The sequence below is a fragment of the Flavobacterium sp. FG139 genome (genome assembly GCF_057809695.1).
Genome location: NZ_JBMDKL010000015.1, coordinates 1 through 57671 on the forward strand (window position 1 = coordinate 1; position 57671 = coordinate 57671).

Consider the following 57671-nt stretch of genomic DNA (forward strand, 5'->3'; position numbering starts at 1 on the left):
AGGACGCCAGGTTTTCATCCTGGTAAGAGGGGTTCGATTCCCCTACGGGCTACAAAAAAGAATTAGTTGTAAATAAGTTTTATAAAATAATAATTGGTGTCTCGATTATTGTTTTATTAGTTAAAACCAAAGTGATTTATAGTAATTGTGGGAGGTTTTTCTTTTTTAACTAGGAGTTTATAACAATTAAAAAAAAACAAAATGGCAAATCATAAGTCAGCTTTAAAAAGAATTAGAAGTAACGAAAAGAAGAGAGTGTTAAACAGATATCAGCACAAAACTACTCGTAATGCGATAAAAGCATTAAGATTAGCTACTGATAAATCAGATGCAGCATCAAAATTGTCTGGAGTAATCTCGATGATTGATAGACTAGCTAAGAAAAACATTATACATGATAATAAGGCTTCTAATTTAAAATCTAAATTAACTAAGCACGTTGCGAAATTATAATTTCGTAAATTGTTTTAATAAATAAAAAAAAGCTTCCGATTTCGGGAGCTTTTTTTATGTCTTCATTATTGATTTCAAAATTTCTTTAGTAATAGGTTTAGAAAGAAAATCGATTACCATACTATAAGATTTCGATTTTTCAATATCTTTTGGGTCTATCGTAGAGGAAAGAACAATTACTTTTAAGTTAGGGAACACCATGTGATAATTTTCTTTTGAAAAAATATCCAGAAATTCCCAGCCACCCATTACGGGCATGTTTAAGTCTAAAAACATTAACTCAGGAAGTGTAAGCGTGTCGTCTGAATTAATTTTAGATTTTAGATTATCAAAATACTTGATGGCATCTTCTCCATTATTGGCAGTTACAATCTCTTTGGAAAACTCAGCTCTCTCTATCACTTTCTTACATAACATGAGAGTAATAGGATCGTCATCTACAAATAAAATTTTATTGTACATCATTAATTGTTTTTAAATGTAATAGTGAAAGTCGTACCAACACCAACCTGACTTTCTACATTAATTTTTCCTCCCATTGATTCCACTTGTGACTTCACTAAATATAACCCTAATCCTTTACTGTCTGGATAGTCGTGAAAGCGTTGGTACAAGCCAAAAATTTTATCGCCATTACGAACTAAGTCAATTCCAATTCCATTATCTTTAAAGGTCAATTGGGTTTCAGTAGCTGTTTTTTTGGAGCTAATCCAAATTTTTAATTGTCTTTTTGGTTCTAGATAGCGTAGTGAATTCGTCATCAAATTTAATAAAATACTTTCAATGTAGGCCTTGTTAAGATTGATAACTTGTGTTTCGTGTAAATCCATTTTTATAATCGGCTTTTTGAGACTGATTAAAAAACTCAATTGATTGAAAACATTTTCAAAAACATCTCTAATGACAATATCTTCTTTTTGTATTGAAGGACTATCTTTTATGATAATTACATTAACAAGGTCGTTAATTGTTTCGTTTAATTGTGCTGTAGATTTAGAAAATCCTTTTATAATTTCATTTAATTCTTCGTTCTCAATAGGAATATCTTCTACTAAATTTAGTAGGCCTGTTAAATTTGATAACGGTGCTCTTAGATTGTGAGAGGTGATGTATGAGAACTGTTTTAAATCTTTATTGTTTTGAGTCAATTCGCTAATTAAATGTTCGCGTTCTGTTTCGCGTTCTTTTTCTACAGAAATATCTCTTTGGATGGAAATCCAATGCGAATGATGATTTTCCTTATTGGTGATGGGTATCATCGATATATTGGCCCAATATTCTTCTTTATTTTTTCGTTTATTTAGAGCTTCAAAAATAAATTCTTCCTTCTTTTTAAGGGCTTCAGCAAGTTTTTTTATTTCTTTTCTGACACTGAATTTATTCATAAATACCAAAGCAGATTTTCCAATAACCTCTTTAGGTTTGTATCCAGTCATCTTAGTAAAAGCTGGGTTGACAAACACTATTTTTGGCATCTCATTTTCTACATCGGTAGATTCAGTGATGATAACACTATCTTTAGTTTGTGTAATTACAGTTTCTAATAATTTTAATCGTTGTTCTTCTTCTTTCTGTTTGGTAATGTCTTGAATGGCTCCAATCATACGAATCACATTTCTGTTTTCATCCATAACCAAAAAACCTCGGTCAAAAACGTAGCGATACGATCCATCAGCACACATAAAGCGGTAATAATCTTGCCATTTTTCGGTTTTTTGTTCAATAAATGAATATAGTTTTACCGACATCTTGAGGCTGTCTTCGGGATGAATTTTTTCAAACCACCACTGTAAATCAGTTCCGATTTCTTCTTTTTTATAACCAAAAACTCCTTGAATTCCTTTATTCCATATAAAACCACCCGTTTTAATGTCCCAATCCCAAATGGTATCACTCGTTGCTTTGGCTACTATATCATACCTCTCATTAGATTTGTATAGTTCGTCGTTTGTTTTTTCTAAACTTTCTAAACTATCTTTATTTTTCTTATTGTTAAGATTTAGGATATAGATTATGAAAATAGGAGATATTAAAACAAAAAATAATAGCAATGAAAAATAGTATAGACTATAGTCTTCTGAGGCAACATTATTTACAATATAATAGTGGCTTGTTAAAGCCAATAAAAGAGAGATGATAAAATAAGCAATGATTATATTGTAAAATTTATTTTTCATTACTCAAAAATAAAAAAAAAATAGTAATAGAGTCTTTTTTGGAAGAAAAATAATGAATTTTTACATGTTCTGTCTCATATAGGTTATTAAAGTGTAAAGTATTATCACTTAGGTTTTTTTTATCAAAATAAAGTGTACCTTTGCACCTCTTAAAAAAATGAGATGGAATCTATTAGAAACATTGCGATTATTGCCCACGTTGACCACGGTAAAACTACTTTAGTTGACAAAATCATGTACCATTGCCAACTTTTTCGCGAAAACGAAAATACTGGTGATTTAATTCTTGATAACAACGATTTAGAACGTGAAAGAGGTATTACTATTACTTCTAAAAACGTATCAGTTGTTTACAAAGGAACTAAAATTAATATTATTGACACTCCTGGTCACGCCGATTTTGGTGGTGAAGTGGAGCGTGTATTGAATATGGCAGACGGTGTTTGTCTTTTGGTAGATGCTTTTGAAGGACCAATGCCTCAAACTCGTTTTGTGCTTCAAAAAGCAATCGATTTAGGGTTGAAGCCTTGTGTGGTTATCAATAAAGTGGATAAAGAAAACTGTACTCCTGAGGAAGTGCACGAAAAAGTATTCGACTTGATGTTTGAATTAGGTGCTGAAGAATGGCAACTTGATTTTCCAACAGTTTATGGCTCTGCTAAAAACAACTGGATGTCGGATCACTGGGAAAACTTAACAGACAATATCGAACCACTTTTAGATATGGTCGTGGCTAATGTTCCTGCGCCAAAAGTTTCTGAAGGTACGCCTCAAATGTTAATTACATCATTAGATTTCTCTTCATTCACTGGTCGTATTGCCATTGGTAGATTGGAAAGAGGTATTTTAAAAGAAGGAATGCCAATTTCTTTGGTAAAAAGAGATGGAAAAGTTATCAAATCAAGAATTAAAGAATTACACACTTTTGAAGGTTTAGGCCGTAAAAAAGTGCAAGAAGTAATTGCTGGAGATATTTGTGCTATTGTAGGTGTAGAAGGTTTTGAAATTGGTGATACTATTGCTGATTTCGAAAACCCAGAAGCGTTGCAAACCATTGCAATTGATGAGCCAACCATGAGTATGTTGTTCACAATTAACGATTCTCCTTTCTTTGGTAAAGAAGGAAAATTTGTTACCTCACGTCACATTAAAGACCGTTTGGCTAAAGAATTAGAGAAAAATTTAGCGCTTAGAGTTGGTGATACCGATTCTGCTGATAAATTCATGGTTTTTGGTCGTGGAGTACTTCACTTATCGGTTCTTATTGAAACCATGAGAAGAGAAGGATACGAATTGCAAATTGGTCAGCCACAAGTTATTATTAAAGAAGTGGATGGCGTAAAATGTGAGCCAATTGAAGAGTTGACTATTGATTTACCTGAAAATCTTTCTGGTAGAGCTGTAGAATTCGTTTCTGTTCGTAAAGGTGAAATGTTGTCGATGGAAGGTAAAGGAGAACGTATGATTGTTAAATTCAATATTCCATCTCGAGGAATCATTGGTTTGAGAAATCAATTGCTTACAGCTACAGCAGGTGAAGCCATAATGGCACATCGTTTTATTGGTTATGAACCATTTAAAGGAGAAATTCCAGGAAGAAATAACGGTTCGTTAATTTCTATGGAAAATGGAAAAGCTATTCCTTACTCTATTGATAAATTGCAAGACAGAGGAAGATTTTTTGTTGATCCAAATGAAGATATTTACGAAGGTCAAGTAATTGGTGAAAACACACGTAGCGATGATATGACTGTGAACGTTACAAAAACTAAAAAATTATCTAACGTTCGTTCTTCTGGTGCTGATGATAAAGCTAGAATTATTCCGGCTATTAAATTTTCATTAGAAGAGGCGTTGGAATACATTCAAAAAGACGAGTATGTAGAAGTAACGCCTAAATCGTTACGTTTGCGTAAAATTTACTTGAATGAAAATGATAGAAAGCGATTCAAAATCTAATTCGAATCGAACTCAATAATAAAAAACCATCTATGAAAGTAGATGGTTTTTTATTTGGATTCAATGTTATTTATCGTTTCAAGCTAAAATGTCCTTTTGCTGTTCTGCCATCATCTAAATTGATGTTATACCAATAATCATCAGCAGGTGCTAATTGTCCATTGTAGGTACCATCCCAACCTTGCCCTAAAGGTGAAATTTGCTTGATTAGTTTTCCAAATCTATCGTAAATTCTAATGATGGAATTCGCATGAAATTGGTCGCTTACGCCTTTTATGTTCCAAGTGTCATTAAATCCATCTCCATTTGGAGTGAAATATTGAGGGACACCCAATACCGAAATAGTTTGTTCGGAGATGCCACAACCATTCAAATCTTTAACATATACAGTATGGATTCCCATCGGAATGTTGGTAAAGAAATTTGAAGTCTGATAAGGACCATAAGGATCTTGAATACTATAAACATAATTGCCGTTTCCAGAAACAATAACTTCAACAGTATTAATATCACTTAAATCAACAATATTTATTGCATCTATCGTAGCTATTACAGAAGTGGTGACCTCTATCGTTCGGGTTTCCATACATCCAGATGCCGTAGTGACATCTACAGTATAGGTTCCTCCGGTATTTACAGTTAAAGAGTAACTGGTAGCACCCGGAATAATAGCACCATTGAGATACCATTGATAGGTGTAACTACTCGTTGGCGTTCCGCTTAAAACACCTGCATTAATGGTAACAGTAAATGTTGGGAGATTGGTACAAACCAACTCATTGGCCCAACCATTTTGATTTAAATCGATATTGGGCAATGGATTTACTACAAAGTTTAACGTTGCAGTTACAGGACAACTTGTATTTAAAGGATTTGTAACAGTAACCAATACATTTTGAGTAGCCGAATTGAACGTATTTGGTAAATGATTTAAAACGGTTCCATTTTGCAAAGTGAAGGTAATATCCATACCCGTTTGTGTGCCAAGAATAGTAGATTCAATAAGTGCGCCGTTAAACGGATAGATTCCGTCTTGTAAAGCAGGATCGGTTTCGTTATCACATTCGGTTAATGATAATGAAGCTGTAGAGAAAATTTGTGGCAACTTATCAACTATAAAAGTAATAGTTTCTTCATCATAACAAGGACCATTAGAGGCTTGAGTAGTATTATTGGTTACGCGAACCGTAATAGTTTGTGAAGTGGTGACGTTAAAAAAAGGAACTACCGTTATCGGATTTCCAAGATTGTCATAATAGGTTATTGTTTTATTAGTTTGTCCGTTTAAAATGGTTGCTTCAAGGGTTGTATTGTCAAATAAATAACTTCCATCTTGATCGTCATCGCAATGTCTTATAGTATTTGTGGCATTTACCAGATTGGCTACTGGCAATGCTTCAGCAGTTAGTGTAATAAAGGGCCCTAATCCAAAACAAGAATTGTCTAAATTACTGTCAATACGTACATAAATATCTTGTTGATTGAGAGTCACATTTCGATAATTAGAGGTATTTGTTATGGGATTTAATTCGGATAATGCATCTGCCTGATTTGCGTAATAGGTAATAGTGTAATTTGAACTTGGAATAGGAAGAATGGTCAAAATATCATTCGTAACACTGCTAAAATCAAAGACAGAAGTACCGTCGGTATCGGTCGAAATTCCAGCAACACTATCGTCACAAAGTGTAAAGTTTCTGTGAAAAGTTGCCGAATTAATTTGGGTAACCGTCACAATTAAGTTTATCTGTGCTATTCGATAGCAGCCATTAGCATTCTCAACCCTTGTCCAAACCGAACCATTTCCGCTGGTATACGATGTTGGATTATTTATTTTTACAGAAATATCATTTGTGTCAGCTCCAGTAAAAGTAGTGAAATACGTAAAGGTTTCAGTAGCAAAATTTGTCGAAATGAAATTATTTTTTTCAGTGAGATTAAAATTCGAAATTCCGTCGGTATCGTTATCGCATTGTTTTAACGTAATTGGACTGGTAACCACAGGAAGTGCATAAGTAGTTAAAATTCCAGCTGTTGAATACAATCCACAAGAGTTTCCATTTTTGTTTAGAAACACTCGGTATTGGTAGCCACTCATAGAAGGAGTAACGTTAGATACCGTTAAAGTGATAGATGTGGCTCCAGCATAGGTTGTATTATTAGTTATGTTTGCCCAAGTAACGCCATTGTTGGTAGAAACCTGCCATTGGTAACTATTAACCGCATTTGAAGTTAGTGTAAAAGTAGCACTTTGCAATTCACAAGTTGAAGTGTTTGCTGGTTGAGCAGAAATTGTTATTGGAGCGGCTGTTATGTAATTGCTATTTGGAGTTGAATATCCAGTTCCGCTAGTTACAATTCCTTTTGGGTTTACTGTTGGAGGCGCATTGGTTCCCAATAATCCATCATTATTACTATCGGCAAAGCCAGCTTCTATAACATCATTACAGCCATCACCATCACTTTCTAAATCCAGATAATTATTGGCTGTGTCACCATCAGTATTGGCGATGGTATAATTTAAAATACCACTATCAGGACTTGTTTCTAAGGCATTGGATAATCCATTGGCACCAAATCCACTACCATCTATAACGCCATTTAAATTCGCATCTGGTGCACCCGAACCGGATTCGTTCAAATCGTATATTCCGTCATTATCAGAATCTAAATCTAAATAATCTGGGACACCATCATTATCAGAATCTACAGCGGTAATACCATTTCCAAAAGTATTGTCAATTCCATCTTGATTGGTGTCGGTGTTGGTTAGTGCTGTAAAACTAATTCCTTGAACTTCGATTGCATCTGTAATCCCATCATTGTCGCTATCAAAATCAACTTGATCGGGAACACCATCTAAATCAGAATCTTTAGCAATACAAGTGGCTGATATTTTAAAAGTTGCTCTGTCTGGAACATTATCAGATAGGTTTTTATGGGTGAAAATTAGAGTGTCTGAATTGTTAGTTAAAAATTTAAACGTACCAGTTCCAGCCGCTAATGGGGTTGTGCTGTTTAAACGAAATCGAATTTCAAAAGAAGAATATTGTGTGATTCCAGTTTCATAAATTCCATCATAATTGGTGTCAATTAATAATTGATTGTTCGGATTTAAAACCGTTATCGTTTTATTGGTTGGCGAGTTAATGATAAATTCTCCATTGGAATCTACTAAATCGGTCGAATTTGCCGTACTAACATATTCCATTTTTAAGGATAAAGGTTGCGCAAATGACATAGCATATTTGACCCAATTGGTTTTCCCAGCAGGAATATCAGTCACAAAACTTCCACTTGAGTTTCCTGTAAAAGGAGTAGTACTGGCTATAATTGATGTGGTTACAACACCAGTGAAAGCATTAGAATAGGATGGAATCACACTTACTGTTCCAGCTGCCGTATTGGCTAATGAAATATTTTGATCGCCATAGGATTCGGTACAATTAGTTAGTCCGTCGTTATCAAGATCTAAATCGATATTATCGTTTACACCATCGTTATCGGTATCAGTAGCACAAGAACTTACAGGAATTTCATCTGAAAAAAAGTCAATTCCACAAGCGGTTAATGATGCTTTTATTTTATAATAACCTGGTTGAGTAGGAGTGTAGGTATTTGAAGTTGCTCCAGCAATCGGATTTCCATTAAAGTACCACTGGTATACATCAAAATTACTGATGGTATTTACATCTAAAATAATGTTTGGAATACAATTGGAAAGTGTAGCAACTACGGGCTGAAACACAATTTCGGGCTTGAAAGTAAAACCAGAATAAAATCCACCATAAGTCGCAGCACCACTCGAACCGTAATACGAAAGATACACTTGTTCTGTAGAAAAAACAGAGATATTACCAGTTAAACCTTGTATGGTATACGTTACATAGTTAGGTGTTCCTACAACGCTTAATGGACCCGTAACGGTTAAATTATTGGGTAATGTTGCAAAAGTATAATTAGTTCCGTTAATGATAAAACTTAACGTAGCTCCGGTTTTCGTTACAATACAAACAGTTCCTGCAAAGTTGTTGAGATTTCCAACTTCATTGATTAAAGGAATATTATTAATTGATTTTGGAGTTTGACAACTTAAAGGTGGTACAAAATGCATATTTTGATTCGCCTGACTGTTAGAGCCTCCAATTCCTTGATAAGCAAATACATTTTTAGAACTTTGAACATATAAATTTCCATTTGCCGAGAAATCGGCACCACCCAAAGCAAGATAATCTCCAGAATTTAGAATAGCGTATGGAGTCGTACTTCCATTTAAATAAATTTCGGTATTGTTGTCGTTAGCCACTAACAATGGACGTTCGGTTACATCAAGACCAGAGCCTTTTATGAAAATGTATTCCATACCGGTTCTTTCTGCTGAAACAATTTGATCCATTCCCAAATCTAAATTGGAGGTATCTCCATTGCTTCCTGCAAATGATCCGCAATTCACAGCAATTGGTTTATCAGAAATTATCGAAGCACCAATCAACCCATCTCTATTGGCATTATTAGGTCCTTCAACAGCTATTACAAAGCTTTCTCCGGCATTTAAGGTAATGTTGGAAGGTGTGTTTCCTGCAGCAGCATTGTTAATCAATTGGACACCAGTTTTAATATCACCAAAGGAAATAGTCGTATTGTTTTCAGTAGCTAAAATAGAAGCAAAGGTGTAGTGATTGTTGTTGGTTGCTGGAACTGAAGTATTGGTAAATGCACCAATTCTAAATACGGTTCCTAGTGCAGCACTTCCTTTAGAAACTAATCCACCACCTTGATAATTTAGAGGTGTAGAAGTCAATCGAACATTTACATAAATTAAATCTTGCGCTTGAACAATGTATCCCTTATTGTTTTTAACGGTATTTACATCACTACTTGAGACTAATAATTGGGTGTCAAATCCAGTTCCAACATTATAAACATAAGGATTGTCTCGGCTAACTACTCCATTAATAACACCGCCGCCAATTTCCTGAATTTGAAAATTGATAGGGGTTACACTCGGACATGATATGTATAGGTATTGACCTTGAGGTTCTTGAGCATCAGAATTTGATAAAGGTGGTATGTAATGCGTTTTGCTGAATTGCGCAACACAAGTCATTGAAAATAATATAGTTAGTATTAAAGGAAGTAGTTTATTTTTCATTTGTTAAAAGTAGCAATTTTTGAATTATCTTTTCAATGAAAAATGTCCTTTAACATTTCTTTCACTAGCAAATTCAATTACAAACCAATAGTCGGTTGCAGGAAGTTGGACTTGATTTAGAGTGCCATCCCAACCTTTTTGATTTTCATTAAAACGATAGATTAGTTTTCCAAAACGGTCAAATATAGTTACTTGTGAATTAGGAAAATAAGATAAATTTTTAATTTCCCAAGCATCATTAATTCCGTCATTGTTTGGAGTGAAATATTTTGGATAATTTAATACAATAGTATTGGCAGTAAGGAGTCCACAACCATTTTTATCTTTCACAAAAACGGTATATTGGCCTGGCATTACATTCGAAAATGTATTCTGATCTTGGTAATTAAATCCATCTATAGCGTATTCGTAAGTGCCTATACCATTTACGTTGATTTGAATAGTATTGGCTTCATTTGATAAATCATTTACAATTATCGATTCTAAAATTGCTATTTCAGAGGCAAGTACTGTAAATGTTTTTGTGATACTACAACCATTGGTGTTGGTAACGGTTACAGAGTAGGTTCCAGTAGAGGTTGCAACTATTGTGTTTGCGGTAGCTCCATTGGACCACAAATAACTGGAGAAGTTAGGCGCGACACTCAAAGTAATTGGATTTCCACTGCACAAATAAAGCGTTTCATCCGAAAATCCATTTGGATTAAACGTATTAATTAGTAGTATGATGGGAACAATACCATAACAATCGGAACCGTTTATCACTCGTGCGTAAATAATTTGTTGATTGGCAGTCGTATTTGTAAAATTATTTGGCAACGGATTAATTTGTAAAACAGCATCTTGTGCTGTAGCATAATATGCAACAATTAAACCCGATGGTAAACCCAAGAGAATTTGTGGAGTGATGGCGTTTAAATTGAAAGACGTATACCCATCTTGTGGTGCAACTAAATCGCAACTCGAATAGGTTTGATTACTGATGGTATTGTTGGAAATAACTAAAGTAACAGTAGCATAATTCCCACAGCCAAATCCGTTTGAAATCCAGGCTATTACTTGATTAGTAGTAGTATTTTGATACGCAGTTGGATTTGCTATTGGATTTGTTTGTGCTTGTGCATCGGCAAGATTTTCATAAAAAGTTACCGCACTTAATTGCGTATTTCCACCAGTAATAATGTTGTATACTTTGGTTAAATCGAAGGTTGAAATTCCATCGTTGTTATCGTCACATTGCACTAGGGTAGCATTGTTTAGTGTTGGTAACGGACTGTATTCTATGACAATTTCTCCGTTAGTTGTACATACAGAACCACCTAAAGTCACTTCAACTTTGTAGGTTCCAGCACTTGAAACCGTATACGTTGGATTGGTTTCTCCCAATAACGCTATTCCGTCTTTAAACCATTGATAAGTATTGGTTCCAGAAATGGTGCCGTCCAAAACGGTAGTTTCGCCTTGGCAAATTGGATTTCCAGTAGCGATTAATTTGTCGGGACCAAGATCGACACCAATATTGAAACTGTTTCCACCCAAAAAAATAGCTGAATCATATTGTGGATTGGCTTCGTCAGCAATAACCAATTTAATGTGGTAGGTTGTTCCTGGAATTACGTTGCCTCGAGCAGTCATAACTACCGTTTGACCATTAAAATTTGTTGGCGAATTAGTCCCATTAAAACTTCCAAAATAGGCTTCATTTTGAGGTCCACAACCGCCCGGAATATTAGGATGCACGGTTGTTACTTTAACAGGAATTGAAGTATTTGGAATTAGAGCTAAATTTTGATACGGATTCGAACTTCCAGCTACTTTTAGTAAGAAAGCAAATCCGTCAGAATAGTTGCAGGATGCCGTACCGTGATATTCTTCTGAGGCAAATAAATAATCAAAGCTGAAGGTACTTGTTAATGGGACAAAATCAAATTCTAAAACCGTAGCATTAGAAATATTTGAAATGTTTAAGGCTTGCGCCAAATCAGAATCCCCTAACCAATTTGGAGCGCTGTCACTCAGAACAAATGAATTTGGACCTGGAGTATAATTGGCTCTACAGGTACTTAACACGACTCCATCGGTTAATGGAAACCCACTACTTCCTGAGTTAAAGTAACCGAAGCTGTGTTCGCCAGTGGCAAAGGCACCACCACTGATACTGAAATTTGATACATTGGCACACGGACTGTTAACCAATACATTTTGAACCAATTGTTGTGCCGAATAGGTGTCGTCTACAGTAATATTTTGCGCAAATGCACTAATGTGAAAACCAAAACTAAAAAGAAACCAAAACGTAATCCACTTCATAGTGGGGCAAAGATACTATAAATCTCTTCTTTTTAATAACCAATGTGATAAGTAAACAAATATTGCAGTCCATGCTAACACAATCAAAATAGTACTAAAATGAACATCATAATCTTTAATATTCACGATTCCTATTTGGGAGTTGATGTTTTTGATGGCAGACAATTTGGTAAAAGGCTCTATTAGAAGTTGCGACATCGATTCTAAAGGTAAAAAACGTGCAACAGAAGGAATTAATCCGTATTTGAAATACACTAAAAAACATTCGAAAAGAAACCATAAAAATACAAATCCCAATGCAAATGCCGAGCGTTTTATCAAGATTCCAACCAATAAACAGAAAGAGAAAAATCCCACAAGATTAACAAAATAAGCTAGCAAATACTCCATTTGTGAGAAGATGATGCCAAATTCATTATAAGATGAAAAGATTAATCCGAGAACTAAAGAAGTAATAAAAACAAAAATGGTCGAAACTATTGAAAAAGCAACGACAGTAACAAATTTAGAAGCGATAAACTCTTTTTTGCTCATGCCGTCTATTAAATTTTGTTTTAAGGTACCATAACTGTATTCGTTAGACATCATAGAAACAATAATGATGGCAAAAAACACTTTAGCATAAATGGCAATAAAGGAATTAAAATGCCAAATGAATGGAAAATTAAAGATGCCCATTTCTGCCAAATGAAATTTAAACGGACCAATATCAAATTTGATGGAAGCAATTAATGCAATCAGACTCAATAGTCCGAAATAGGTAATAGTTAAAACTCTGCTGGCTTTGTTTTTCCAGATTTTTTGTAGTTCTATAGAAAGAAGTCGTTTCATGGTTGCGATTATTTTCCGGTTAATTCTAAAAATTGTTCTTCAAGACTGTTTTTGCGTTTGGCCAAATGGTTCAAATAAATTGATTTGTCTGCCAAAAATTTGTTCAGTAACGATGGATCAATTTCAGATTTGGAATACAACAGCACTTTACCGTCTTCTTCTTTTATTTTTTCAATATTTGGATAGTGCTCCAAAGCTTCTATTAATGCAACATTATCAGTAGTTTGAAGTTCAATATAACCATTGCCCGATGACATACCTTCTACGGTTCCAGTATATAAAATTTCACCTTTTCGCAAAACTAAAACGTGTGAACATACTTTTTCTACTTCATCTAATAAGTGTGAAGCCAATAAAATAGTGGTACCTTGACTGGCAATTAATTTAATAATATCTCTAATTTGATGAATTCCTTGTGGATCCAAACCATTGGTAGGTTCGTCTAAAATTAATATTTCAGGATCGTTTAATAGGGCAGAAGCGATAGCTAAACGTTGCTTCATTCCTAATGAAAACGTATTGAATTTGCTGTCTTTTCGTTCTATTAATCCAACAATTTCTAGTTTTTCTTGCACTTTAGAATAGTTAATGCCTTTAATTTTACAAACCAATTCTAAATTTTCTTGTGCCGTCATGTACGGATAAAAATTGGGACGTTCGATGATAGCGCCAACGCGTTTCAGCGCTTCATGGGTTTGTAAAGTACCGCCAAACCAACGGTATTCTCCGGATGTTTTATTGACAACGTTTAATACAATTCCTAAAGTAGTTGATTTTCCACTGCCATTCGGACCTAAAATGCCATATACATTGCCTTTTTGAATTTCTAACGATACGTCTTTAACGGCTTGTAATTTACCATAACGTTTGTACAGATTTTTAATAGAAAGTATTGTTTCCAAGATATAATTGTGTTTGGTTTAATGGTAAGACGACCATGTTTTAGAAATGTTACTAATGGTACAAAAAAAAATCCCCAACAGCATCAACCATTGGGGATTATTATATATAAAAGTGTTATTATCTAATGCCGTTTACAATGCCTACAAAGTCATCGGCTTTCAAAGCAGCACCACCAATTAGGCCACCATCAACGTCTGGTTTGCCAAAAATTTCTTTAGCATTATCGGGTTTTACACTGCCTCCATAAAGAATAGACACATCTTCGGCAACATCACTTCCAAATCGAGTACGAACCGTTTCTCTAATAAATTCATGCATTTCTTGTGCTTGTTCTGGCGAAGCTGTTTCTCCAGTTCCAATAGCCCAAACAGGTTCGTAAGCCAAAATAATATTTTCCCAAGCTTCATTGCCGATGTGAAACAATCCATCACGCAATTGGTTTTCAACTACATTAAAATGTTGTCCGTTTTGACGGTCTTTCAATTCTTCCCCAAAACAAAAAATTACCGTCATGTTGTGTTTTAAAGCGGTATCAACTTTAAAAGCTAGTTGCGCATCCGTTTCACCAAAATAGGCTCTTCTTTCAGAATGTCCTAAAATAACAGTGTTCACACCGATACTTTGCAGCATGTCGGCCGAAATTTCTCCGGTATACGCGCCATTTTCTGCGTGGTGCATGTTTTGTGCCGCAATGGTAATGTTGGTAAATTCAACATGATCAGCTGCCGAAGCTAAATTTACAAACGTTGGTGCCACAATAATTTGCGCTTCAACATCGTTAGGTAATTTAGCAATTAAATCGTTCAATAAATCTTCGGTTTCTTCGGCGTTTTTGTTCATTTTCCAGTTACCGGCAACAATTTTCGTTCTCATTATTTTAGGGTTTTTAAAGTAGTGTTAATTTTGTCAAATTCGGTTTCAATGGCGCGATACAATTCGATTTCACCTTTTTGATTGATGATGATGTATCTCGGAATCCAATCTAAATCTATCGACTTTCCAAAAGCACCTTTCATGCCTTCAGGATCATTTACCCAATAGTGTTCGCCTTTCAAATCGTGTTTCGCAATTCCAGCTTTCCATTTGTCAAACGTTTTGTCCATCGAAACAAACAAATATACTACATCGGGATTATTAGCTTGCAATTCTTTTACTTTAGGCATAGCACCTACACAATCGCCACACCACGAAGCCCAGACTTCCATGACAATGGTTTTGCCTTTGTATTTTTGTAAAACTTCTTTGAATTTAACTTCTTTCCCTTCTAAATCGGTTAATTTTTGAGTTTGACTTTTCTTAGAAAAAGAAGTTGTCTGTGCATTGCTACACGATACCGAAATCATGACAATAGCAAATAATAAAAGTGTTTTTTTCATAGCATTCTTTTTTACAAAGTTAGGTAAATTAATGATTTGTTGGTTTGTGAAAACGACTAATCCATTTCAATAATAGTATTAGATTTATCACTACTGCCAAAATTCCGATAGTTGGATATAATGGTAAATCCATTATTTTTAAAGGACTTTTTACCTTTATTAGATAAATTCCAACTTTAATAAAAAGGATGCAAATGAATATATTATATATTGCTTTGGCCTTTTCTTTGACTAGTATTTTGAATCTATTGAACAAATTATTTTTTTAATTCAGAGTACGATTTGTGTAAATAAATATCTAAATCGGCACCATTAAACTTGTTGTCTTTAATTCCGTCGTAATATTTTATTTCATTTCCATTCCAAAAATATTTCACACCAGGTGTATCTCTATTTTTACCGAGAATATTCCAAAACGGAATGATTTCAATGATTTTATAAGGATAAGTCGCACCAGCTTCTTTAAAGAAATCGGGAATCAAATCGGCTTCTTCATTCATAAACAATACTGAAAGTGGAGGCAAACTAGCATCTTTCTTTCTCATTTCAGTAAGTTCTTTAGCAGCAGCTCTACAATGGTCGCAACCCGGAACGAAATAGCATAGAATTTTTTTACCTTTATCAATATTAGGAAAATAAACGGCATTACCCGATTTTACTTTCTTCGGTTCGTTTGTGTTTTCAACCGCAACTTTGGCAACAGAATCTTTTTTTACGGGTGTCGTTTCTCCAACTGTTTTAACGGTATCTTCAACTGGAGTAGTTTCTGAAATAGTATCTTGAGGGGTTTCCATAACGGGAGAAACACTAAAATTACTAGCTGGTGGTTGAATAGGAGCCAACATAAAAATCCATAAAATGGTAGCAAATAAAACGGTGGTCAAAACCCAAAAATTGCCTTGTGGTGCGGTTTTAGGTAATAAAAAATACAAATAGCCTAACATCGCTACAGCGACCACATTTTTGATAATTGCTTCAATGGGAGTCATGGGTAGCAATTCGCCAAAACAACCACAATTTCCAGAAGTTCCGCCACTCAAAAAGGTAACATACGTTAGATGTCCAATAAAAACCAAAAGCAGAAGCGTTGTTACCGGAATGATGAATTTGCGCAACCAATTTTTTTGCAATAATAACAATCCTAACGCCATTTCAATCCCGATTAAGGTTCTTGAAAAGTACGGTGCAAATCCTTCTGAAAATCCCATAGGATACAATTGCTTTACTTCAAAAGTGGATATGGCAAAATAAGGTGAATCTAACAAGTGCCCTTTAGATAGCTTGGCTACTGCTGAAAGTATGAATAACGCCGAAACAACAATTCGCAACGTCCAAGCTAGGTATGTTTTTTTAGTTTCCATAAAATTTGTTTTTACAAATGTAAAAAGGCTTATTTAAGTGAGTTGTTAACAAATTGTTATTGTCCGAATTTCATTAATATCAAAGCAAATACCGAATAATTAATCATATCTTGATAATTGGCATCAATGCCTTCAGAAACTAAGGTTTTACCTTTATTGTCTTCAATTTGTTTTACTCGAAGTAATTTTTGCAAAATCAAATCCGTCAACGAACTGACACGCATTTCGCGCCAAGCTTCACCATAATCGTGGTTTTTATCTTCCATTAATTGTTTGGTTAACGCTACTTTTTCATCGTATAATTTCACCGCAGCTTCAGTATTCAAATCGGGTTGATCGACCACACCCAATTCCAATTGAATCAATGCCATAATGCAATAATTGATGATTCCGATGAATTCGCCGGTTTCGTCTTCGTCTACTTTTCGAACTTCGTTTTCTTGCAAACTGCGAATGCGTTGTGCTTTGATGAAAATTTGATCGGTAAGTGATGGCAATCGTAAAATACGCCAAGCACTACCGTAATCGGTCATTTTTTTACTAAATAAATCACGGCAAATGCCAATTACTTTGTTGTATTCTTGTGAAGTATTCTTCATTAATGGTATCTTTGTTTGAAATTTGCTCAAAAGTAAAAAAATAAGAACAAAGATAATAGAGAAAAGAATAAAGATTTTAAAGAAATGACAATCAACTGCAAAGGAAATCTTATCGATTTATCTTCGCCAAAAGTAATGGGAATACTCAATGTTACGCCCAATTCTTTTTTTGATGGTGGACAACATTCTGACGATAAAGCTGTTTTAACGCAAGTTGAAAAAATGCTTACCGAAGGCGCAACTTTTATTGATATTGGGGGGTATTCGAGTAAACCGAGTGCCGAATTTGTTTCGGAAGAAGAAGAATTGCAACGCATACTTCCTGTGGTTCAAAAAGTGCTTCGTGAATTTCCAGAAACGCTGATTTCTATAGACACTTTTAGAAGTAAAGTAGCTCAAGAAAGCATCGAACATGGTGCTGCAATCGTCAATGATATTTCGGCAGGAAATCTAGATGATACAATGTTAGAAACGGTTGCTAAACTGCACGTGCCATACATCATGATGCACATGAAAGGGACGCCGCAAACCATGCAATCATTAGCGCAATACGAAAATATAGTAAAAGAAATGATTTTTTATTTTTCGGAAAGAATTGCTAAAGCCAGAAGTTTCGGAATGAATGACATCATCATTGATCCCGGATTTGGATTTGCGAAAACAGTGGAGCAAAATTTCGAGGTTTTAAACAAATTAGAATTGTTTCAAATGTTGGAATTACCCATTCTTGCTGGTGTTTCTAGAAAATCGATGATTTATAAAACACTAGAAACCACAGCCGAATTTGCCTTAAACGGAACCACTTCATTGAACACAATATCTTTATTAAAAGGTACTAAAATTTTACGTGTTCACGATGTGAAAGAAGCGGTTGAATGTATCAAGTTAGTCCAACAATTAAATCATTAAAATGAAAAAATACCTAGCATTTGCAATTGTTTTAGCTTTGTTTTCTTGTGAAGGAAAAAAAGAAATCGAACTTCCCAAAGCCAACAAAACCATAGTTGCCGACGTGCAAGAACATTCGCCGATTTATATTTTTTTTAAAACAGAAGGAAAAGATACCATTGCCGATGTAAATCGTAAAAACTCTATCGTTTCTACCAACTGGATTTTCAATATCGACAAGCGATTGCCACTGCGATTAGTAGTTCCTGAATTGATAAAACTACAAGCCAAAAAAGACGGTAGCATGCACAAAAACGAAGCCGCTGAAAACTATTTTTCGTATGCTAATGATGTAAAAAAAGCGATGGCTTTTTTGCCATTTACGAAAGTGAAATACCATCTTAATTTACCAAAAATTTTTAGGTTAGGAATTATTTTTGGTAAAAAGGAAGTCGCATGTTTTGGAAATGGAACGCTAATATTTAATTCTAAGACACTTACAAAGAAACAACTTGCAGATTACATTACAAAAATAAAAGATTCTAAAGACAAGGAGATTACATTGATTTTTGAAAAGAATTACTCATATCAAAAGTATATTCAATATAAAATTGATCTTCTTGATCTTATTAAAGATACGGATAAGTTGTTATCTAATGAAGAATATGTCTTCAATAAAATGTAGGTAATATTGTTTTACTGATGATGATACGGCTCATTTTTCAAAATGGTAAACCCACGATACAATTGTTCAATCACGAAAAGTCGCACCATTTGATGCGAAAATGTCATGGCTGAAAGCGAAATTTTACCTTGTGCTTTTTTATATACTTCTTCGCTAAAGCCATAAGGACCACCAATTACAAAGACTACTGTTTTAATGCCAGCATTCATTTTCTTCTGCAAATAGTCTGAAAATCCTACGCTCGAAAAGGTACTGCCGTTTTCATCCAATAAAATCAATTGGTCGGTTGCAGAAAGTTTCGATATAATGAGTTCGCCTTCTTTTTCTTTTTGTTGGGCTTCTGATAAATTTTTTACATTTTTGATATCGGGAATGATTTCCAAATCAAATTTAATGTAAAACGACAAGCGTTTGGTATACTCATCAATCAATGTTTGTAACGATTTATTATCGGTTTTGCCAATGGCAAGAAGTTTTATGTTCATAAATGATTTATCGGTTTTTATAGGTCGCTATGGCTTCACAAATGAATAGAGCCGAAATGGCTCCGAATGCAAAAATAGATAAAAACACAATTGGCTTAACATCGTGTTTACCAATAATTCTTCCGAAATTACCAGTAATTAAAATGAACATAAAGCCTAAAAGAAGTAGTTTTTTACGCGATTTCATAATACTAAAGTATTGGTTATTAGTGCAAATTTATTAAAAAATAGAGTAGCAAATGGTGCTTCAATTAGTTTCGATTGATATCCTATTTCAAGTCAACATTTTTCATTATTTTAGCCTTTCAAATTACGATTATGATTTCAGAAGCACAATTTCAAAACGAACTTCAATTAATAATTAAAAATGCCATTAGAGAAGACGTTGGCGATGGCGATCATTCGTCTTTGGCATGTATCCCGACCGAGGCACAAGGCAAAGCCAAACTGTTGGTGAAAGATACCGGAATTATAGCCGGAGTTGCATTTGCCAAAATGATTTTTAATTATGTCGATGCCGAGATGAAAGTCGAAACCTTCATAGAAGACGGTGCTTCAGTGGCTGATGGCGATGTGGTTTTTCACGTTAGCGGAAGTTCGCAATCGATATTGAAAGCCGAACGGTTGGTTCTCAATTCGATGCAACGTATGAGTGCCATTGCCACAAAAACGAAGCAGTATGTCGATTTGTTAGCAGGTACCAATACCAAAATTTTAGATACTCGAAAAACCACACCAGGATTTCGTGCTTGTGAAAAATGGGCGGTCAAAATTGGTGGTGGTGAAAATCATCGTTTTGCTTTGTACGATATGGTGATGCTGAAAGACAATCACATTGATTTTGCTGGTGGAATTACCAAAGCCATTGCCAAAACTAAAGACTATTTGAAAGCTAACCATAAAGATTTAAAAATCATTGTGGAAGCCAGAAATCTGGATGAAATTAAAGAAATTCTGCAATCGGAAGGTGTGTATAGAATCTTAATTGATAATTTTAATTTTGAAGATACGAAAACGGCTGTAGCTCTAATTGGAACTCAATGCTTGACCGAATCATCAGGGAATATTAATGAAAAAACGATTCGTCAATATGCCGAATGTGGCGTCAATTATATTTCTTCAGGAGCCTTGACCCATTCGGTGTATAACATGGATTTGAGTTTAAAAGCCATCTAAAATACATGTCAATAGAAATTGAAGATAAATTATTGAAAATTCCAGTTGTACGACAATTGGTGTTGCTGGGTAAAAATATAAAATTGCCTTGGCTTCACGGTTTGTCGCTATACGATTTACTGGAATTGTACATTATCGGAATAGTGGAAGGTGCGGTTTCCTATCGTGCTACTGCTATTGCCTTTAGTTTCTTTATGGCGTTGTTTCCGTTTGCCTTGTTCATTTTAAATTTGATTCCATATATTCCTTTAAAAGGTTTTCAAGATGATTTTTTGGATTTTGTGCATCAAAGTTTGCCGCCCACAACCTTCGATGCAGTAGCCAAAATCATCAATGATATTTTGCATAACAGTCATTCGGGATTGCTTTCCACGGGTTTTTTTATGGCAATTTTTCTGATGGCAAATGGCGTAAATGCTATTCTAGGCGGATTTGAGAATTCACGTCATGTTACCATTAAACGCAAGTACATCCGACAATATTTTGTGGCTTTAGCCTTATCCATTATGCTTTCGTTTATCTTGATTATCACTGTGGCAGCGATTGTGGTTTTTGAGGTTTTTATTCAGAAAACCAAAATTCAAGATGTATTGTCTGATAATATTCCGCTCATTCAAATGGGGCGGTATATTTTTGTGATTATGATGATTTTATTCACAACATCCATTCTTTTCAAATTTGGAACCAAACACGATCGAAAGCGCTCGTTTATATCCATAGGTTCTGTTTTTACAACAATTTTAACCATCATTACCTCGTATTTCTTCGGAATTTGGGTCGTGCGATTTTCAAAATACAATGAGTTGTATGGTTCTATTGGTACCTTATTAATTGTGATGTTTTTCATTTGGATTAACAGCATGATTTTGCTTTTGGGCTTCGAATTGAATGCCACAATTAATCGTTTGAGAAAACAAGAGCAAGATAAAAGCGATAAAAATGTTTCCACTTATGAAGTATAAAAAACATCTTATAGTACTTTTCATCTTGATTGCAAATTGCTGCTTTTCGCAATCTGTTCTTGGAAAATGGAAAACCATCGATGATGAAACAGGAAAAGAAAAAGGTATCGTAGAAATTTACGAAAAAGACGGAAAAATTTACGGTAGAATCATTGGAATTTTAGAACCAGAACATCGCTTTAAAAAGTGCACTCTGTGTCAAGGTTCCGATAAAGACAAACCGATTATGGGATTGATTTTTCTCAAAGGATTAACCAAAGATGGTGAAGAGTACAATGGTGGAAAAATTTTAGATCCTAAAAATGGCAAATTGTACAAATGCTATATCAATCTTGAAGGTGATAACAAACTGAAAGTAAGAGGTTATATCGGAATTTCACTTTTTGGTCGCACTCAATATTGGTATCGGGTTACCGATTAATTTTTGATTTTATAGTTTTTCAAATAGTTTAAAAACATGCATTTTATAGAAGTAATTTTACCGCTTTCTTTGCCCAAAACGTTTACGTACAGCGTTTCGGAAGCCGAGTATCATTACATCAAAGCAGGCATGCGTGTGGCAGTTCCGTTTGGGAAAAGTAAAATCTATACAGCATTAGTGGCAGCGGTTCATCAAAATCCACCAACCTTATACGAAGCCAAAGAAATCCATCAAATTTTAGACGAAAAACCAGTTGTTAACGAATTTCAATTGCAGCATTGGAACTGGATTGCATCGTATTATATGTGCAATATTGGTGATGTTTTTCGTTGTGCGATGCCGTCGGCTTTTATTTTGGAAAGCGAAACGATTATTTCACAAAAGAAAGATAATGTAGTTGAAGAAACCGAATTGTCTGACGATGAATTTCTAATTTATGAAGCGTTGCAACACCAAAGTTCGTTGAAAGTACAAGATATTATGGCCATTCTGAATAAGAAGAATATTTTTCCGGTAGTTCAAAAATTACTGAATAAAAATGTGCTTTCGCTTCAAGAAGAACTGCTCGATGAATACAAACCGAAGTTAATTCGATACATTCGTTTGCACGAAGATTATTCGTCAGATGAAAGTTTGATTGCTTTGTTAGATTCTTTAAAAGGAGCCAAGCAAAAGGAATTGGTACTGCATTATTTTCAACTCAATGCACAGCAAAAAAAGCCAATATCGGTAAAGCAATTAACCGAAGTTTCTCCAGTTTCTAGCGCAACTATCAAAGCATTAGTCGATAAAAATATCTTTGAAGAATATTACATTCAAGAAGACAGAGTTAACTTTGAAGGAAATAAAATTGATACTAATTTGGTTTTAAGTGAAGCACAACAAAAAGCTTTTACAGAAATTAAAGAAAGTTTTCAATCCATAGATGTTTCGTTGCTTCATGGCGTGACGTCTTCAGGTAAAACAGAAATTTATACCAAGTTAATTGAAGAATATATCGCTCAAGGCAAACAAGTATTGTATTTGTTGCCAGAAATCGCACTTACAACTCAATTGGTTTCGCGTTTGACGGCGCATTTTGGAAATCAAGTCGCGGTTTTTCATTCTAAATATTCTAATAATGAGCGTGTTGAGGTTTGGAATCAGGTTTTAGAAAATTCGGAGAAAGCTAAAATAGTCATAGGAGCAAGGTCGTCATTATTTTTACCTTTTTCTAATTTGGGTTTAATCATCATTGATGAAGAGCACGAGCAAACGTTCAAGCAACAAGATCCAGCGCCACGATACCATGCGCGTGATGCAGCTATAGTTCTTGCACAATCGCAAAAAGCAAAAGTATTATTAGGTTCGGCAACGCCAAGTATTGAAACCTATTTTAATGCCCAATCGGGTAAATATGGAATGATTTCTATCAATGAGCGATTTGGAAAAACGCCTTTACCTGAAGTTGCTTTAGTCGATTTGAAAGAAAATTATTTTAAAAAACGGATGAAAGGACATTTCAGTTTGACTTTAATTGAAGCGATAACGGAAGCCTTGACTTTGGGTGAACAAGTAATTTTATTTCAAAATCGTCGTGGATTTTCACCTGTTTTAGAATGTATGACCTGTGGTCATATTCCGCAATGTACCAGTTGCAGTGTGAGTTTGACGTATCACAAATTCAAAAATCAATTGCGTTGTCATTATTGTGGGTATTCGATTGCAAAACCCACGAATTGTCACGCCTGTTCGAGTATTGATATTTCCACCAAAGGTTTCGGAACCGAGCAAATCGAATTGGAATTGGCCGAGTTATTTCCATCCAAAAACATCAAGCGCATGGATCAAGATACCACGCGAGGCAAATACAGTTTTGAAAAATTAATCGACAGTTTTAAAAATCGTGAGATTGATATTTTAGTTGGAACGCAAATGCTGGCCAAAGGATTGGATTTTGATAACGTTTCTTTAGTGGGAATCATGAATGCCGATACGATGTTGTATCATCCCGATTTTAGAGCCTTTGAACGTAGTTTTCAAATGATGACTCAAGTTTCGGGACGCGCTGGTCGTTCGGATAAACGCGGAAAAGTGATTATTCAAACGTACAATATCAATCATAATATCATCCAACAAGTAACGCATAATGATTATGAAGGCATGTACAAAGAGCAATTGTATGAGCGTCAGATTTACAAATATCCACCGTATTTTCGTTTGATAAAATTAACGTTAAAGCATCGTGATTTTGATAAATTAAAAGAGGGATCGATGTGGTTGTATCAAGTGATGCAACAAAATTTGCAATTGCCAGTTTTAGGACCAGAAGAGCCTGGAATTAATAGAATTCGCAATGAATACATTCGTACCATTATGGTAAAAATTCCGCAGAGTTCGGCCATTGGAAGCACAAAAAAAACTATCCAGAAAATTCTGAATAGTTTTGAAGTTATTCCGCAATACAGAACCATTAAAGTTACTGCAAACGTTGATTTTTATTAAGCAATAGCTAATGCTTTGATTAAATCTTCTTTCTTATTACGACTTAATGGAATTTTAGTAACACCAATTTCGGCGAATTTACTATTAAAACGTTCCACTTTATCGATATTAATAATGTACGATTTATGAACTCGAATGAATTTGTCTTTAGACAAGTCTTTTTCAAAAGATTTCATAGTTGAGAGAACAAGATTAGTATCTTCTTCGGTAACTACTTTTACATAATCACCATAAGCTTCAATCCACTTAATTTTATTGGTATAAACTTTAAGTTTTTTCAAATTACTTTTAATAAAGATGTGTTCTCCTTCTTCTTCGTAGTTTTCACGTTTCATCATGTGAAAATCTAGAGCTCTTTTTACAGATGCATTAAAGCGTTCTAATACAATAGGTTTCTGTAAATAGTCGGTCGCGTCATAATCAAAAGCTTTTAAAGCGTATTCAGCTTTAGAAGTAATAAATATAACTTGTGGTTTAACTTTTAAACCATCAATAAAATCAAAACCACTGATAACTGGCATTTCTACATCAAGGAATATCAGGTCAACAGTATGAACCGTCATGCAATTTTTGGCTTCAATTGCATTAGAAAAATCACCCACAAGTTGTAGATTAGGATGATTATTCACTAACTTTGCAATGACCATCCTCTGAAGAGAACTGTCATCAACTACGACACAATTTAATTTCATAATTTAGTGTTATTATAGATTTGGTGAGACAAATATAACATCTTTTTTTATAAAAACTAACGTTTATCGATTTTTTTTGCATTTAAGCAGTGTTTTTTTGCATTTAGGCGATAATCAGAGGGTAAAATTTATATTTTATATTTGATGTTTGTGTAAAAGATATTTATTGTTATCTTTGCACCCAATTTTATATAATTAAAACATATTTATTATGAATCATTACGAAACTGTTTTCATCTTAAATCCCGTTTTATCTGAAGTTCAGGTAAAGGAAACAGTAAGCAAATTTGAAGATTTTCTTACAAGTAGAGGAGCAAAGATGGTATCAAAAGAGGATTGGGGCTTAAAAAAATTAGCTTACGAAATCCAAAACAAAAAAAGTGGTTTTTACCATTTGTTTGAATTCCAAGTAGCTCCAGAAGTATTAATTGCTTTTGAAACTGAATTTAGACGTGACGAAAGAGTAATGCGTTTCTTAACTGTAAGTTTAGATAAACACGCGATATCTTGGGCAGAAAGAAGAAGAGAAAAACTTAAAGTAGCAAAAGCTTAATCATGGCAACATTACAACAATCAGCTTCAGGAAAAAAAGACGGAGATATCAGATATTTAACGCCTTTGAACATCGAAACTAACAAAACTAAAAAGTATTGTCGTTTCAAAAAATCTGGAATCAAATACATCGATTACAAAGATGCAGATTTCTTATTGAAATTCGTAAACGAGCAAGGTAAAATTCTACCTCGTCGTTTAACAGGAACTTCATTAAAATACCAAAGAAAAGTGTCAGTTGCTGTGAAAAGAGCACGTCATTTAGCTTTAATGCCATACGTGGCCGATTTATTAAAATAATTTAAAATCAACAGTTGTTGGTTTCTCGCAAAGGGAACCTAACTTCTATAATAAGGACAACAACATGGAACTTATATTAAAACAAGACGTTCAAAACGTAGGATTTAAAGATGATATCGTTACAGTTAAAGCTGGTTACGGTCGTAATTTCTTAATTCCTCAAGGATTTGCTCAATTAGCTACACCTTCTGCAAAGAAAGTATTAGCTGAAAACTTAAAGCAAAAAGCACATAAAGAAGCTAAAGTGGTGGCTGATGCAAATAAAGTTGCAGATGCATTAAAAGCTTTAGAAATTAAAATTGCTTCAAAAGCAGGTGGTGAAAAATTATTTGGTTCTGTAACCAATATTGATATCGCTGCTGCATTAGAAGCTGCAGGTCAACCAGTAGAGAGAAAATTCATTACTAGTGGAACTGTAAAAAGAACTGGAAAATACACTGCTTCTATCAGATTACATAGAGATGTAGTAGTTGAATTACCATACGAAATTGTAGCTGAAGTTTAATAGTTCACTACATACAATTTAAATCCCGATGTAAGTCGGGATTTTTTTATGTTTAAAAAAATCAATATTCAATATTTCAAGTTGAATATTCTTAGTTAAAAAAATAAATTAAAATGTTGGATATTCAACTTGGAATGTTCAATTTTGAAATACAGGATATGAAATACAAAAGATTAACCAAAGAACAGTTTGAAGCCTTACATCAAGAATTTGCTAATTTTTTGGCTTCACAATCCATCGATAAAAAAGAATGGGATGAATTGAAAACACACAAACCCGATGTAGCCGAACAAGAACTCGATGTTTTTTCGGATTTGATTTGGGAAGGTGTTTTAACGAATGCTCAATTTTTAGAACATTTTTCTAGAAATCATATTTTTTTGTTCCATTGCCAAAAGGAATTAATTCAATCTATTGTTTTGAAAGCTTTGGCATCTGATGTTGATTTTATGACTAAAGAAGGTTTACAATGGTTGAGTGATAACCTTTTTACAGATACTGTAGAAATTCACATTGGCAAGAAAGAGTATGGAGAAGAACGTAATACGGCTATTTTTAACTTGATTACAGAAGGAGCTATTCTTAGTGACGGTCAACTCTATCTTCAAATAAACAATATTCTACAATCATAATGTTTTTACATTCAAAAATATTGGCTATTTTAGTACTCGAAACGAACTAATTTTAGCCATTTCTAATTTATGGATATTCAGCAAACCATTCTGAATCTACGGGAAGAACTTAACTTGCACAACCACAACTATTATGTTTTGGATAAGCCGACTATTTCCGATTTTGAATTCGATCAAAAATTGAAGCAACTTCAAGATTTGGAGGCAAAATATCCAGAATTTTTTGATGAAAATTCGCCCACACAACGTGTAGGAGGAACCATTACTAAGAATTTTCAAACAGTAGTTCACGAAAATCGAATGTATTCGTTGGATAATTCCTATTCTAAAGAAGATTTACAAGATTGGGAAACCAAAATTCAGAAGGTTTTAGGAAATGTTTCATTGCAATATACTTGTGAATTAAAATATGACGGCGCTTCGATATCTATTACTTATGAAAATGGTAAATTAGTAAAGGCAGTCACTCGTGGTGATGGTTTTCAAGGTGATGATGTGACCAATAATATCAAAACGATAAAGTCCATTCCGCTTAAGCTAAAAGGAAATTTCCCTCCCAAATTTGATATTCGTGGAGAAATTATTCTTCCCTTAGAAGGCTTTGAAAAAATGAACCAGGAGTTAATAGATATCGGTGAGATGCCTTATTCAAATCCGAGAAACACCGCTTCTGGAAGTTTAAAATTACAAGATAGTGCCGAGGTTGCTAAACGTCCATTAGATTGTTTATTGTACTTTATTATTGGAAATAGCTTGCCTTTTAGTTCGCAATATGATGGTTTAGAAACTGCCAGAAATTGGGGTTTTAAAGTGCCTTCGCAATCAAAATTAGCTCAAAATTTAGACGAAGTTTTTGAGTTTATTAATTATTGGGATGTACACCGTCATGATTTGCCTTATGAAACCGATGGCGTTGTAATTAAGGTTAATGATTTCAATCATCAAAACGAATTGGGTTATACTGCAAAATCGCCGCGATGGGCTATTGCTTATAAATTCAAATCGGAACAAGTTACCACTACATTAAATTCGATTTCGTATCAAGTTGGACGTACTGGAGCCATTACACCAGTAGCCAATTTAGAACCAGTACAACTGGCTGGAACTATTGTGAAACGCGCTTCATTGCACAATGCTGATCAAATTGAAAAATTAGACATTCGAGTAGGTGATGACGTTTTTGTGGAAAAAGGAGGCGAAATTATTCCGAAAATTATTGGTGTTGCCAAAAGAGGCAATCAATTGGAACCTACAAAATACATCACTCATTGTCCAGAATGTAATACCGAATTGACCAGAAAAGAAGGAGAAGCACAGCATTATTGTCCTAATTTTTACGGTTGTCCACCTCAAATTATTGGCCGAATTCAGCATTATATTTCCCGAAAAGCAATGGATATTGAAGGTTTGGGTGGAGAAACGGTGGCATTGTTATACAATAATGGTTTAGTAAAAGACTATTCCGATTTGTATGAATTAACCGTCGACCAAGTGATTCCGTTAGAGCGAATGGCACAAAAAAGTGCTGAAAATTTGGTTAATGGGATTGCCAAATCTAAAGAGGTTCCGTTTGAGCGCGTTTTGTTTGCCCTCGGAATTCGATATGTAGGAGAAACCGTCGCAAAAAAATTAGCCAAGCATTACAAGAATATTGAGGCATTGCGCCAAGCCTCTTTGATGGACCTTATTTTGGTGGATGAAATTGGCGAACGAATAGCACAAAGTGTTATTGAATTCTTCGAAAATCAAAATAATTATCATATCATTGAACGATTAATAGCGTTTGGAGTTCAGTTTGAAATTATTGAAACATACAACCCTAATGCTACTAACAAACTTTTAGGTAAAACCTTTGTGGTTTCTGGAGTTTTTGAAGAATTTTCACGTGATGATTTGAAAAAAGCCATTGAAGATAATGGGGGTAAAATAGGAAGTTCAATTTCTTCTAAAACAGATTATGTAGTAGCTGGAGCGAATATGGGACCTGCTAAATTAGAAAAAGCAAATCATCTAGGAATTCAAATTATTTCTGAAAATGATTTTATAATTATGATTAATGAAAACTAGCAAGGTTGCTTTATACATCTATTTTATATGTTCTTTTTTAGCTGTTATAGCTAATATTTTTATGTTAGACGGATTGAAATTGTTTACATTACCGTTAATCATTCCAGCATTATTTTTTTACTATTATATAGACTCCAAAAAGATGAGCATATTGGTATGTTTGTATTTACTTACCAATTTTATAGGGGATTCTATTGGATTAATGAATTTTGAAAACGAAATTTATTATATCATTCCTCCGTTTTTTATCAGCAATTTAGTAATGGTAATTATATTGATTAAAAACATTGAGAAGTTTAAATTCAATATGCTTAATCTAACGGCATTAATGATAGTTGCGTTATTTTTGATTTATATTTTGTGTATTATTCTAGACTTATTTGCCTTTGGAGAAACTTATATTCAACTACAAGTTGCCGTTTTTGGGTCATTATTAATAATTCTTGCTTTATTGTCAGCCTATAATATTGTCAGTAGAATTAATACTTCTAATTTATTTTCAATGATTAGTGTAAGTTGTGTACTTGTTTCAGATACATTTTACATCTTTTATAATTTTCAAAACCAACTCATTGTTCTCAATTCAATTCATTTTACGTGTCATGTTTTTACCTATTTATTTTTTGTCAAATATGTATTATTAAGAGAAGAGAAAACAATAATTCAACAATAGCATGTCTACAACAACAATAATTTCAGCGATAAAAAAGTCAAATAAAAGTATTTTGATTGTAAACGTTGTTATTTTTCTTTTTTCAATAATAGAAGTCTATGCAGAATTTACAGAAAATAATTCGTTGCAATATTGTTCGAAACCATTTATTTTACCAGCTTTAGCCGTATTTTATTGGTTGTCTACAAAAAAACATTCTTCCCTTTATTTAGTAGCGTTATTGTTCAATTGGATGGCCAATATTTTATTTGTTTCCATCAATTTCAAATTATTGCTTTTAGCTTCAGTGCTGTTTTTGCTCCATCGGATTCTAATTTTAATTAAAATTTTTAAAGATGAGAAAGAACTCAGTTTTGTTCCGATTGCATTAGGTAGTATTCCTTTTTTGTTTTTGTTTTTAAGTTTGATTAATCTGGTGTATGAATCTATTTTTGGAGGTCAGTTTTACTTGATTTTAATTCAAGTGGTGTTGATGACTTTACTCGGAGGCTATTCATTAGCAAATTTTATTATTAAAAACTCAATTTCCAGTAAAATACTCATGATTAGTTCATTATTTTTTGGAGTAAATCTCTTTATTCTTGGTATTAAATATTATTATATTGATTTTTCTTTTCTAAAACCAATCTCAATGGTTTTCTTCGTTTTAGGTCATTATACATTGTGTTATTTTATGATTTCAAGAGAACGAGTTGATATTTAAGTAATTATTAATTTTAGGTCATAGAAAAATAGCTAATTTTATGAAATGAAATTAAACATAAAAGACAATTGTAATACACTCTTAGTTGTAATTTATTTTGCAAATGCAGTAATAGAAGTAGTTGCAGAATATTTTTCCTTTAAACCGATATTGTATATAACAAAGCCATTAATCCCTTTTTTATTAATGGTATTGTACTTTTATAATTCTCCCAAAAAAGATTGGTTCTTTTTTTTGATAATGACTTTTTCATTAATGACCAACATCTTTTTTATACCAAGCGATGATAAACTACTATTTTATGGGGTTATATGTTTTACAATTCATAGAATGTTGTTGCTAATTTTAGTTTTTAAAATTGTTAAAATTAAAGATTACATTCCTTTTACATTGGCAACACTGCCTTTAGGATTTATCTTTTTCTATCTTCTAACTGCAACCGAAGTTCCTGAAAATTCTTTTTATTTATTGATTTTTACCAATTTTTTAGCCTCAATTTTAGGCGGTATTGCAATATCAGGCTACATCATGAACGACACTAAACAAAATTCGTTGTTATTGATAAGTGTTTTATTGTTTCTAGGATTACAATTGGTAGTTTTTATTGAAAAATATTATTTTGCAGATTCCCATTCCGATTTGTTGCGCCCATTAGCAATGAGTTTAAATGCCTTAGCATTTTTTGCATTTTGTTCATTTGTCATTTACTCCGAAAAACTAAACTACAATCGAGGTTCCTTTGCTGGCTAGTTGCTTATCGGTTGTTACATAAAAATCAATTCGCCCTAAATTTAATCCGTAGCATCCCACTTGATTAATTAAAACGTCTTTTCCATCAAGGTTTTTTTCAACCACTGGTTTGTCCAGAAAAGTGTGCGTATGTCCACCAATAATTAAGTCGATGTCTTTGGTTTTTTTTGCCAAAATTAAATCACATACTTTGTTTGGTTCATCTTTGTAGCTAAAACCAATGTGAGATAAACAAATAACCAAATCACATTTTTCTTCTTGTTTAAGAATGCGTGCCATATCGGTTGCCGATTCAATCGGATCGTTATAAACGGTTTCTTTGCAGTTTTTCTTGTCTACCAAACCTTGTAATTCTACTCCAAGTCCGAATACCCCAATTTTTACACCATCTACATACGTAATTTTATAGGGCTTAACGTGTCCGTCTAAAACGGTGTTTTTAAAATCATAATTGGAAGACACAAAGTCAAATTTAGCATTCGGTAGTTGTGCTAATAGGCCGTCTATTCCATTATCAAAATCGTGATTTCCAATAGTTGCAATTTCATATCCCATCATGTTCATTAATTTGAATTCCAATTCACCACCATAATAATTAAAATACGGAGTTCCTTGAAATATATCCCCAGCATCTAATAAAAGTACGTTCGGATTCTCTTTTCGAATGGTTTCAATTATGGCTGCTCGTCGGGCTACACCACCCATGTTTGGATTCTTGGGATGGTTTGGCGGAAACGGATCGATATAACTATGCACATCATTGGTGTGAAGAATGGTAATGTGTTTTACTTTTTCAGTTTTAAAACTGCTCAACGACAAGCCCGTTAGTGTTAAAAGTGCCGAACTAGCAGCGGTATTTTTTATAAATTCTCTTCTTTTCATGTTGTGCTTATTTAAGTTCGGTAACTATTCTTTTGTAATTCTAACGTCAGTATTAATTTTCAAAGTGTCAACATCTCTAAAATAATCAATAATGATGTTGCGAAGTTTGTAATCGGTATCTGTTCGGCTAACACCTTTTTTAAAAAAAGTCATGTTGTCGCCACCATTAGACAGATAATCGGAAGTTACTACATAATAGGTTTTGTCTAATTCTAATGGTTTTCCTTGCACTTGAATGTTTTTTACAGTATTGTCTTTTGCAATAGTAAATGTCATGCCTGCTAATGGGTGTGGTTTTTTTTCGGATACGATATAATTGGCAATTTCTACTAACTGTTCGCCTTTCATTCCAATAACTACAGCACTGTTTTCAAACGGCATTACTTCATAGGCGTTACGCGCTGTGACATTTCCTTTCGGAATTATGGTTCTAATGCCGCCGTGGTTGAGTAAGCAAACATCGATTGATTTTTGTTCTCTTTTTTGGAAAATAACATTGCTTTTTTCTAAAGTAATATCGGCTAAAAAACATCCAATATTGGTTTGCCAAGCGCCAGATTTGTCTAAAGTTTCTGGGCAATAGGCCAATACTTCATTCAAATCTTTGTCTATATTTTCGCGATAGGGTTTGATGTAATTTTCAATTTCAGCAGCACCAGCTTGGTTTTCGGTGATGCCAATTTTCTTACCTTCAATCTTGGTAACATAATAGTGATGACTGGAACAAGAAAGTAATGATATAAATGTTAATAATAAAACAAAATGTTTCATTACAACGGTATAGTTTTTTAGTTTTACCATCTGATATACGACTAATTTTAATTAAATTTGTAATCAAGTAAAAGTACTATGTTTTTAAATAAAATAAAGGATTTTTGGACAAAAAAAATAGTTAAGAAAAGGTTATCAAATGTAAAGTTAATAGATTCAGATAGTTCGATAAAAACGGTAGGTATAGTTTTCGATGAAAGCTATTTTTATGAAAGAAAAGAATTAATAAACGAACTGATTCAACAAGGCATAAATGAAGACTGTATTCAAATTTTAGTCTTTAAAAACAAGATAAAAAAGAATGAAAAATTTGATTATCCTGTTTTTGGATACAAAAATTTGAGTTGGATTGCTAAGGTTGATAGTAGGGAATTTAATGATTTTACGGCTGCAAATTTTGATCTCCTAATCAGTTATTATGACATTGAAAAGGCACCACTTTTGTTAACTACTCATCTTTCAAAAGCCAGTTTTAAAGTCGGATTTGCTTCTATAGACAAGCGATTGAATCATTTTATGATTGATACCAATGCCGAAAACTACATGGTTTTTATGGAGGAATTATTCAAATATTTGAAAATACTAAACAAACTATAACATGCAATCATTAATAGGAACTGGAGTTGCGCTCGTAACGCCATTCAAAAAAGATTTTTCTGTTGATACAGAAGCGTTAACTCGAATTGTGCATTTCCAAATTGATAACGGAATCGATTATTTAGTCGTTCTAGGTACCACTGGCGAAAGCGCTACTTTAAATAAAGCAGAAAAAGAGTTGGTTATCCAAACTGTTGTTGACGCGAACAATGGAAGATTGCCCTTAGTGCTTGGTGTTGGAGGAAACAATACTCATGAAGTTATTGAAGAACTTAAGACAAGAGATTTTTCTAATTTTGTAGCCATTTTATCAGTTTCTCCCTATTACAACAAGCCTACACAGGAAGGAATTTACCAACATTTTAAAGCCATATCACAAGCTTCACCAATACCAGTGATTTTGTATAATGTGCCAGGAAGAACTGGAAGCAATATGTTGCCTTCGACAGTTTTACGTTTGGCTAACGATTTCAAAAATATAGTAGCGATCAAAGAAGCTGCTGGCGACATCGTTCAAGCCATGAAATTATTACAAAATAAACCCGAAGGATTTCATGTGATTTCTGGTGATGACATGATTACATTGCCTATGATTTTAGCAGGTGGAAGTGGCGTTATTTCGGTTATTGGAGAAGGTTTTCCAAAACAATTTTCCGAAATGGTGCGATTGGGGCTGCAACGAAAAGCAGATGACGCTTATAAATTGCATTACCAATTAGCCGATGCCATTGACATGATTTTTGAACAAGGAAATCCGGCTGGAATCAAAGAAGTGTTTAAAACACTAGGTTTGTCAGAGCATACGGTGCGACTTCCATTGGTAAATGTGAATCAAGATTTGGCCGATCGTCTCTCAAAATTTACTAAAGATCTTTAGTTTTTTGGTAAAAAAAATTACAACAAAAAAATATTTCATAGTATCTAATTATTAACTAATTTTGCAGTTCGGTTTTTGAGAAGCTAGTGTCGCTCAAAATCTTGCATTTATAAAACAAAAATGAAGAAAATAATTTCACTTTTATTCCTAGTAGTCCTTTTTTCGTCGTGTAGCGAATATCAAAAAGCATTAAAATCGGAAGAGATTGATAGTAAATATCAAGTCGCAGCCAAGATGTATGACAAAGGTAAATACGACAAAGCACTTCGTTTATTTGAACAAATTGCACCGTCATTCAAAGGAAAACCGCAAGCTGAAAAATTGTTTTATATGTATGCACAGGCTTATTACAAAACCAAACAGTACTATTTAGCAGGATATCAGTTTGAAAACTTTTCATCCAGTTATCCAAGAAGTGAAAAACAAGAAGAAACCTCTTTTTTAGGGGCAAAATGTTATTCTAAATTATCACCTTCTTACAGCTTAGATCAAGCAGATACGGATAAAGCATTAGAGAAATTACAAAGTTTTATTGACACTTATCCCAATTCTACTTTCTTGCCTGAAGCCAATGGTATTGTAAAAGAATTGCGATTCAAAATAGAGAAAAAAGCATTTGAAAATGCTAAACAATACAATACAATTTCCGATTTTAAGGCGGCACAAATAGCATTTGATAACTTTATTTCAGATTTTCCAGGAACAACATTTAAAGAAGAAGCGTTGTTCTACAAGTTGGATTCTGCCTATAAATTAGCTATAAACAGTGTTCCTCAAAAAATGGAGGAACGATTGAATAATGCTAAAACTGCATATAACAGTTTGGTGAAATTTAAAGCGGATTCAAAATTCAAATCGAAGGCAGACGAAATGTTAGCCAAAATTGAAAAAGATTTAAAACAATTTTCTAAATAAATAAAAGTCATGGATTTAAAAAAGACCACTGCACCAGTAAACACAATAACATACAATAAAACTGTTATTGAAGAACCTACAGGGAATGTTTATGAAGCAATAACTATTATGGCTAAAAGAGCAAACCAAATTAATACTGAAATCAAAAAAGAATTGATTGAGAAATTAGATGAGTTTGCTACTTACAATGATAGCTTAGAAGAAGTCTTTGAAAACAAAGAACAAATTGAAGTTTCTAAATTTTATGAAAAACTTCCAAAACCACACGCTCTTGCTGTTCAAGAATGGATGGATGGTAAGATTTATCATAAAGACACAAACAAATAATAAAGAGCCATGTCAGTTTTAAGCGGAAAGAAAATAATACTAGGTATTTCTGGTGGTATTGCCGCTTATAAAACAGCATCATTAGTTCGACTATTTATAAAAGCAGGTGCCGAGGTCCAAGTGATCATGACACCTGCTTCTAAGGATTTTGTGACACCACTTACATTATCAACCTTATCTAAAAATCCGGTTCACTCTACTTTTTATCACGAAGAAGACGATAACGCACAATGGAATAATCATGTGGAGTTAGGTCTTTGGGCCGATTTGATGATTATTGCTCCGGCAACAGCCAATACCTTATCTAAAATGGTGAATGGCAATTGCGATAATCTTTTAATAGCGACTTATTTGTCGGCAAAATGCCCAGTTTATTTTGCGCCTGCAATGGATTTGGATATGTACAAACACCCTTCCACTGTTGCGTCCTTCAATACGTTAAAACAATTTGGAAACACCATAATTCCTGCCGAATCAGGAGAATTGGCTAGTGGTTTATCAGGTGAAGGCAGAATGGCAGAACCCGAAAATATTGTTGCCTTTTTGGAAGCCGATTTGCTGAGTAAATTGCCATTGAAAGGAAAAAAAATACTCATTACTGCAGGTCCTACATACGAAGCAATAGATCCCGTGCGTTTTATAGGGAATCATGCTTCTGGAAAAATGGGATTTGATATTGCTAATGAAGCTGCAAATTTAGGAGCTGAAGTGATTTTGGTTTCAGGACCGACTCATTTGAAAGTAAAAAATAATGCTGTAAAAGTTGTTAAAGTGACGTCTGCTCAAGAAATGTATGATGCCTGTCATCAATATTTTAAAGATGTTGATGTAGCTATAGCAGCAGCAGCAGTAGCCGATTACAAGCCTAGAAATGTCGCAGTGCAAAAAATCAAAAAAAATGCCAGCGATTTTATGATTGAGTTGGAAAAAACAAAAGATATTTTAGCGTCTTTTGGTACTGAAAAGCAGCATCAGTTTTTAATTGGATTTGCTTTAGAAACTGAAAATGAAATTGAAAATGCTATCTTGAAAATTCAGAAAAAAAACTTAGATTTGATAGTTTTAAATTCGCTTCAAGATCAAGGAGCAGGTTTTGGTCAGCCCACCAATAAGATTACTTTCATTGATAAAAACTTGACTGTTGAACCAATGGAATTGAAATCAAAAGAAGCAGTGGCTGTCGATATTTTAAATAAAGTAATAACTCACTATGATGCGTAATATTTTCAGTTTAATTTTGATTTGTCTTTTTGCAACGGCTCAATCTCAAGAGTTGAATTGCAAGGTGATTGTAAATTACGACAAGATCACTAATGCTAACAATCAGATTTTTAAAAGTTTGGAGTCTTCTTTGAACGATTTTGTAAACAAAACAGCTTGGACTGAAAAGACATACAAAGACAACGAGAAAATCAGTTGTACGATGTTCATTACCTTGAACTCGTATGAATCTAATAACTTTGAAGCAACTATCCAAGTTCAGGCTTCAAGACCTGTTTACAATTCGAGTTTTACCACATCCATTTTAAATATTAACGACAAGGATTTTAACTTTCAATACATTGAATTTCAAAATTTGTACTACAGTCCAACGAGTTACGATTCTAATTTAGTTTCTACTATTGCCTATTACTGTTATATTATTCTCGGAGTAGATGCAGAAACTTTTGCGGTTGATAGTGGTTCTGGTTATTTTCAATCGGCACAAGAAATTGTGAGTTTGGCAGCTGCAACTGGCGGTAAAGGCTGGTCGCAAACCGACAAAACACAAAATCGATATTATTTAGTAAACGACTTATTATCTACTACATTTAGACCGTATCGTGAGGCTATGTTCCAATATCATTTTAATGGGTTAGACAATATGTACAAAGATTTAAAAACTTCCAAAGAAGCCATTGTTAAATCTATCAATACACTAGCAACAGTGCACAGTGCACGACCAAATGCCTATTTAACACGAATATTTTTTGATGCGAAAGCCGACGAAATTGTATCTATATTTTCTGGAGGTCCAAGTGTTACAATAGATGGTTTTGTTGATAAGTTATCTCAAATTTCTCCTACCAATTCTTCTAAATGGGTCAATATAAAGTTTTAATTTTGCATTAAATCTTTAACGAATGATTACATCTCTATCCATTGAAAATTTTGCTTTAATAGAAAAATTATCGGTATCATTTACCGATGGATTTTCTGTGATAACCGGTGAAACTGGTGCAGGAAAATCAATACTTCTTGGGGCATTAGGATTAGTTTTGGGCAAACGTGCCGATTTGGCTTCACTTAAAAACAAAGAAGAAAAGTGTGTTATTGAAGCCTATTTTCAAATTAAAAATTACAACTTAAAATCGTTTTTTGAAGCCAATGATTTGGATTATGAAGACGAAACCATCATTCGAAGAGAAATATTACCTTCAGGTAAATCTCGTGCCTTTATCAATGATACTCCAGTAAACTTGAATGAACTGCAAGAATTAAGTAATTACCTCATTGATATCCATTCGCAACACCAAACGCAAGAACTTTCAGATGATGTGGTTCAATTTCAAATCATTGATTCGGTGGCGTCTAATTTTGATTTAATTGCAGAATATTCCACTAAATTAAAAGAATATAAAAAATATAAATCCGAACTAAAATCTAAAAAAGAAGTATTGCAATCGGTTTTAAAAGAACAAGATTACAACACTTTTTTATTGGAAGAATTATTGGCTGCCAATTTAAAATCGGGTGAACAAGAAGATTTAGAACTCCAATTTGAAAAACTCAATAACGTTGAATTTATCAAAGAGAATCTAGTAAAATCGTTGTCTGTGGCTAATGAAGAGCAATTTGGTGTCCTTCAAAATTTAAAAGAAATTAAAGCCTCATTTCAAAGAATCGCTGGTTTTTCTACAGAATATCAAAATCTTTTTGAACGCATTAACAGTGTTTTAATTGAGTTTGATGATATTGAAAAAGAGTTAAATCGGTTGTCAGATACAATATATTCCAATCCTGAAGAATTACAGCTAATTAATGAAAAGTTACAATTGATTTATGCGTTACAAAAGAAGCATCAAGTCAATTCGGTTGATGAATTATTGCTCATTCAGAATGATTTAGATTCTAAAGTAGTTTCGGTAACGACATTAGAATCGGAAATCAATTCTATAGAACAGCAAATTGTTGTCATAGAAAGCCAGTTGAACGATTTGGCTATCGAAATTCACGAAAATAGAGTAGGAGCAATTCCGATTTTAACCAATAAATTAGCTGTTATACTTGAACAATTAGGAATGGCTAATGCCCGATTTGATATTCAAATAACACTCAAAGAAGATTTTTTCGCTAACGGAAAAGACAACATTCAATTTTTGTTTTCGGCCAATAAAGGTTCCGATTTTGGATTGTTGAAAAAGGTTGCTTCTGGTGGTGAAATGTCACGTATTATGCTTGCTGTTAAGTCGGTATTATCGCAATATTCCAAACTTCCTACCATAATTTTTGACGAAATTGATACAGGTGTTTCTGGTGAAATTGCCCATAAAATGGGAGAAATTATGAAAGGAATGAGTGAGAACATGCAGGTTTTTGCTATTACACATTTACCACAAATAGCTGGAAAAGGAAAAGATCACTTTAAAGTTTTCAAAGTAATAAAAGACAATCAGACCCAATCGGAATTGAAATTATTGACTGCTGATGAGCGTGTTATAGAAATTGCACAAATGCTTTCGGGAACAGTGGTGTCCGATTCAGCTTTAAATCATGCCAAGGAATTGCTGAACTAAAAAATTGAATTATATTTGCTTGGCTTGAAAATGAAACTTCAAAATAGAAATAAAAACATAAGATTATGATTATAGAACCAAGAATGCGTGGCTTTATTTGTTTGACAGCTCATCCAAAAGGTTGCGAACAAAACGTAAAAAATCAGATTGAATACGTAAAATCAAAAGGAAAAATTGAAGGCGCTAAACGTGTTTTAGTTATTGGTGCTTCAACCGGATTTGGTTTGGCATCTCGAATATCAAGTGCTTTTGGTTGCGATGCAGCCACTATTGGAGTATTTTTTGAAAAGCCAGCATCGGAAGGAAAAACAGCTTCACCAGGTTGGTACAATTCGGCCGCTTTTGAAAATGAAGCCCACAAAGCAGGTTTATATGCTAAAAGTATCAATGGAGATGCATTTTCAAACGAAGTAAAACAGCAAACAATCGATTTAATTAAAGCCGATTTAGGGCAAGTTGATTTGGTAATCTACAGTTTGGCCTCACCTGTTCGATTACATCCTGTTACTGGAGTTTTACACCGTTCTACTTTAAAACCAATTGGTGCAACATTTACCAATAAAACAGTTGATTTTCACACGGGTAATGTAACGCAAGTGTCCATTGAACCAGCCAATCAAGACGATATTGACAATACCGTTGTGGTTATGGGTGGTGAAGATTGGTCAATGTGGATGGAAGCTTTGAAAAAAGAAGGATTGTTAGCGCCAGGTGCAACGACAATTGCTTATTCTTATATTGGACCAGCAGTTACTGAAGCAGTCTACAGAAAAGGGACTATTGGTAGAGCCAAAGACCATTTAGAAGCTACAGCATTTACCATTACAGATAGTTTGAAAGAGGTAGGAGGAAAAGCCTATGTTTCGGTAAATAAAGCCCTAGTTACCCAAGCGAGTTCTGCTATTCCGGTAATTCCGTTATACATTTCACTGTTGTATAAAATAATGAAAGCAGATGGAATTCATGAAGGTTGCATCGAGCAAATTCAAAGATTGTACAGTCAAAGATTATACACTGGACAAGAAGTTCCGACGGATGCTAATGGACGAATCAGAATTGATGATTGGGAAATGCGTGACGATGTTCAAGAACAAGTTGCTAAATTATGGTTGGAAGCTACTACAGAAACCTTACCAGCAATTGGAGATTTGGCAGGATATAAGCAAGATTTTCTAAATTTATTTGGTTTTGGTTTTGCAGGAGTTGATTATGATGCAGATACAAATGAGTTGGTAATGGTACCAAGTATTCAGTAAAATTTAGTTAAAAAAAGCAATATTTAAGAGCTCACAATTCATTGTGAGCTTTTTTTGTTTAAATTTATACCCTTAATTTAACCTTTTTATTCATGAAAAAAAATACCTATTTAGTAGTTTTGTTTTTTTGCTTGTTTCAATTAGGATTTAGCCAAAATCTATCACAATATACTTTTTCGCAAAGTAATTCAGGATTTACAGCTATCTCTGGTGGAACCGTATTAGGATCAACTACAACTGATGATCAAAGATTTTTAGATCCTGCTGTTCCATTAGGAAGCAGTGCACTTACGGGTGTTGGATTGCCAATTGGATTTAATTTTACATACAATGGATATGTATATGATCGATTTGGAGTAAACGCAAATGGATGGATTTCGTTAGGTTCTTCATTATTGACACCTTCTGTTGATATGAATACCACTACTTCGTATTCTCCATTATCTTCAACAAGCACAGCGGTTTCCAATACCCTTGTTGCAAGAATTTCTGCTTTTTCAAGAGATTTGATGTCACAAGCAGGTGGTGAATTACGATATGAATTAATAGGTACTGCTCCAAACAGAGTTCTAGTAGTACAATGGAAAAATTATTCAAAATATTTAGCTACTGGAGATTCTTACTCTTTTCAAATCCGATTGAATGAAACGTCTAATGTTGTTTCTTTAGTGTATGGAACAATGACAAATAATGCCACTTCAACAACTGCTGATTGTGGATTAAGAGCCAACCCAAATAGTCCTGCAACAAATTTTAACAGTAGAACAACTGCAGTTGATTGGTATGGAACAACGGCAAGTACCACAGCTGCTGATACAGTTTTATTATCATCTACAATTTTCCCAGGTATTGGATTGACATATACTTGGACACCACCACCGTCGTGTTCAGGAGCACCATCTCCAGGAAATACTGTTTCTTCAGCAACTTTAGCATGTAGTGGTGTAAGCTTTACACTTTCATTGCAAAATACAACATCTGGCTCAGGAGTTACTTATCAATGGCAAACTTCTACAAATGGAGTAGCTTATGCAAATGCATCTGGGGCATCCACTGACCCAACTTATACGGCTTCTCAATCAGCGGCTACGTATTATCAGTGTGTTGTTACTTGTACTGCTTCGGGTACAAGTACAACCAGTACTCCAGTTATGATAGGAATGAATACTGCAGCAAACTGTTATTGTACTCCAGCCTATACAACGGGTAAAACTGATGGAGATTTGATTTCAAATATTTCAATAACAGGTACTACTTTAGCCAACAATTCGGGAACAGACCCTGTTAATCCTGCTTACACATTTTTTACAGGATTACCTAATTATACAGGTACACTTCAAGCAGGTACACCTTATACTGTAAACGTTTCTGTAGGTACTTTTGGAAGTCAAAATGTAGCGGTTTGGATTGATTATAATGACGATGGAGTATTTGCTACTTCTGAAAGAGTTGGATATTCATCTGGGGCTATTGCAGCTAATGGTTCGGCTTCTTTTTCTATCACTTTAGCATGTAATCCTCCATTAGGTACGCATAGAATGAGAGTAAGAGATGTATGGAACTTAGGAGGTGTTAATATCGATCCTTGTGCTACATACGGTTATGGTGAAACGGAAGACTATAATGTAACAGTAACAGCTGCTGCAGCTTGTCCTCAACCATCAGCATTAGTAGTTACTAATCTAACAGGAACAACGGCAACATTAGGTTGGACAGCTGGTTGCGTGGAAACCTCTTGGAAAATTTATTTGACAACAGCAGGCAGTCCAGCACCGACTACACCAACCTATTTTAGTACTGTAAATCCATTTGTTGTTACTGGTTTGACGCCAGGAACGGCATACGATTTTTATGTAAGCGCTGATTGTTTAACAAATGGAACGAGCTTGTTGACTGGTCCGTTCTACTTTAGAACATCGCCAGCTAATGACGAATGTGCAGGTGCAGTTCAATTAACAGTAGGTACTGTTTTTGCAGATAATGCAGTAACAGGAAGTAATGTAGCTGCAACAGATTCAAATCCACCTGCACCAGGTTGTGCAAGTTATTTGGGTGGAGATGTTTGGTATAAAGTTACTGTTCCAGTTTCTGGTAATATAACTATTGAAACAAATCCGTCTCCATTGAGTATTATTTCTGATACAGGATTAGCAGTTTACAGTGGAACTTGTGGTGCTTTGAGTCTTGTTTCTTGTGATGATGATTCTAGTGCTAGTGGAAATTTTTCGTTGATTTCTTTAACTGGTAGAACACCAGGAGAGGTTTTATATGTTAATGCATGGGATTATGGAAATGATAATTTTGGTCAATTTCAAATTTCTGCTTACGATTGTTCGTCGAATGCTCCAGCTCCAACAGGAGATGCCGTTCAGGTGTTTTGTAACGCAGCAACAATAGGTGATTTATATGTTGATGGTACGAATATTCAATGGTATGCAGCAGCTACTGGAGGAACTCCTTTGGCTTCGACCGATGCTCTAGTGAACGGTACTACTTATTATGCATCTCAAACCGTTGATTGTGAAAGTTATGCTCGATTTGCAGTAACTGCTACAGTTTCTTCTTATCCTGTTTTTACCAATGCTACAGCAACTACTTGTGATGATGATACTGATGGATTTGCTACTTTTGATTTGACAGCTAGTAATGCAGATGTTACTTCAGAAACAGGGGTTACATTCGAATATTATACAGATTATTTTGAGGCTGATAGCGGAATTAATCCTATTGTAAATCCTACTGCTTTTGTGGGAACATCATCTCAAATTGTATATGTTAAAATTATTAATGCTGCTGGTTGTTATAGTATTGCTGAATTAGCCTTAACGGTTACAACTACATTAGCGCCAACAGGAGATGCTGCTCAAACGTATTGTACAGCAAATACACTTGCTGATATAGTAGTTACTGGTACTGCAATAACTTGGTATGATGCGGCTACTGCTGGAACTGTTTTACCATCTTCAACAGTTTTAGTTTCGGGAACTACTTATTATGCTTCACAGACTGAAAATTCATGTGAAAGCGGTGCTCGTTTAGCAGTTACCGTAACAGAGAATTGTCCGTTTTCAGGTTGTTTGAATGATCCTAATGGACAATATCCATTTTTTACTTCATTCACGCCTGCTTGTATTGGACTACCTCAGGCTATTGCTACCGATTGTTATGCAGGAGAATACTCTATGGTAAATGTGACTTTAGGAGAAACTTATATTTTCTCAAGCTCTATCAATACGGATGTTATTACAATTAGTGACGATACGGGTACAACAATATACACTTACGGATTTGGTTCAGTAACTTGGACATCTACACTTGCAGGTCAAGTTAGATTCTATACGCACGCTGATACTAATTGTACCGATAATCAAGATACTAGAACAAGAGCTGTGCAATGTGGAACTATTATTCCAGCTCCAGCTAATGACGATTGTAGTGGAGCAAGTGCTTTAACACCTGGTGGTGTGTTTAGTGATTATCCACAAGTTGGAACTAACTTAGGTGCAACAGCTTCTACAGGTGTAGCAGATCCAACCTGTTCTTCTTATTCAGGTGGAGATGTTTGGTATAGTGTTGTCGTTCCTGCTTCAGGAAGTATTACTTTTGAAACACAAAGTGATGGATCAAGTGCTATTACTGATACAGGTATTGAAGCGTTTTCAGGTTCTTGTGGTTCATTAACATCTATTGGATGTAATGATGACACTAACACAGATACATTCTCGCTATTATCTTTAACTTCTTTAACTCCAGGATCAACGGTATATTTGAGAGTTTTTGATTATGGTAATACTGAATTCGGAACCTTCCAAGTTTCTGCTTATGATGGTTCATTGGCAACCAATACTTTTGATAATTCTAAATTCAATTACTATCCTAACCCAGTTAAAGATGTCTTGAACTTAAGCTATTCTCAAAATATTAGTAAAGTTCAGATTATGAATGTTTTAGGTCAAGAAGTTCTTGTTAAATCGGTGAATGCCAATCAAAGTCAAGTTGATATGTCAAATCTTCCTTCTGGAACCTATTTAGTAAAAGTGACTTCGGATAATCAAGTTAAAACGATTAAAGTAGTTAAAGAATAAGTATTTCTTATTTAATAATAATGAAAAAGTCCTGCTTCGGCGGGACTTTTCTTTTATAGAAACAGTATCTTTGTTAAAATTTTTTCAGAATGTATTTTTCAATTATTATTCCTGTCTATAATAGACCCGACGAAATAAACGAACTATTAGAAAGTATGCTCCTCACTACCTATAAGAGCGACTTTGAGATTGTAATTGTAGAAGATGGTTCGACCTTGACTTGCGAAGACGTCATTCAAAAATACACTGATAAACTCACCATTTCCTATTATTTTAAATCCAATTCGGGACCCGGTGATTCTAGAAATTATGGTATGAAAAAAGCCAAAGGTGATTATTTTATCATTTTTGATTCCGATTGTATTATTCCAAATCAGTATTTATCAGAAGTTGATAACGAATTAAAGTCCCATTATGTCGATTGTTTTGGTGGACCAGATAAAGCTTTAAAGTCTTTTTCAAATATTCAAAAAGCCATAAATTTTGCGATGACTTCTTTTTTAACCACTGGCGGAATTCGAGGCGGTTCGGAAAAAATAGATAAATTCCAACCCAGAAGTTTCAATATGGGAATTTCTAAAAAAGCTTTTGAAGCCTCCAAAGGTTTTGGCAATATTCATCCAGGTGAAGATCCCGATTTGTCTATAAGGTTATGGAAATTAGGTTATGAAACCAGATTGTTTTCTTCGGCATTTGTCTATCATAAGCGAAGAATCGATTGGGATAAATTCAGTATCCAAGTTTCAAAGTTTGGAAAAGCACGTCCTATATTGAATTCTTGGTATCCAGAATATAAGAAATTAACTTACTGGTTTCCGTCGCTTTTTGTCATCGGATTTGTGGTGTCATTCGCCTTATTGTTTGTCTTGTTTGATTGGGCATTAAAATTCTATTTCCTCTATTTTAGTATAATATTCATCGTTTCTAGTATTCAAAATAAAAATCCATTAATTGGACTATTATCCATTGTTGCAGTATGGAAACAATTTTTTGGATACGGAATTGGTTTTCTAACCTCATTTTATAAAATAGCTGTTTTAGGGAAAAAACCACAAGAAGCATTTCCAGAACTTTTTTTTAAAGTAAGTGCGGTTGAAGAAAACTATGAAAGAAGTATGTTTACTTCTGCTCAAAAAGATGCACCAATACAAAAATCTGTAGAAAGAGTGGTCGATAAAATTATTACACCAATTCAAAAATTAGTGGAACCCGTTTCAGTGAAAACTAAAATTATTGGTTTGACTGGCGGAATAGGTAGTGGTAAAACGGCTGTGGCCAATTATATACAATCTAAAGGCGTACCTGTTTATATCTCCGATTTGGAAGCAAAAAAAGTAATGGAGTTTCCAGAAATTATAGCACAAATCACTACTGCTTTCGGTACCGAAATGTTAGACGATAAGGCAACATTGAACCGCGATAAACTTGCTTCTATTGTTTTTAATGAACCTGAAAAATTAAAACAATTGAATGCAATTGTGCATCCAGCCGTAAAAAAGCATTTTGAGAATTGGATTAAGCAACATCAAAAATTCCCAATAATTGTTAAAGAAGCCGCTATCCTTTTTGAAAGCGGAAGTTACAAAGATTGTGATAGTATTATTACGGTTTCGGCGCCATTGGAATCAAGAATTGAGCGCGTACTTAAAAGAGATAAAACTACTAGAGAAAAAATTCTACTTCGAATTAACAACCAACTTTCTGACGAAGAGCGTATTGCAAGAAGTCAATTCGTAATTAAAAACGAAAATTTTGAAGATACTAAAAAACAAGTCGATGAAATACTCGATTTGTTGAGAAATAAATAAAAAACTTCCTCAATGTTAATGTTTGGTTAATACATTAACAGAACAATTGTTAAAATGCTAATTTTGTTGTGATGAATAAGTTTGTTTTTCGGCTTTTAGTATTGTTGATGAGCATCTCTTTATTAGGGATTATTTTTGTCCAAGTTTATTGGTTTAATACTTCATTAGAAAAAAGCGAAGAGCAATTCAAGTTTCACATCAAGCAAGTTTTAGGTAACGTATCTAAGAAGTTGCAAGAACAAGAAAAATATACGTTTTACAATAAGTATAAAAAGCTAAAAGATAGTACTGGAAAAGCACCTCAAACCCAAGATTTGCTGGAATATAAGTATTACCAACGCAATAAAAAAACAAACGAAACCATTATCTATTCCAATAGCATAATGGCCGAAGATTATGATTTGTTTTCTACGCTCTTTGATAAAAATGCAGACAGCTTAAAGGTTAAAAATTATGCCGCTAAGCGCAAAACAATGATTTTTAACAACAATTCATTCGACAATACGGGTATTCAAAATAAAGTAGTACCCGATGTTACCATTGAAAAATCAGGACCACTTGAAATTTTAGAAAATGCCCAGTTTGATATCTTTTATAAAGATATAGCCGCTAATTTTCCAATTCAAGACCGAGTTTCCAAAGAAGTATTGTTAAAAATTCTTCAAAACGAATTGAATGAATATGGCGTTAAAACACCATTTGAGTTCAATGTGTATAGCAATGGATTGGCAACTAAAATAAAATCAGAGCATTTTGCTTACGATAAAGATGCAACGTATTCGATTCCGATTTTTATAGACAATGACGGAAATAATAAATATTCTTTATTGATTTCGTTTCCACAAAAGAAGAAGTTTTTGTTCTCAGAAATTTTGGCCATAACCTTGTTATCGATAATTTTTACTTTAGTAATCATCATCGCCTACGCTAATGCCTTACACCAATTGATAAAGCAACGTCAAATTTCTGAAATTAAGACCGATTTTATCAACAACATGACACACGAGTTCAAAACGCCTATTGCAACCATTAATCTAGCTCTAGACGCCATAAAGAACCCAAAAGTGATAGAAGATAAGGAAAAGATTTTTCGCTACCTGCAAATGATTCGTGACGAAAACAAACGAATGCATGCGCAAGTAGAAAATGTGCTTCGTATCTCTAAATTAGAAAAAAAGGAACTCGATATTTCTAAAGAATCGCACAATGTGCAAGATATTATTGAAGAAGCAATTGACCACGTACATTTAATTATTGAAGATAGACAAGGAACGATAACCACTCATTTTGAAGCCAATAGAACCATAGTACTACTAAATGACGTACATTTTACTAATGTAATTGTTAATATTTTAGATAATGCTATAAAATATTCGCCAGAGGCACCCGTTATAGATATATATACCGAGAATATTAAAGATTTTATTCTCATCAAAGTCAAAGATCATGGCGCTGGAATGACCAAAGTCGCTCAAAAGCGAATTTTTGAAAAATTCTACCGCGAACACACTGGAGATTTGCACAACGTTAAAGGCCACGGATTGGGCTTAGCATACGTCAAACGAATTGTAGAAGATCATAATGGTCAAGTTTTTGTAGAAAGTGAAAAAGGAAAAGGAAGTACGTTTATTATAAAAGTCCCATTGATAAATTAAACAAAATTATGGAAAACAAAAAAATATTATTAGTCGAAGATGACCAAAACTTTGGTGCCATTCTCAAAGATTATTTGATGCTAAATGACTTTGAAGTCGTTCTAGCAAAGAATGGTATGGAAGGTTTTGAGAAATTCAAAAAAGACACTTACGATTTATGTATTCTGGATGTCATGATGCCCTATAAAGATGGGTACACATTAGCCAAAGAAATCCGTGAAAAAAATAAAGAAGTACCTATCGTATTCTTAACGGCCAAAACCATGAAAGAAGACGTTCTAAAAGGATACAAAGTGGGTGCCGATGATTACCTAAATAAACCGTTTGATTCAGAAGTATTATTGATGAAAATCAAAGCCATCATGCAACGCAAATCCTCTGAAACCAAAGCCGAAAACGTACAATTTGAATTCCAAATCGGTAAATTCCACCTAAATTCTAAATTGCGTTTTCTAACGTTTCCTGGTAACGAACCAATTAAGTTATCACCTAAAGAAAACGAATTGCTAAAAATGCTAGCGCTGTATGTAGAAGATTTGATGCCAAGAGAATTAGCGTTAACTAAAATTTGGAGAGACGATAACTACTTTACTTCCAGAAGTATGGATGTGTATATCGCCAAATTAAGAAAATACCTTAAAGACGATCCAGGTGTAGAAATTCTAAACATTCATGGTGAAGGATTTAGATTAGTTGTTAAAAAATAAACAGAAAGCTCCAAGAAATTGGGGCTTTTTTTATGAGAAGCTCTTTCCAGCTTTCCGTTCCAATCTTTATAAACCTGACGGATTTATAAAGGATTTCCTCTACAATCTGGGCTAGGGTACTATGAATACTAAGATATTTGTATCACAAATTCAAAAAAAGTCTTCGTGAAAGCAAATAAAATAATTTGTGATAATCTGTGAAATCTGTATTTTAACTATACCTCCAATTCCAAGGCAAAACAAACTTTTCCATCTTTCGATATAGTAAACAAGGATTCGTTTTTTGAAATTTGAATACACTCTTTTTCCGAAAGTTCTTTCATAAAATTCATGTCAAACGCTTTGATTTTTTGAGATAATATTATTTCTGAATCTACTAAATCCAAACACCATTCTAAGTATTTTACGTTGTTGGCATGATTCACAATGTCCAGATCCGACAATTGCACGACACGTTCTGCAACCAATTCCAGTTTTTGTTGAATGTCAATTTTAGAAAATGTCTTTTCCGTTGCGGTCATACTAGGGTATTTCTCAAAATGTTCGTGGGGTAACGCCAAGGCTTCTGGTCGTCTTTTCTCGGTATTGAAAACAGCCCAAAATGTTTCACAACCAACCAATTTTTCATCACCCAAATACACCTCTAAACAACGGTTGGAACGCGAATTTTCGAGCGTATTAATCCAAGTTTTAATCGTGATTTTATCTTTCCACTTGGGTAAACGCTTAATTTCAACGCGCATCTTACTCAACACCCAGGCCTGATTAAACTCTTGCATATCACTAAAACTAATGCCGCCAATTTCCGAATGGGCTGCTGCGGTTAATTGCAAAAGATTGCACAATTCGGTATATTTTAAATAGCCATTTGGGTAGCATTGCAAAAAATTAATGTCCCATTCTTTGGTTAAAATAGACGTGAAATTTGGTGAAATAGGCATATAAATAATTAAGTATTATGAATTATTTTTTGGATAGCCTCTATAATAACTTCCTTGTTTATCAAATAATCAAACCAAATTGCATTTTCAGTACGTTTAAACCAGGTCAATTGACGTTTGGCAAATCGGCGTGTGTTTTTTTTGATTTCTTCAATGGCCAATTCTAATGAAGCTTTTCCATCAAAGTAGTCGAACAGTTCGCGATAGCCAACGGTTTGTAGGGCGTTTAATTCTTTATTTGGATATAATTTTTCAACTTCTGCCAATAAGCCTTCTTGAATCATCAAGTCAACACGTTGGTTGATTCGGTCGTACATGATTGCCCTTTCGGCTTCTAAACCAATAACAATTGGGGTAAAATTTCGATTGTTTTTCTTCTGTTTCAAGAACGAAGAATAGGGTTTTTCAGTACCGATACACACTTCTACAAAGCGTTTCATGCGTTGTGGATTGAGCAGTGTTTGTGGGTTTTCACTTTGTAATTTAATGTAGTAATCAGGATCTAATTCTTGCAACTTTTGTTGTAAATAGACGATGCCTTCTGTATCAAAATCGGTATTAATTTGTTCTCGAACACTCGAATCCATATCTGGGAAATCATCAAAGCCTTTCAAAACCGCATCAACATACAAACCCGAACCGCCGACCATGATTTGGATGTTGTTTTTTAAGAACAATTGGTCAAGTTGGGTTACAGCTTCTTTTTCAAAATCACCCACAGAATACGATTCGAAAATTGATTTGTTTTGAATAAAATGATGAGGTGCTCCAGCCAATTCATCATCAGTAGGAACGGCCGTACCAATTTTCATTTCTTTATAAAATTGACGGCTGTCGCACGAAATAATATCACATCCAAAATGTTGTGCCAAGGCAATGCTTAAGGAAGTTTTTCCTATGGCTGTTGGTCCGATGATGGTGATGAGGTAGTTCATTTTTTTTCTTTCAAAATTCTTTGTTCATTTGTTCAACCTTCAATTTTGAATACCGAACGTTAATTTTGAAGCGATTATCCTAGCCCCGATAGCAGTGAAAATCCTTTTATTGCTTGGAAATCAGCCCCATTTTTTAAAAACTTTTGGCAATAAAAGATTGCAACGGATAGCGGGAATAGCTGCTAAAAAAATTAAAATTTTAATACTTTCATGACTTTGTTTTTTTTCAAATAATTCTGAATTATTTGACGCGTATCACGGTTATTTTGCATCGGAATAAGAATGTTTTTCAACACTTCAATATTGTTTATTTGGTAATTCAAATCGTAAAAACAATAGCCTTTGTAAATGCCGTTTTCGATTAAAATAGCGCTGCGTTCGTTCAGGGTTCTGCCTCGATCAACAATCACTAAATTGTTGTTATTGAACGCCATTTCGTTAATAAATTCTTCAACACGTTGGTTATATGTTTCGGGTGTTTCTTTGCCCAAACACGCGCCGTTGCATTCTTTTATTTTGTGTTGAAAACAGCCGTTTTGTGTTTCATATAAACCGTTTAATTTTTGACACAAATTGTGTTTTTCAGTAATTCGGTACAAGGCATTTTTTCCTTCTTGCAGGGACGTGTAGGACGTGATTTCTTTTTTTCTGCCGTCGGCTTTTTCCAATCTCAAATTGAGGTAGCCGTTTTCATCTACAACGTCATATAACGCCCATTGAAAAATGCTTTTACGTTGTGCTCGATTGTAAATGGGTTTGTTGATTTTGATTTCTTCACTTTCTTTCAACAAAGCCACCAATTCACTACCGGTTTCTTCATAAGTCACGGCAAAAACTTCAACCTGAATCTTCTTACTTTTATTAGCACTTCCTGTAAAATGCTGGTTGACACGCTTTTTGATGTTCTTGCTTTTGCCAATATAAATCAAATCGCCTTTTTCGTTGTGCATATAATAAATGCCTGTTCTACTCGGAAGACTTTCAACGATATCTAGTAATTTCGGGGTTAATCCGCTTTTGATTTCGGCTTTAATGGAACTGATGAGAATTTCTTTTTCGGTGTCTTTGGCCAATAACATTTTGAACAACTTTACTGTTGCCATGGCGTCACCGCTCGCACGATGCCGGTCTGCCATTGGAATTCCGAGGGCACGAACTAATTTTCCTAAACTGTAAGAAGCTTGTCCCGGAATTAATTTTTGAGATAATTCAACGGTACACAACGTCGGTTTTACAAAATCATACCCCAAACGATTGAATTCCGTTCTTAAAATGCGATAATCAAATGACGTGTTGTGTGCTACCAAAATGCAACCTTCGGTAATTTCGATGATGCGTTTGGCAACTTCATAAAACTTGGGAGCACTTCGCAACATGGCATTGTTGATTCCAGTCAATTTCACCACAAACGGCTGAATTGGCTTTTCGGGATTGACCAGGCTAATGAATTGATCGATTACTTCATGACCATCAAATTTATAGATGGCGATTTCTGTAATTCCTTCTTCATTAAATTGACCACCAGTGGTTTCTATGTCAAGTATTGCGTACAATTGAGTGATTAGTAATTAGTCGTTAGTGATTAGTGAAAGTCTTTGCTCTAGTTTCTATGTTCTATTATCGTGTTCCAAAGATACTACTTCCAATCCGAACCATCGTACTGCCACATGCAATGGCAACTTGGTAGTCGCCAGACATACCCATGGATAGGGTTTCAAGTTTCAAGTTTGGAGTTTCAAGTTGGTTGTGGTGATCAAAAATAGTTTTCAAATGTTGAAATTCACGTTTTATTTGCGCTTCATTATCGGTAAATGTAGCCATTCCCATCAAACCTACCACACGAATATTTTCAAAAGTTTTGAACTCTTCAGAAGCTAGTAATTCTTGTAATTCCTTTTCATCCAATCCAAATTTGGTGTCTTCTTCGGCAATGTGAATTTGCAATAAGCAATCTACTTTTTTGCGCCATTTCACTGCCAATCGGTTGATTTCTTTCAATAATTTCAAACTGTCTACGCCATGAATTAATTTCACATACGGAATCATGTATTTCACTTTGTTGGATTGAACATGACCGATCATGTGCCACTGAATGTCTTTGGGCATTTGTTCCCATTTTTCGGTCATTTCTTGGATTTTGTTTTCTCCAAAAATGCGTTGTCCAGCGTGGTATGCTTCCATTAAATCGGAAACTGGTTTGGTTTTGGAAACCGCTACCAAAGTCACAGACTTGGGAAGTTGTGATTTTATTTGAAGTAAATTTTCTTTTATTGACATTATAAATGGGTGTCTATTTTCTTTCGTCTATTTTCTAAAACTTATAATTCATATACCATTAATCCACTTCGAAACTTTGGTTCTATATACGTACTTTTAGGAGGCATAATCAAATGGTTGTCTGCCAAGGCTTTTATTTCTGAAATATCAGATGGAAAAAGCATGAATCCAATTTCAAATTCGCCTTCGTCTACCAATTCTTTAATCGTTAAAATGGATTGCTTTCCAGGAATGTATTCGATGCGTTCGTCATTGCGTAAATCTTCAATTCCCAAAATAGGCTGCAGTACTTTATCGTATAAAATTTGAGCATCAAGATTTTCTAAGAGCGATGGATTATTATTTTGCTTCAGTTCGCTATCGCTCGAGCCTAATTTATAAAAAAGGGCATAAAAATTTCCGTCTAAATACATGCCAAATTCAAACTTGCCTTGCGGTTTCCACAATTCTTGTTCTTTTGATTTGATGATAAAATGTTCCGACAATAGCTCTAAAAAAGCATCTTTGGAATGCCCGTTCAAATCGCGGATGATTCGGTTGAATTCATAAATTTTTACATTACTTTCTGCGATCAAAAAACTCATAAAATACTTTAAGTGTTCGTTGCCTAAATGTTGATTTTGGTCGTACAAAAGCTCTGCAGACGCCGAACGATGGTGCCCATCAGCAATATACAATTCGGGAATGTTTTCAAATTGTTCTTCCAACCATCGAATTTCGTTGACATTATCTACTTTCCAAAGCGTATGTTTTTCTTTATTGGTGGTCGAAAAATGATAAATGGGTTGTTCTTTTTTCTTTTCCGAAATCCAATTATTAATGGCTGTTTTGTCGGGATAAGTAATTAAAACAGGCTCGGTATTGAATTCGGTTTGATGCAAATAATCTTTGAATAATTCGACACGATATTGCAACGTATCTTCGTGTTTTTTGATGATGTTATTCTTGTAATCGGCAATAGAAGTTCCAGCTACTATTCCGGTAAACAACTGCGTTTTGGTTTGAATTTCATACACAAAAAACGAAGCGTTTTCATCAGCTACAAAAATGCCATCGTTTTTAAAATCTTGATATTTGTGCGCTACACCTTTAAAACGTTTGTCTAATGTGATTTTTTGCGAATGCACGTAAGCCGGATTAATCACGTGCAAAAACGAATACGGATTGAAATTCAACCATGCAGCGAGTTCTGCCGGCGAGTAATCGTCGTAGTTTCTGCAAGTAACCAAAGCTACTTTATCGGGCGTTGGACGAACGGCTTTGAAAGGGATTATTTTGCTCATGATTTAACCGCAAAGTGCGCTAAGTTTTACACAAGGTTCGCAAGGTTTAGCGTGCTTTGCGCCATCTTTGCGAACCTTGCGGTTAATTTTATTTAAACTGTTTAGAAACTTTTTCTGCTTTTTTGCTTTCCGAATAATCATAAAAACCTTCACCCGATTTTACGCCGAGTTTTCCAGCCATGACCATATTTACCAGTAAAGGGCAAGGCGCATATTTAGGGTTTTTAAATCCGTCGTACATTACGTTTAAGATCGAAAGACAAACATCCAAACCGATGAAATCTGCCAATTGTAAGGGTCCCATTGGGTGCGCCATTCCGAGTTTCATAACCGTATCAATTTCTGTAACACCAGCCACGCCATTGTATAACGTTTCAATCGATTCGTTGATCATCGGCATTAAGATTCTATTGGCTACAAATCCGGGATAATCATTAACTTCTGTTGGTGTTTTTCCTAACTTGACGGATAAATCCATGATGATTTTCGTCACGTCGTCTGAAGTGTTGTATCCGCGAATGATTTCTACCAATTTCATAATTGGCACTGGGTTCATAAAGTGCATTCCGATAACACGTTCTGGATGCACTACTTGTGCAGCAATTTGGGTTATAGAAATAGAAGAAGTATTGGTGGCTAAAATCACATTATGGTCGCATACTTCACTTAATTGTTTGAAAATGTTTAATTTAAGTGTCACATTTTCAGTGGCTGCTTCTACCACTAAATCGGTTCCCACTACGCCATCTTTGATGTCGGTGTAAGTGATAATGTTTCCGATGGTTTTGTGTTTGTCTTCTTCAGAAATCGTTCCTTTGGCTACCATTCTATCAAGGTTGGAAGCTATGGTTGCCATTCCTTTTTCTAGAGATTTTTCAGAAATATCAATTAATTTTACGGTAAAACCGCTTTGAGCAAAGGTGTGAGCAATTCCGTTGCCCATCGTTCCTGCACCAATTACAGCTATTGTTTTCATTAGGTTTGTTTAGTTTGTTTTAATATGTTTTTAGTATAGGAAAAAAGAAATATGGCTCCAAACAGAAGAACCATTAATTTATTATTATTCCAGTTTTGATAGGCATAATAAATGAGAAAAATAATACTCAAGTATTCTAAAATTTTGAAAAAAGCATTAAGTAGGTTTTGTGTTTTTATTGGAAAATTATTCCAAACGGTATGTAAAAAATATTTAACAAACCATGCTAAACACAAAAATCCAAAAACCAATAATCCTAAGACAGAAACTTGTCGTTCAGTACTATTTTCATCAAATAAAGAATTTTTTAAAAAGTAAATCAAATAAATTACAACAGAAAAATACAGAATTATTTTGGTTATTCTGGTACTTTTATAAATCGAATTTAGTATGAAATCTTTTCTAGTCATTTTACAAGCTTTCCATCGAATCAATAATCATATACGCCACACGCAAGGCTTCCGTGCCGTCTTCTAAAGTCACAATAGGAGTGGTATTGTTGTTAATTGCATCAGCAAAAGTTTCCAATTCATCTAAAATAGCATTGTTGGGAGCCACGTCAGGATTAGCAAAATAGATTTGCTTTTTCTCGCCTTCTGCATTTTGTAAAATCATATCAAAATCACCTGGAACTTCGGGTGCTTCTTTCATTTTTACGACTTCACAAATTTTATCCAAATAATCTACCGAAATGTAAGCGTCTTTCTGAAAGAAACGCGACTTGCGCATGTTTTTCATCGAAATTCTACTCGAAGTAATATTAGCCACACAGCCGTTTTCAAATTCAATGCGAGCATTGGCAATATCAGGTGACTGACTCAAAACCGAAACGCCACTGGCATGAACCGCTTTTACTTTCGATTTAACCACACTCAAAATAGCATCAATATCGTGAATCATCAAGTCTAAAACAACCGGAACATCAGTGCCACGCGGATTGAATTCGGCCAAACGATGCGTTTCAATAAACATCGGATTTTCAATCATGTTTTTTACGGCGATGAATGCTGGGTTGAAACGCTCTACGTGTCCAACTTGTCCTTTAACATTGTATTCTTTGGCTAGAGCAATGATTTCTTCGGCTTCTTCAACTGTGGTTGCAATGGGTTTTTCAATAAAAACATGCTTGCCACTTTTAATCGAAACCTTAGCGCATTTGTAGTGCGAAAGGGTAGGTGTTACAATATCGATAACATCTACCGCATGAATCAATTTGGCAATAGTATCGAATTGTTTGTATCCAAATTCGGCCGCAATTTTGGCGCCATTTTCTTGATTTTCATCATAAAAACCAACCAATTCATATTTTTCAGATTGTTGTAACAACCGTAAGTGTATTTTTCCGAGGTGACCGGCACCTAAAACGCCAACTTTAAGCATAAAAAAAGTATTTTCAACAAAAATAAGATATTTGTTCCAAGTTTTAAGGTATCGCTTTCAAGTTTTTTTTGGAAATTGGAATTTGTTTTTTGGTTTTTTTACGTCTATTTTTACACCAACAAATTACCACCCAAATTGAAAGATACGAATAAGCACCAAGGACTTCGAAATCAACTGGCTAAATTGCTGGAAGAAAAAGGAATAACGGATAAAAATGTGTTGGAAGCTATTAAAAAGATTCCGCGTCATTTGTTTCTCAATTCTAGTTTTGAAGATTTTGCGTATCAAGACAAAGCTTTTCCTATTGCGGCGGGCCAAACCATTTCACAGCCCTACACCGTTGCCTTTCAAAGCCAGTTATTGGAAGTAAAAAAAGACCATAAAATACTTGAAATCGGAACAGGAAGCGGTTATCAAACGGCTGTTTTGTGTCATTTGGGCGCCAAAGTGTATTCTGTAGAACGCCAAAACGAATTGTTTAAAATTACTTCGTTGTTGTTACCAAAATTAGGAATCCGTCCTAAACATTTATCTTTTGGTGACGGTTATAAAGGCTTGCCCAATCATGCTCCATTTGATAGTATTATCGTTACGGCAGGTGCACCAATCATTCCGCAACCTTTGATGGCACAATTAAAGATTGGTGGCAGGTTAGTCATTCCAGTTGGTGAAAAAGATCAAATCATGACAATGCTCATTCGCAAAAACGAAACACAATTTGAAAAACATGAATTTGGCGATTTCAAATTTGTACCCTTATTAGAAAATAAGAATTAATATATTGAATTCGAATAGAATTAGTATATTGTCGTTCTAAAAAATCAAACCCTATAGATTAATGAAAAAAATCATTGCCATTTGCGTACTGTTTGTGAATGTTGCTTTTGCACAAACTAGTGAGAAAAAAGTTTGGGATTTATTGTTAGCCAATAAGCGTGAAGAAGCCCGAAAACTTTTTGATAAAGATTTGAAAGCCAAAGAAGAAACCAACGTCGACTACCTTTTATTAGATGCTATGTTGGAATATGAATCGGGACGTTTGGCTTTTGACGACGAGTATGTTGTAAAGTTTATCAAAGCCTGTAAACAAAAAGAATATTTGTACCCAGTTTGGTACAAACCTTACA

At 34.3% G+C, this 57671-nt stretch carries 52 protein-coding genes and 1 pseudogene (1 of these 53 running past the window's edge); 31 read left to right on the top strand and 22 right to left on the bottom strand.

Annotated elements, in window-relative coordinates:
* Positions 1–201: 201 nt before the first annotated feature.
* Complete coding sequence (gene rpsT / locus ACODSI_RS12465; protein WP_488917189.1) at positions 202–453, top strand: 30S ribosomal protein S20; 252 nt, start codon at positions 202–204, stop codon at positions 451–453.
* A gap of 54 nt (positions 454–507) precedes the next feature.
* Here the strand turns inward: rpsT and ACODSI_RS12470 are convergent, their stop codons facing one another.
* On the bottom strand, positions 508–918 hold the full coding sequence (locus ACODSI_RS12470) for a response regulator (protein WP_488917190.1): 411 nt from the start codon (positions 916–918) through the stop codon (positions 508–510).
* Positions 918–2630, bottom strand: coding sequence for a PAS domain-containing sensor histidine kinase (locus ACODSI_RS12475; protein ID WP_488917191.1), 1713 nt, complete (start codon positions 2628–2630; stop codon positions 918–920). The genes ACODSI_RS12470 and ACODSI_RS12475 overlap by 1 nt, the downstream gene beginning before the upstream one ends.
* Before the next feature lie 162 nt (positions 2631–2792).
* On the opposite strand from ACODSI_RS12475, the gene typA reads away from it, so the two are divergent.
* Positions 2793–4589, top strand: a complete 1797-nt coding sequence (gene typA, locus ACODSI_RS12480) for a translational GTPase TypA (RefSeq protein WP_488917192.1) — start codon at positions 2793–2795, stop codon at positions 4587–4589.
* A gap of 70 nt (positions 4590–4659) precedes the next feature.
* Here typA and ACODSI_RS12485 read toward each other — a convergent pair whose 3' ends face one another.
* The 8 genes from ACODSI_RS12485 to ACODSI_RS12520 all read right to left on the bottom strand — a co-directional run bounded on the left by ACODSI_RS12485 (position 4660) and on the right by ACODSI_RS12520 (position 17121).
* A complete protein-coding gene (locus ACODSI_RS12485; protein WP_488917193.1) occupies positions 4660–9741 on the bottom strand; it encodes a T9SS type B sorting domain-containing protein in 5082 nt (1693 codons plus the stop codon).
* 24 nt (positions 9742–9765) lie between these two features.
* Positions 9766–12051, bottom strand: coding sequence for a choice-of-anchor L domain-containing protein (locus ACODSI_RS12490; protein WP_488917194.1), 2286 nt, complete (start codon positions 12049–12051; stop codon positions 9766–9768).
* Between the two features lie 15 nt (positions 12052–12066).
* Complete coding sequence (locus tag ACODSI_RS12495) at positions 12067–12882, bottom strand: ABC transporter permease (protein WP_488917195.1); 816 nt, start codon at positions 12880–12882, stop codon at positions 12067–12069.
* Between the two features lie 8 nt (positions 12883–12890).
* Positions 12891–13784: an ABC transporter ATP-binding protein gene (locus tag ACODSI_RS12500; protein WP_488917196.1), complete on the bottom strand. Its 894-nt coding sequence runs from the start codon at positions 13782–13784 to the stop codon at positions 12891–12893.
* A gap of 118 nt (positions 13785–13902) precedes the next feature.
* Entirely contained in the window at positions 13903–14658 is a 756-nt protein-coding gene (gene tpiA / locus ACODSI_RS12505; protein ID WP_488917197.1) for a triose-phosphate isomerase, read from the bottom strand.
* Positions 14658–15161 carry a TlpA family protein disulfide reductase gene (locus ACODSI_RS12510; protein WP_488917198.1) on the bottom strand — a complete coding sequence of 168 codons (504 nt, stop codon included), beginning with the start codon at positions 15159–15161 and terminating at the stop codon, positions 14658–14660. Before ACODSI_RS12510 ends, tpiA begins: the two co-directional genes overlap by 1 nt.
* Before the next feature lie 257 nt (positions 15162–15418).
* Positions 15419–16522, bottom strand: a complete 1104-nt coding sequence (locus tag ACODSI_RS12515) for a MauE/DoxX family redox-associated membrane protein (RefSeq protein WP_488917199.1) — start codon at positions 16520–16522, stop codon at positions 15419–15421.
* A gap of 56 nt (positions 16523–16578) precedes the next feature.
* Positions 16579–17121 carry a DUF1599 domain-containing protein gene (locus ACODSI_RS12520; RefSeq protein WP_488917200.1) on the bottom strand — a complete coding sequence of 181 codons (543 nt, stop codon included), beginning with the start codon at positions 17119–17121 and terminating at the stop codon, positions 16579–16581.
* Between the two features lie 84 nt (positions 17122–17205).
* Here ACODSI_RS12520 and folP point away from each other — a divergent pair, with 84 nt between their 5' ends.
* Together folP and ACODSI_RS12530 are read left to right on the top strand one after the other, a co-directional pair.
* A complete protein-coding gene (gene folP, locus ACODSI_RS12525) occupies positions 17206–18030 on the top strand; it encodes a dihydropteroate synthase (protein WP_488917201.1) in 825 nt (274 codons plus the stop codon).
* 1 nt (position 18031) lies between these two features.
* Positions 18032–18694 (top strand): hypothetical protein, encoded by a 663-nt coding sequence (locus ACODSI_RS12530; protein WP_488917202.1) that lies wholly within the window; start codon positions 18032–18034, stop codon positions 18692–18694.
* 11 nt (positions 18695–18705) lie between these two features.
* On the opposite strand, the gene rlmH is transcribed toward ACODSI_RS12530, so the two are convergent.
* Positions 18706–19179: a 23S rRNA (pseudouridine(1915)-N(3))-methyltransferase RlmH gene (gene rlmH, locus ACODSI_RS12535; protein WP_488917203.1), complete on the bottom strand. Its 474-nt coding sequence runs from the start codon at positions 19177–19179 to the stop codon at positions 18706–18708.
* Between the two features lie 7 nt (positions 19180–19186).
* Positions 19187–19366: a hypothetical protein gene (locus tag ACODSI_RS12540; RefSeq protein ID WP_488917204.1), complete on the bottom strand. Its 180-nt coding sequence runs from the start codon at positions 19364–19366 to the stop codon at positions 19187–19189.
* Between the two features lie 131 nt (positions 19367–19497).
* On the opposite strand from ACODSI_RS12540, the gene nadC reads away from it, so the two are divergent.
* From nadC to priA, 4 genes are read left to right on the top strand one after another with little or no spacing between them, the layout of a single operon-like run.
* Positions 19498–20355 (top strand): carboxylating nicotinate-nucleotide diphosphorylase, encoded by an 858-nt coding sequence (gene nadC / locus ACODSI_RS12545; RefSeq protein ID WP_488917205.1) that lies wholly within the window; start codon positions 19498–19500, stop codon positions 20353–20355.
* A gap of 5 nt (positions 20356–20360) precedes the next feature.
* Positions 20361–21317, top strand: coding sequence for a YihY/virulence factor BrkB family protein (locus ACODSI_RS12550; RefSeq protein WP_488917206.1), 957 nt, complete (start codon positions 20361–20363; stop codon positions 21315–21317).
* Positions 21307–21738, top strand: coding sequence for a DUF2147 domain-containing protein (locus ACODSI_RS12555; RefSeq protein ID WP_488917207.1), 432 nt, complete (start codon positions 21307–21309; stop codon positions 21736–21738). The genes ACODSI_RS12550 and ACODSI_RS12555 overlap by 11 nt, the downstream gene beginning before the upstream one ends.
* 36 nt (positions 21739–21774) lie before the next feature.
* Positions 21775–24222, top strand: coding sequence for a replication restart helicase PriA (priA, locus tag ACODSI_RS12560; RefSeq protein WP_488917208.1), 2448 nt, complete (start codon positions 21775–21777; stop codon positions 24220–24222).
* On the opposite strand, the gene ACODSI_RS12565 is transcribed toward priA, so the two are convergent.
* The gene (locus ACODSI_RS12565) at positions 24219–24914 is read right to left on the bottom strand and encodes a LytR/AlgR family response regulator transcription factor (RefSeq protein WP_488917209.1); all 696 of its coding nucleotides are present in this window, start codon (positions 24912–24914) and stop codon (positions 24219–24221) included. The two genes, priA and ACODSI_RS12565, sit on opposite strands and share 4 nt — an antisense overlap.
* Before the next feature lie 211 nt (positions 24915–25125).
* Here ACODSI_RS12565 and rpsF point away from each other — a divergent pair, with 211 nt between their 5' ends.
* The 8 genes from rpsF to ACODSI_RS12605 all read left to right on the top strand — a co-directional run bounded on the left by rpsF (position 25126) and on the right by ACODSI_RS12605 (position 31096).
* A complete protein-coding gene (rpsF, locus tag ACODSI_RS12570; RefSeq protein ID WP_274781568.1) occupies positions 25126–25467 on the top strand; it encodes a 30S ribosomal protein S6 in 342 nt (113 codons plus the stop codon).
* A 2-nt stretch (positions 25468–25469) separates the two neighbouring features.
* A complete protein-coding gene (gene rpsR / locus ACODSI_RS12575; protein WP_007138295.1) occupies positions 25470–25766 on the top strand; it encodes a 30S ribosomal protein S18 in 297 nt (98 codons plus the stop codon).
* A gap of 64 nt (positions 25767–25830) precedes the next feature.
* On the top strand, positions 25831–26271 hold the full coding sequence (gene rplI, locus ACODSI_RS12580; RefSeq protein ID WP_488917210.1) for a 50S ribosomal protein L9: 441 nt from the start codon (positions 25831–25833) through the stop codon (positions 26269–26271).
* A 158-nt stretch (positions 26272–26429) separates the two neighbouring features.
* A complete protein-coding gene (locus tag ACODSI_RS12585) occupies positions 26430–26903 on the top strand; it encodes a DUF6495 family protein (protein ID WP_488917267.1) in 474 nt (157 codons plus the stop codon).
* A gap of 69 nt (positions 26904–26972) precedes the next feature.
* On the top strand, positions 26973–28970 hold the full coding sequence (gene ligA / locus ACODSI_RS12590) for an NAD-dependent DNA ligase LigA (RefSeq protein WP_488917211.1): 1998 nt from the start codon (positions 26973–26975) through the stop codon (positions 28968–28970).
* Entirely contained in the window at positions 28960–29643 is a 684-nt protein-coding gene (locus tag ACODSI_RS12595) for a hypothetical protein (RefSeq protein WP_488917212.1), read from the top strand. The genes ligA and ACODSI_RS12595 overlap by 11 nt, the downstream gene beginning before the upstream one ends.
* A 1-nt stretch (position 29644) precedes the next feature.
* On the top strand, positions 29645–30346 hold the full coding sequence (locus ACODSI_RS12600) for a hypothetical protein (protein WP_488917213.1): 702 nt from the start codon (positions 29645–29647) through the stop codon (positions 30344–30346).
* 240 nt (positions 30347–30586) lie between these two features.
* Positions 30587–31096, top strand: coding sequence for a hypothetical protein (locus ACODSI_RS12605; RefSeq protein WP_488917214.1), 510 nt, complete (start codon positions 30587–30589; stop codon positions 31094–31096).
* Here ACODSI_RS12605 and ACODSI_RS12610 read toward each other — a convergent pair.
* Together ACODSI_RS12610 and ACODSI_RS12615 are read right to left on the bottom strand one after the other, a co-directional pair.
* Positions 31064–31978: a bifunctional metallophosphatase/5'-nucleotidase gene (locus tag ACODSI_RS12610; RefSeq protein WP_488917215.1), complete on the bottom strand. Its 915-nt coding sequence runs from the start codon at positions 31976–31978 to the stop codon at positions 31064–31066. The genes ACODSI_RS12605 and ACODSI_RS12610 overlap by 33 nt on opposite strands.
* Positions 31979–32002: 24 nt before the next feature.
* Positions 32003–32749 (bottom strand): 5'-nucleotidase C-terminal domain-containing protein, encoded by a 747-nt coding sequence (locus ACODSI_RS12615; RefSeq protein WP_488917216.1) that lies wholly within the window; start codon positions 32747–32749, stop codon positions 32003–32005.
* A 78-nt stretch (positions 32750–32827) separates the two neighbouring features.
* Here ACODSI_RS12615 and ACODSI_RS12620 point away from each other — a divergent pair, with 78 nt between their 5' ends.
* From ACODSI_RS12620 to ACODSI_RS12680, 13 genes and pseudogenes are all read left to right on the top strand, one after another.
* Complete coding sequence (locus ACODSI_RS12620; protein ID WP_488917217.1) at positions 32828–33346, top strand: DUF6913 domain-containing protein; 519 nt, start codon at positions 32828–32830, stop codon at positions 33344–33346.
* A gap of 1 nt (position 33347) precedes the next feature.
* Positions 33348–34223: a 4-hydroxy-tetrahydrodipicolinate synthase gene (gene dapA / locus ACODSI_RS12625; RefSeq protein ID WP_488917218.1), complete on the top strand. Its 876-nt coding sequence runs from the start codon at positions 33348–33350 to the stop codon at positions 34221–34223.
* A 120-nt stretch (positions 34224–34343) separates the two neighbouring features.
* On the top strand, positions 34344–35138 hold the full coding sequence (locus ACODSI_RS12630) for an outer membrane protein assembly factor BamD (RefSeq protein ID WP_488917219.1): 795 nt from the start codon (positions 34344–34346) through the stop codon (positions 35136–35138).
* Between the two features lie 9 nt (positions 35139–35147).
* The gene (locus ACODSI_RS12635; RefSeq protein WP_488917220.1) at positions 35148–35465 is read left to right on the top strand and encodes a DNA-directed RNA polymerase subunit omega; all 318 of its coding nucleotides are present in this window, start codon (positions 35148–35150) and stop codon (positions 35463–35465) included.
* Between the two features lie 9 nt (positions 35466–35474).
* Positions 35475–36686 (top strand): bifunctional phosphopantothenoylcysteine decarboxylase/phosphopantothenate--cysteine ligase CoaBC, encoded by a 1212-nt coding sequence (coaBC, locus tag ACODSI_RS12640; protein WP_488917221.1) that lies wholly within the window; start codon positions 35475–35477, stop codon positions 36684–36686.
* On the top strand, positions 36679–37566 hold the full coding sequence (gene porD, locus ACODSI_RS12645; RefSeq protein WP_488917268.1) for a type IX secretion system protein PorD: 888 nt from the start codon (positions 36679–36681) through the stop codon (positions 37564–37566). Before coaBC ends, porD begins: the two co-directional genes overlap by 8 nt.
* A gap of 22 nt (positions 37567–37588) precedes the next feature.
* Positions 37589–39241, top strand: a complete 1653-nt coding sequence (recN, locus tag ACODSI_RS12650) for a DNA repair protein RecN (protein WP_488917222.1) — start codon at positions 37589–37591, stop codon at positions 39239–39241.
* Between the two features lie 65 nt (positions 39242–39306).
* Entirely contained in the window at positions 39307–40497 is a 1191-nt protein-coding gene (gene fabV, locus ACODSI_RS12655; RefSeq protein WP_488917223.1) for an enoyl-ACP reductase FabV, read from the top strand.
* Between the two features lie 92 nt (positions 40498–40589).
* Positions 40590–44582, top strand: coding sequence for a GEVED domain-containing protein (locus ACODSI_RS12660; protein ID WP_488917224.1), 3993 nt, complete (start codon positions 40590–40592; stop codon positions 44580–44582).
* 89 nt (positions 44583–44671) lie between these two features.
* Positions 44672–45667 (top strand): annotated as a pseudogene (locus ACODSI_RS12665) (glycosyltransferase family 2 protein); the annotation flags it as partial.
* Positions 45668–45697: 30 nt separating this feature from the next.
* Positions 45698–46390 carry a dephospho-CoA kinase gene (gene coaE, locus ACODSI_RS12670; protein WP_488917269.1) on the top strand — a complete coding sequence of 231 codons (693 nt, stop codon included), beginning with the start codon at positions 45698–45700 and terminating at the stop codon, positions 46388–46390.
* A gap of 71 nt (positions 46391–46461) precedes the next feature.
* Positions 46462–48045 (top strand): sensor histidine kinase, encoded by a 1584-nt coding sequence (locus ACODSI_RS12675; RefSeq protein WP_488917225.1) that lies wholly within the window; start codon positions 46462–46464, stop codon positions 48043–48045.
* 8 nt (positions 48046–48053) lie between these two features.
* On the top strand, positions 48054–48752 hold the full coding sequence (locus tag ACODSI_RS12680; RefSeq protein WP_488917226.1) for a response regulator transcription factor: 699 nt from the start codon (positions 48054–48056) through the stop codon (positions 48750–48752).
* Positions 48753–48967: 215 nt separating this feature from the next.
* Here the strand turns inward: ACODSI_RS12680 and ACODSI_RS12685 are convergent, their stop codons facing one another.
* The 7 genes from ACODSI_RS12685 to ACODSI_RS12715 all read right to left on the bottom strand — a co-directional run bounded on the left by ACODSI_RS12685 (position 48968) and on the right by ACODSI_RS12715 (position 56544).
* Positions 48968–49693, bottom strand: a complete 726-nt coding sequence (locus tag ACODSI_RS12685; RefSeq protein WP_488917227.1) for an acyl-[acyl-carrier-protein] thioesterase — start codon at positions 49691–49693, stop codon at positions 48968–48970.
* A gap of 8 nt (positions 49694–49701) precedes the next feature.
* A complete protein-coding gene (gene miaA, locus ACODSI_RS12690; protein ID WP_488917228.1) occupies positions 49702–50628 on the bottom strand; it encodes a tRNA (adenosine(37)-N6)-dimethylallyltransferase MiaA in 927 nt (308 codons plus the stop codon).
* 191 nt (positions 50629–50819) lie between these two features.
* Entirely contained in the window at positions 50820–52181 is a 1362-nt protein-coding gene (locus tag ACODSI_RS12695) for an exonuclease domain-containing protein (protein WP_488917229.1), read from the bottom strand.
* Positions 52182–52245: 64 nt separating this feature from the next.
* Positions 52246–52905 (bottom strand): YggS family pyridoxal phosphate-dependent enzyme, encoded by a 660-nt coding sequence (locus ACODSI_RS12700; protein ID WP_488917230.1) that lies wholly within the window; start codon positions 52903–52905, stop codon positions 52246–52248.
* Positions 52906–52946: 41 nt separating this feature from the next.
* A complete protein-coding gene (locus ACODSI_RS12705) occupies positions 52947–54188 on the bottom strand; it encodes a DUF1015 domain-containing protein (RefSeq protein WP_488917231.1) in 1242 nt (413 codons plus the stop codon).
* 88 nt (positions 54189–54276) lie between these two features.
* Entirely contained in the window at positions 54277–55164 is an 888-nt protein-coding gene (locus ACODSI_RS12710) for a 3-hydroxyacyl-CoA dehydrogenase family protein (protein WP_488917232.1), read from the bottom strand.
* Between the two features lie 411 nt (positions 55165–55575).
* Entirely contained in the window at positions 55576–56544 is a 969-nt protein-coding gene (locus ACODSI_RS12715) for a Gfo/Idh/MocA family protein (protein ID WP_488917233.1), read from the bottom strand.
* Positions 56545–56679: 135 nt separating this feature from the next.
* On the opposite strand from ACODSI_RS12715, the gene ACODSI_RS12720 reads away from it, so the two are divergent.
* Complete coding sequence (locus ACODSI_RS12720) at positions 56680–57321, top strand: protein-L-isoaspartate(D-aspartate) O-methyltransferase (RefSeq protein WP_488917234.1); 642 nt, start codon at positions 56680–56682, stop codon at positions 57319–57321.
* Between the two features lie 61 nt (positions 57322–57382).
* A protein-coding gene (locus tag ACODSI_RS12725) for a transglutaminase domain-containing protein (protein ID WP_488917235.1) crosses the window boundary here: on the top strand, positions 57383–57671 show its 5' end (the start). Its footprint extends 3458 nt past the window's final position; only the first 289 of its 3747 coding nucleotides appear in the window; the start codon lies at positions 57383–57385; its stop codon lies off the right edge, out of view.

Bases quoted from the DNA above. Each gene is read 5' to 3' on its own strand.
- ACODSI_RS12620 (WP_488917217.1), top strand. From the start codon at position 32,828: ATGTTTTTAAATAAAATAAAGGATTTTTGGACAAAAAAAATAGTTAAG.
- ACODSI_RS12555 (WP_488917207.1), top strand. From the start codon at position 21,307: ATGAAGTATAAAAAACATCTTATAGTACTTTTCATCTTGATTGCAAAT.
- rpsR (WP_007138295.1), top strand. From the start codon at position 25,470: ATGGCAACATTACAACAATCAGCTTCAGGAAAAAAAGACGGAGATATC.
- rlmH (WP_488917203.1), bottom strand. From the start codon at position 19,179: ATGAACATAAAACTTCTTGCCATTGGCAAAACCGATAATAAATCGTTA.
- ACODSI_RS12485 (WP_488917193.1), bottom strand. From the start codon at position 9,741: ATGAAAAATAAACTACTTCCTTTAATACTAACTATATTATTTTCAATG.
- ACODSI_RS12700 (WP_488917230.1), bottom strand. From the start codon at position 52,905: ATGTCAATAAAAGAAAATTTACTTCAAATAAAATCACAACTTCCCAAG.
- ACODSI_RS12715 (WP_488917233.1), bottom strand. From the start codon at position 56,544: ATGCTTAAAGTTGGCGTTTTAGGTGCCGGTCACCTCGGAAAAATACAC.
- recN (WP_488917222.1), top strand. From the start codon at position 37,589: ATGATTACATCTCTATCCATTGAAAATTTTGCTTTAATAGAAAAATTA.
- ACODSI_RS12705 (WP_488917231.1), bottom strand. From the start codon at position 54,188: ATGAGCAAAATAATCCCTTTCAAAGCCGTTCGTCCAACGCCCGATAAA.
- ACODSI_RS12495 (WP_488917195.1), bottom strand. From the start codon at position 12,882: ATGAAACGACTTCTTTCTATAGAACTACAAAAAATCTGGAAAAACAAA.
- folP (WP_488917201.1), top strand. From the start codon at position 17,206: ATGACAATCAACTGCAAAGGAAATCTTATCGATTTATCTTCGCCAAAA.
- ACODSI_RS12615 (WP_488917216.1), bottom strand. From the start codon at position 32,749: ATGAAACATTTTGTTTTATTATTAACATTTATATCATTACTTTCTTGT.
- ACODSI_RS12530 (WP_488917202.1), top strand. From the start codon at position 18,032: ATGAAAAAATACCTAGCATTTGCAATTGTTTTAGCTTTGTTTTCTTGT.
- rpsF (WP_274781568.1), top strand. From the start codon at position 25,126: ATGAATCATTACGAAACTGTTTTCATCTTAAATCCCGTTTTATCTGAA.
- ACODSI_RS12490 (WP_488917194.1), bottom strand. From the start codon at position 12,051: ATGAAGTGGATTACGTTTTGGTTTCTTTTTAGTTTTGGTTTTCACATT.
- ACODSI_RS12635 (WP_488917220.1), top strand. From the start codon at position 35,148: ATGGATTTAAAAAAGACCACTGCACCAGTAAACACAATAACATACAAT.
- tpiA (WP_488917197.1), bottom strand. From the start codon at position 14,658: ATGAGAACGAAAATTGTTGCCGGTAACTGGAAAATGAACAAAAACGCC.
- ACODSI_RS12710 (WP_488917232.1), bottom strand. From the start codon at position 55,164: ATGAAAACAATAGCTGTAATTGGTGCAGGAACGATGGGCAACGGAATT.
- ACODSI_RS12630 (WP_488917219.1), top strand. From the start codon at position 34,344: ATGAAGAAAATAATTTCACTTTTATTCCTAGTAGTCCTTTTTTCGTCG.
- fabV (WP_488917223.1), top strand. From the start codon at position 39,307: ATGATTATAGAACCAAGAATGCGTGGCTTTATTTGTTTGACAGCTCAT.
- porD (WP_488917268.1), top strand. From the start codon at position 36,679: ATGCGTAATATTTTCAGTTTAATTTTGATTTGTCTTTTTGCAACGGCT.
- coaE (WP_488917269.1), top strand. From the start codon at position 45,698: ATGTTTACTTCTGCTCAAAAAGATGCACCAATACAAAAATCTGTAGAA.
- typA (WP_488917192.1), top strand. From the start codon at position 2,793: ATGGAATCTATTAGAAACATTGCGATTATTGCCCACGTTGACCACGGT.
- coaBC (WP_488917221.1), top strand. From the start codon at position 35,475: ATGTCAGTTTTAAGCGGAAAGAAAATAATACTAGGTATTTCTGGTGGT.
- ACODSI_RS12605 (WP_488917214.1), top strand. From the start codon at position 30,587: ATGACTTTTTCATTAATGACCAACATCTTTTTTATACCAAGCGATGAT.
- ACODSI_RS12550 (WP_488917206.1), top strand. From the start codon at position 20,361: ATGTCAATAGAAATTGAAGATAAATTATTGAAAATTCCAGTTGTACGA.
- miaA (WP_488917228.1), bottom strand. From the start codon at position 50,628: ATGAACTACCTCATCACCATCATCGGACCAACAGCCATAGGAAAAACT.
- ACODSI_RS12600 (WP_488917213.1), top strand. From the start codon at position 29,645: ATGTCTACAACAACAATAATTTCAGCGATAAAAAAGTCAAATAAAAGT.
- ACODSI_RS12540 (WP_488917204.1), bottom strand. From the start codon at position 19,366: ATGAAATCGCGTAAAAAACTACTTCTTTTAGGCTTTATGTTCATTTTA.
- priA (WP_488917208.1), top strand. From the start codon at position 21,775: ATGCATTTTATAGAAGTAATTTTACCGCTTTCTTTGCCCAAAACGTTT.
- ACODSI_RS12470 (WP_488917190.1), bottom strand. From the start codon at position 918: ATGATGTACAATAAAATTTTATTTGTAGATGACGATCCTATTACTCTC.
- ACODSI_RS12475 (WP_488917191.1), bottom strand. From the start codon at position 2,630: ATGAAAAATAAATTTTACAATATAATCATTGCTTATTTTATCATCTCT.
- ACODSI_RS12610 (WP_488917215.1), bottom strand. From the start codon at position 31,978: ATGAAAAGAAGAGAATTTATAAAAAATACCGCTGCTAGTTCGGCACTT.
- dapA (WP_488917218.1), top strand. From the start codon at position 33,348: ATGCAATCATTAATAGGAACTGGAGTTGCGCTCGTAACGCCATTCAAA.
- ACODSI_RS12680 (WP_488917226.1), top strand. From the start codon at position 48,054: ATGGAAAACAAAAAAATATTATTAGTCGAAGATGACCAAAACTTTGGT.
- ACODSI_RS12675 (WP_488917225.1), top strand. From the start codon at position 46,462: ATGAATAAGTTTGTTTTTCGGCTTTTAGTATTGTTGATGAGCATCTCT.
- ACODSI_RS12520 (WP_488917200.1), bottom strand. From the start codon at position 17,121: ATGAAGAATACTTCACAAGAATACAACAAAGTAATTGGCATTTGCCGT.
- ACODSI_RS12510 (WP_488917198.1), bottom strand. From the start codon at position 15,161: ATGAAAAAAACACTTTTATTATTTGCTATTGTCATGATTTCGGTATCG.
- ligA (WP_488917211.1), top strand. From the start codon at position 26,973: ATGGATATTCAGCAAACCATTCTGAATCTACGGGAAGAACTTAACTTG.
- nadC (WP_488917205.1), top strand. From the start codon at position 19,498: ATGATTTCAGAAGCACAATTTCAAAACGAACTTCAATTAATAATTAAA.
- ACODSI_RS12585 (WP_488917267.1), top strand. From the start codon at position 26,430: ATGAAATACAAAAGATTAACCAAAGAACAGTTTGAAGCCTTACATCAA.
- ACODSI_RS12565 (WP_488917209.1), bottom strand. From the start codon at position 24,914: ATGAAATTAAATTGTGTCGTAGTTGATGACAGTTCTCTTCAGAGGATG.
- ACODSI_RS12660 (WP_488917224.1), top strand. From the start codon at position 40,590: ATGAAAAAAAATACCTATTTAGTAGTTTTGTTTTTTTGCTTGTTTCAA.
- ACODSI_RS12685 (WP_488917227.1), bottom strand. From the start codon at position 49,693: ATGCCTATTTCACCAAATTTCACGTCTATTTTAACCAAAGAATGGGAC.
- ACODSI_RS12595 (WP_488917212.1), top strand. From the start codon at position 28,960: ATGAAAACTAGCAAGGTTGCTTTATACATCTATTTTATATGTTCTTTT.
- ACODSI_RS12515 (WP_488917199.1), bottom strand. From the start codon at position 16,522: ATGGAAACTAAAAAAACATACCTAGCTTGGACGTTGCGAATTGTTGTT.
- rpsT (WP_488917189.1), top strand. From the start codon at position 202: ATGGCAAATCATAAGTCAGCTTTAAAAAGAATTAGAAGTAACGAAAAG.
- rplI (WP_488917210.1), top strand. From the start codon at position 25,831: ATGGAACTTATATTAAAACAAGACGTTCAAAACGTAGGATTTAAAGAT.